Raw genomic sequence first — 57,671 nt, forward strand, 5'->3', positions numbered from 1 at the left:
ATCAATCGTTCGAGGGCTAATATTCGCAAGTTTCGAGAGTTCACCAATTCGATATAATATTGCTTCTTTCAAGAGTTTCACCGTCCTTCGTTGTAGCCTCTCTACTGATTTTAATAGTAAAGGGTGGTTCTCGTCAAACGTCTCTTCATATAATAGTGAATTAAAAATATTCGATTAATTCTAATAACAGAAGAATCTCCTCCGATTATGTTCCCAATAGCAATAAAGTGCAATAGATATTAATAAGTAAACGCTAAATATTAGAAGGTGTAGAAAATGAATTGGTGGAAGGCTCATACGGTTCTTGTAGAATAATATTGCATTATGTTAGGTAATGATGGATTTCTTTAATGATTTTTCTTGTTATGCATAATAGTGCAAATATCAATACACAAAATATATTCTTTTCCCACCCCATCAACGATACAATAACATTAATTCTTACGGAATATGTTAGATAACATTACATCATATTGAGGAGTGGTTGTTATGATTAAAAAAACATTACTGGCTTTAGGGTTGATATCGATGATCTTCCCGCTTGCAGCATACGCATCTGAAGCAGATATTGCAAACCTTACTATGGGATTAGATTCGCTTTGGATCATGCTGGCATTCATCCTAGTATTATTGATGCAAGGTGGGTTCATTCTACTAGAAGCTGGTTCCACTCGAATGAAAAATGCAGGGCATGTAGCAGGTAAAACAATTTTCACAGTAGGTTTAGCAGCAATTGTTTATTGGGCAGTAGGTTATGGTGTAGCATTTGGTTCTAGTGGTATTAATGGGTTTATGGGTTGGGGTGAATTCTTCTTCTCTCCTGCAACAGAAGTTCTTGAGGGAGAAAGTTTTCCAGCATCAGTATTCTTCTTATTCCAATTAGCTTTCGCAGCAATTTCGCTTTCTATTGCATGGGGTGGATTTGCGGAACGAGCTAAATTAGGTTCATATGTCATATTCACATTGTTCTATGTGTCATTTATTTATCCGATTGTAGCGCACTGGATTTGGGGTGGCGGTTGGTTAGCTGAACATGGTGCACAAGATTTTGCGGGCTCAACAGTAGTTCATTTATCAGGTGCAGTAGCGGCTCTTGTAGCAACGATTTTACTTAAACCTCGTATTGGTAAATTCAACAAAGATGGTTCTCCAAATGAAATTCTAGGACATAACCAAGTATTTACAGCGCTATCAGTTCTTCTACTTTGGGTAGGTTGGTTTGGATTCAATGCTGGATCTACTGTAGCAATTGGCGATGGATTCTTCGCTTACGTTGGTTTCACTACAATGATTGCAGCAGGCGCTGGTGGTGTTTCTGCACTATTAATCTCATGGGCAGTAAGTGGTAAAGCTGATATTACATCAATGCTTAACGGTGTACTTGGTGGTTTGGTAGCAATTACAGCCTCTTGTGCGTTCGTAGATCCTTGGGCTGCTGCAGTTATCGGACTAATCGCTGGTGTACTAGTGTTCTATAGTGTTAAAATGTTTGAAAAACTTAAAATTGATGATCCAATCTATGCACTTTCTGTTCACGGTATGGCTGGTGTGTGGGGTACGATTGCTAACGGTATCTTCGCTACTCAAGCACTTGCTGAAAAAGTTGGTATTGGTCAAGGTGGTTTGATCGATACAGGTAGCTTCAAGCAACTATGGGTACAAATTGAGTCTGTTGTATTTGCTGGAGTATTCGTTGCCGTTTCTTCATTCATCGTACTTGGAATTATGAAAAAAGTAATGGGCTTCCGTGTTACTGAAGAGCAAGAGATTGTTGGTCTTGACTTGTCTGAACATGGTGTATATGGATATCCTGAGCAATTAACGAAAAGTGAAAAAGCATAATACTAATATAATGACTACGGTTGTATGAGGAGTCGATAGAGTTGGAACTTGCTAAATTTGCTAAGCTGAAAGATGAGATTTCGAGTGCAAAAAATATAATGCAACTACGTGGCTTGAGAGATCAATTTCAACAATCAACAGGGCATATTGAGCAACTGCATGGCGCATATGACATTGAACAATGGAATTTTCATATCAATGATGTACATGATACTCTAATTAGGAAAACCGTTGCATTAGCAGAATTAAGGATGGTAGGGGAGGGCTTCGGGCCCCCTCCTACCTCATATTCATATCTATTGCTTGGAAGTGGCGGTAGAAGTGAGCAGACGCTAGCAAGTGATCAAGATAGTGCCCTCATCTACGAAGATGTTCTGGACAATGAGGAAGTGAAGCAATATTTTATCGTTTTCTCGGGACGCGTAGTAGAAATGTTGAAACAGCTGGGCTATCCACCGTGTGATGGAAAAGTTCAAAGTAATGAGCTAATGTGGTGTCAATCAGAAACCGAATGGAAAGATAAGTTGGAAAATTGGTTTACTGATGCCTCTTGGGAGTCCATTCGTTATTTGCTTATCTGTGCAGATGCGAGATGTATTTCTGGTAATACTCAACTCTTTGATAGTATACGAGACTATTACAAATTAGGATTATTTCGACATGTTACTATTATGGAAAGAATGATTGATAATACAGTACAGTACAAAATGTTAGTTGGTGTTTTCGGTCAATTTATTACTGATCGATATGGTGATCATGTTGGTAGTATAGATGTCAAATATGGCGCATACATACCGATTGTTAATTCCATTCGTTGGTTAGCATTGAATAATCATGTTACTAGTACATCAACGCTTAGTCGAATTGATAGCTTATTTGATAAAGAGGTTATCTCGGTGAGTGAATATCGACAATATAGAGAGGCCTTTTTACAGATGTTGAGCTTGCGGTTGAGAGCGGGGCATCGTATGGAGGCGGGATATTATGAAGGTTATAGCAAACTTAATCCGAAAAAGTTGGATTCTGATGAAATACGAGATCTCAAGAAGAATTTAAAAATAGGAAAAGAAATACAAAGGCATGTTCTAAGAGAATTTGGTAGGTTAAAGTAGGACGGTGTAAACGATGAAAGAGCCTAATGGCGTTGGCAGAATGTGGAATTTATATCGAACAGGTGGCTTTACACCTGCTATCGCCTCGATGCTCGGGTCACAAAATGCTCAGCATATGGCACAGATTCGGAATATGAATCGCGAGCAACGCAGAACCTCAGCGCTTGATGCGACGTTAGAGAGTTTAGAAATTGTTGTGTTTGATTTGGAAACAACGGGGTTTAGTCCAAACAATGGTGATGAAATCATTTCATTCGGTGCAGTTAGTGTTCGTGGTGGTGAAGTTATTGAAGAAGAAAGTTTCTACTCTTTAGTTAATCCTAAGAGGAATATCCCACCTAATATATCGGAACTAACAGGAATTAGTAATGAAATGGTTAAGGATGCCCCTGATCTCATACAAGTATTAAGCAGTTTTATGTCCTTTATCGGAAAACGAATACTTGTTGCTCATGCTTCAGGACATGATAAGCAATTTCTAAATCAAGCATTATGGCGTACCTCTAAGACAAACTTAAATCATAGAGTTATTGATACGATTATGCTCGCAAAATGGCTTGAGCCTGGACTACCTCAATATGACCTTGATACATTATTGCTTCGTAATGACATTCCAATCACTAATCGCCATCATGCATTAGAAGATTCAATTATGACGGCAAAGTTATGGAATATATATATGGATAAAATATCACTCAAAAAAAATATAGTAACACTAGGTGATGTTTACGCCTATTTAAGTCAACACTAATGGATAGTCTTTCATTCCTTTGGTCGGCATCTGCTGATACAATCGAATATAGGGGCTATCTTTTTGTTTATAACTAACAATGCATAGTAGTGGCTTGCTTTGCTCGTCAAAACCTATAATGTCTGAAGATGAAGGAATAGCATCTTCATTCGGATGTGTATGCATATATCCAATCAATTGTAAGTCAGCATGTTGTAGCTTATAAAGTGTATGGATCCATGATTGAGGTTGGAATGAAAAGTAGTGCAACGGGTTAGGATGATCATTTATGATCGGAATAAATGAATCAATATACTTTCCATCGCTGCTAGCTAATACACCGCAAGACTCATAGGGCAGTTGTGTGTATCCATAAGCTATTATTTCCTTGTAGCATGATGATGTCATTGTGAGTGTATTCAATTTGTTCACCTCAGGTCTTATTATTGTACATTAGTATAACGATCACTTGCACGGTTAACAATAGAGTTATGTTCATCATTCTGCAATATCGTTATCTTGTTGCCAATTGCAACTCATGATAGGATAAGAATAGAGTACTGGCTATAGGAAAGGGACGACATGAAAAGAATATATTCCATTATTGTTGTATCACTGTTGCTTGCTAGTTTGGGAATTTATAATTACATAGATGGGCGTAAGTCGGAAGCTATGCTTTCTAACGGTGGTGTATCGCTACAAGATTTCAAACCAAAAGCAGGACAATTGTCACCGACGCAACAACTTCCTGATATTAATGATCAAATGATAAGTTTTGGATCAGCTCAACCTAAGTTACAATTGATTAATTTTTGGGCATCGTGGTGTGGTCCTTGTGAACTTGAAGCGCCAGATCTACAGAAAATTCATGAGAAGTATAGTGATTCTCTAGTTCTATATGGTGTGAATGCTACTAATGATGATCGTGAACGCCAAGCAAGACAATTTGTAGAAGACCAAGGGTTTACATTTGATATATTATTTGATCGTGAAGGTGATATTACAAATTTATATAAAGTAGGAACATTCCCAACAAGTTTTTTAGTTGATCGAGATGGTGTTATTCGTGAACGCATTAACGGAGTCATTACATTAGAACAATGGGAAAGAATTATTGAGCAATACATGTAAGTTATCCTTATTCCATAACAAGTTCTGATAGCCATATTTGCGTAGTGATCTTCGAAATTGTAGATAAAGAGTTGTTTCATTGTTTTTTTATATGACAATGAAATAACTCTTTTTTGCGTTTATAACAAAGTGTTCCATTTCTTAAGCACGGTGAATAGGCTACTACATAATAGGAATAGTAAGTAGGTGGATCTGATGGAAAGTAAGAGCGATCAAACCATATCTAAAAATCGTAATAATTACGATACGGTCATAATACTAGTTCTATTTTTTCCAGCATTATTCGTATTATCAGCTGTTTATTTCACTGTACCGATTATTGTTGAATTGAAATTGGCATGGAATATTACTGATATTGACGCGGCATGGAGTAGTGCTATATTTTCTATATGTTTTGCTCTAGGCTGCCTAGTGTACGGGCCTATCTCTAATTATTACGGTCGTAAACCTATCATAGTCATTGGTCTAGTTTCTTTATCCATCATTACAATTTGTTGCTATTTTGTGAAAGAATATGATCAATTTCTAGTATTACGTGGCTTACAAGGTGCTGCTGCTGCAAGCTTTTCTCCGGTGGCACTTACCTATGTTGCAGAACGATTTCCATTGCCAAAGAGAGTTCTCGTCGTTGGTTATATAAGTATGGGTTTTCTGCTTGGAGGAATAGTAGGGCAGCTCGTTTCAAGTTTTTTTGCAACTTATTATTACTGGCAACAACTATATAGCTGGATGGGAGTCATTTATGGCTTACTAGCATTGATTGTAATGTTATGGTTACCTAACATAGAGTTTAGATCGAGGGATAAATTGAGTGCTGAAGCTGATTGTTCGGTTCAGTTAGTGAAACGTCCCTCGTGGAACAATAGGCTAGAGCGTATTGTTAGCGCAGCTAAAGACTTTCAAAGCAAAAGATTGATGCTGATATACGTAATTACGTTTACAGTCTTATTTGGCTTTGTAGGCTGTTATACGATCTTAGCAGATGTACTGCAATACCAATTATCAAGCTCTCAAATTCTGTGGTTTCGGGCATATGGTGCGATTGGAATGCTCATCTGTCCATTTGTACGTTATATACCTTTGTCACTAGTAACAATGCTGCGATTTGCGTTATCACTCGCTATTCTGGCTTTACTGCTGTTAACGTTTGAACAACAGTTGATTGTGTATATATTGATAAGTATCGTTTTTACTTTTTCTATTGCGTGGTTGGTTCCAGTTGTCATTGCTTTAGTAGGAATATATGGATCGTTACATCGTGGACTATCGACATCGTTATATACATGTATTCTTTTTCTTGGAGCTGCACTAGCTCCAGTCGTAGCAACTACTATCGTCAATAGCTCGTATCGTTCATTTTCATTTTTACTGTTTGCTCTGAGTTATGGAATAAGTTTAATCTGTGCGATGCAATTACCTAGCTCCAAACAGCAAGAAAAGGAATTGATAATTTAAAATAAAAAGCTTGAATCTCATTTGAGAGATCCAAGCTTAATCTATTATAGGTTCGCAAGGCCAGCATGCTCTAATGTAGCATTAGGCAAGGAGTTAATAGTAGCTTTTTCCAAACTAATCAATGCATAGTGGAAGCTGTCAACGATCGCGGCCCAACTCGCATCAATAACATTACCGGATAAGCCGACGGTATTCCAACTATTCAATTTACCTGTAGATTCAATTAATACACGGACTTTAGCAGCTGTAGCATCTTTTTCATCAATTACGCGAACTTTATAATCTGTCAGATGAACATGTTCAATATCAGGGTAATGTTGAACAAGTGCTTTACGAAGCGCAGTATCCAGGGCGTTCACAGGTCCATTACCTTCGGCAACAGTATATATTTGTTTTCCATCAACTGTAATTTTCACGATAGCTTCTGAAATCATAATATTGTTTTTATTTTCACTATGGATTTTGAAAGAATCTACATGGAAAGCAGGTTTCCAGTCACCGAAAGCTTTTCTAAGTAACAATTCAAGAGAAGCATCAGCAGCTTCGAATTGATACCCTTCATGCTCTAATTCTTTAATATGATCCATAATTTCTTTTGTTTTTTCATTATTAGTATTAACATTAAGTCCAAGTGCAGATGCTTTAGAAATAATGTTACTTTGCCCAGCCAGTTCTGAAACAAGTACACGTTGCTTATTGCCTACTAATTCAGGTTGAATATGCTCGTATGTTTTTGAATCTTTCATTATAGCCGAAACATGAATTCCGCCTTTATGTGCGAATGCAGCATTACCTACATAGGCTTGACCAACAGGCATATGAACGTTTGCAATTTCACTAATATAACGTGCAGTATTTGTTAATGTACTGATTTTATTATCAGGAAGACAATCGTAGTTCATTTTCAATTGAAGATTAGGAATAATCGAACAAAGATTGGCATTACCACAACGCTCACCGTAGCCATTGATAGTACCTTGAACTTGAGTTGCTCCAGCACCAACTGCAGCAAGTGTATTAGCAACGGCAAGCTCGCAGTCATTATGAGTGTGAATACCAATCGGAACATCAAGCTCAGCTGTTACTCTAGAGACAATTTCAGCGATTTCATTCGGTAATGTTCCACCATTCGTATCACACAGAACTAGCCAATCCGCTCCACCAGCTTGGGCACTTTTTAATGCTGCAATTGCATATTCTGGATTATTCTTATATCCATCGAAGAAATGTTCTGCATCATACATCGCTTCCATACTATTGCGCTTCAGAAAAGCGAAAGAGTCTTGGATCATCGCTAAGTTTTCTTCGAGTGTTGTTTGTAGTGCAATATGTACATGGAAATCCCATGCTTTTCCCACTAGCGTTGCTGCAGGAACACCAGACTCAATAATTCTAAGGAGACTCGCATCATGTTCGGCAATACTATTCTTACGACGAGTACTACCAAAAGCAGTAAGTTTGGCATTCAATTTCAACGATTTTACCCGTTGGAAAAATTCAATGTCTTTTCCATTACTGCCTGGATTTCCACCTTCAATATAGTGAACTCCTAAAGAGTCGAGTTTTTGAGCGATTTTAAGTTTATCATCTGCGGACAGGCTAATACCTTCACCTTGTGTGCCGTCGCGCAGCGTCGTATCGAAAATGAATATTTTAGATGACATAATTAAGATTGACGCCTCCTTAAATGATAACAAACATTGATTGTATTTACGTATTATAGCACTATCTCCACTATAAGAGGTAGTTCAAAAAGCAGACTTTGATAACGATGCTAGTACTGCCGAGGTTTAGTCGACATCGAAGAGGAAGCGAACTCGGGAAGTCCGGTACGCATGTACCAACTACGTACACTTGCGTTTCCTCCTCCCACAAGTAGCGCTCCATCTTCTCGATTCTTAAAGCCCGCTTATTGAACCTTCAATATAAGAGGTAGTTCAAAAAGCAGACTTTGATAACGATGCTAATGCTACCGAGGTTTATTCGACATCGAAGCTTTAGTTATCAGCTGTATAAAATGATATGTGGAAAAGTTGTCTTTTATCCATATTGACTCAATCGAATTGGTTGTCTATGCTAATTCTATAATATAATGATCGGTTTGCATACCTGTTATCAAAATGGTGGTGGATTAAATGAATGATGTTAATGGACATTATCCCTCAAATGGCAGAGTAATACTACATTTAGATATGAATGCTTTTTATTGCTCTGTACATGAGGCAGAAGAGCCTGAGATTTTTGCAGGCAAAGCTACAGCCGTTTCTGGGAGTGTTGAGAAGAGAAAAGGTATTATTGTTACCTGTTCATACGCAGCTAGAAAACTCGGCATTCGTACAGGGATGAATGTGCGGGAAGCACTACGTATTGATGCTAACCTTATCCTCATTACACCGAATTTCGATCTGTATCGTCGTTATTCCAAAGGGTTTATGTCTATAGCGAATCAATATACACCGCTTATTGAACAAGTCTCGATTGATGAATGTTATCTTGATATTACTGGATCCAAACTATTCGGCACCCCACTTCATATAGCTGAAACAATTCAAAAGCGAATTAAGCAAGAATGGAATCTTCCTTGTTCAATTGGTGTAGCTCCGAATAAGTTATTAGCTAAGATGGCATCAGATATGAAGAAGCCCAATGGTATTACTGTGTTACGTCGAAGAGATGTGCCAAATATATTATGGGAGAAGCCTTGTGTTGAATTATTCGGAATTGGTCAGAAAACAGCAGAGAAGTTGAAAAAACTTCATATTCATACCATAGGTGAGCTTGCTCGCACAGAGGAATCATTATTACTTAAGTCTTTTGGTGTGATGGGTGCATGGATGAAGGACGCTGCTAATGGTATAGATAATAATGAAGTGAAATCGGAACGGGAAGTTAATAAGTCGATCGGGCATACGACAACATTACCAGCAGATTTGACGAATAGCGAAGACATTAATCGCGTATTACTAAACTTAGCAGATCAGACATCAAGAAGGTTACGGCATCAAGGTCTTGTAGCAGGAACAGTACAAATAACGATAAGAAAGCCTGATATGACGACGATTACTCGTTCGTATACAATGGACACTCCAACTCATAATATGGAAGAAATTCATAAGCAAGCGCAACGATTGTTCGCACAGCATTGGCGATATGGTGATCCTGTGAGATTGTTAGGGATTACGTTGCAAAATTTACAACCATTACAATCTTCTGCTATACAACTAGATTTGTTTAGTTATAATGAAGAGCCGAAGAAGGAAGCACTCACGAAAGTAATGGACAAATTGCGTGATAAATTCGGAGAAAGTGCGGTGTTGACTGCGGGGATGTTAAGTGATGATCCTTCTAGTCTAATTCGAGACAAAAAAATCCGTGGAACATCATTGCAAAAGCTTGAAAAAGATTATGAAGATCGAGATAAAAGTAAGTAAGCATATAAAATATTTTTGTGGTATAATATTTTTTGGTATATATACAGCATGATTTTATTTTTGCTTTCTGTGATAGAACTAGGAGGGAATGGCATTGGCTAAGTTTACTTGGGTTGATAAAGACACTTGTATCGCATGTGGTGCTTGTGGTGCAACTGCTCCCGACATCTATGACTACGATGACGAGGGTCTAGCAGAAGTTATTTTTGAAGGCGACGCTAACAGAGGGGTTATTGAAATCCCTGAAGATATGTTTGAAGATATGCAGGATGCTTGTGACGGATGTCCAACAGATTCCATTCGCATTGCTGACGAGCCTTTCAACGCTTAATTGTATAGCGTAAAACAACAGCCCTACTTCATTCTCGAAGTAGGGCTGTTCGTATGTATACATATTATTAATTATGAGAACACAATAAGCAAAGTAGCAATGACGACAACGATGGCAACTGCAACGCCAATTACCCAATATAGAGCTTTTTTGTTTACCTCTTCTTTTGGTTTAACTTTCATAGTTGCTGGTTTTCGTTTAGGTGCGCTCATACTCATTCAACCCTTCTATATCTTTTTTTGTCCACAATAGAATTTAATAATGTCTGAGCGTAGCGCTAGACAAATTCTATTTGGCGATAAAAGCAACCATATAAATGTGGTCACTCATCCTTGAATTACCTCGGGTAGAGGTTTCTCAATGCTTGTATGTCCATTGTAATGCTTTTATGTTGGACTGGCAACATGATAGCGTCATCATTGTGTCAATCCAGTTAAGAATACTTTCTTTTTTGTACTAAAAAGGATACAATTATTGTTATAGCAGTGATACTGAAACGGAGTGGACTAGATGTTATATAGTAAAGTATTAAAACCTTTTTTCTTTAAGATGGATCCTGAAAAGGCTCACCATCTTGTAATAGATGGACTTGCAATGGGTAGTAAAGTGCCAGGAACACTTGCCATTATGAACGGAATGTACGGTGTAAAACCTTCACCTGAATTGAAATCGAATGTTTTAGGTTTAACGTTTGAACATCCAGTCGGGCTAGCCGCTGGTTTAGATAAAAATGGTGTATCAACTGATGGTTTATCTAATATTGGATTCTCATTTGCTGAAGTAGGGACGGTTACTCCAAAAGCTCAATCTGGAAATGATCAACCCCGTTTGTTCCGTTTGCCTCCAGATGAGGCGCTTATTAATCGTATGGGTTTCAATAATGAAGGTTCTGAAGCGATGTCAAAATCACTTCAACGTCGTAAACAACATAAGATGCCGATAGCTGTGAATATTGGTAAAAATAAAGTTACAGCCAATGAATTAGCACATGAAGACTATTGTTCTTGTATTAGAACTTTATATGATGATGGAGATTTCTTTGTCGTAAATATTAGTTCACCTAACACACAAGGGCTTAGAGAATTACAACATGGTAATGAATTACATAACTTATTAGTTCATGTATGTGAAGAAATGGATATTCAGGCTCGTAAACGTAAAGCACCTGCCAAACCGATTTTCGTGAAGATTGCACCAGATATGTCAGATGAGCAATTAGAACATACCGTTGCTACGATCCAGAATAGTCAAATTTCTGGTATTATTGCTACGAATACAACATTATCTCGCGAAGGACTTACTCATCAGAATCAAGGGGAAACTGGTGGTTTAAGTGGAGTGCCTGTGCGTGATCGGTCAACTGAAGTTATCCGTAAAGTGTATCAGTTAACTAATGGAAATGTCCCAATTATTGGATCAGGAGGAATCTTTACTGCTCAAGATGCATACGATAAGATTCGTGCTGGTGCTTCATTAGTAGAAATATATACGGCTTTGATATATAAAGGGCCAGAAGTATTACGAGAGCTAACAGATGGTTTGAAAGAATGCTTACGTAGAGACGGCTTTAGCAACATCGTCGAAGCAATTGGTGCAGATCATAGATAAAACAGGAGGCGGCCAAATGGACGGCAGAGATTGGAGCCTATTTCTGCAGCCGTACGAGCAAGCGGTTGAAGAGTTGAAAGTTAAACTAAAAACGATGCGATCCGAACTGAAAGCTAGAGAGGACTACACGCCAATTGAATTTGTTACGGGGCGTGTGAAAAGAATTTCTAGCATTCTTGATAAAGCAAAACGTCTGAATGTAAGTGAAGATCGGCTTCATCTTGGGATAGAAGATATAGCGGGAATACGTATTATGTGTCAGTTTGTAGATGATATTTATCGAGTAGCATCACTGATTCGTACTCGCAAAGATTTGAAACTGGTGTATGAGAAAGATTATATCGCTAATTATAAGGAAAGTGGTTATCGCAGTTATCATATGATTATTGAATACCCAGTGCAAACTGCAATGGGACATACTCTTATATTAGCAGAAATTCAAATACGTACATTAGCTATGAATTTTTGGGCGACAATTGAGCATTCCTTGAATTATAAATATAAAAAAGCATTGCCAGAGGATGTTCAACAACGTCTTCAAAAAGCTGCAGAGGCTGCTTCTCAGTTAGATAATGAGATGACAAGTATTCGTAAAGAAATTTTGGATGCTCAGACCAGTTTTGAAGATAACTCGAACGTTGTGGCGTCAATACTGTGGGGTATTCAGAAATTATATACTTTCCATCAAGTTCGCTTAGCTGCTCAATATCAAAATAAGTTCAATGAATATTTTGATATTGAAGATTACTGGGCATTGGAACAACTTTCACTAGATCTTGCTGCAGAAGTCGCGAAAGCGAAAAAGAACCATAATTCATAATCTTTCCTGTTCGCTAACAATGCGAGCAGGATTTGCTATGTTGGATGTGAAAAAGCACCGCATTCGCCGTTATTGGCAGATGCGGTGCTTTTTTCACTCTGGTTGCTTATATGCTTTTTCAATCGCTTGCTTAACTTCTTCTAATGAACTGCCCTTGTTCGACATTTCTATAACCATTTCCATCTCATGCTTACATACGCCACATGTTGTACTATGATCAGTCCATGTCACCGCTCCGTCATCTGCGGGATGTTCAGCCCAATAGCACCTCAGTAATGAATCATGCGCTTCATCTGTCTCCGTGCCCTCCATACAGCCACAATAGCAAGGGAGATCGCCCATCATATGCGCATGTTCTCCAACATGACTATATAACTCCGAAGTATGTTCAGTATGATTACTTAGAAAAGTAGGCAGTTCATCTGCTGAGGTAGTTGCTTCCCATGTTTCGGAACCAACTGTATGAATATGTTCCTCTTTGTCCATACTGCAAGCAGCTAATAATGTAATTAGTGCGAAACCGATAAGAAATAGATACATGAATGAAGAGGAATTGCTCTCTTTAGATGGTGTTTGATCTGAATTTGTCGTTTGTTCATTAGTTTCCATTATAAATCCTCTTTACTTATTATATTTTTCAAAGAAAGTCCGGAAATCGCTAAGTGTAGCTCCTTCTGGAGATCCCTCCGCCACGACACCGCCTACAAGACGCTCAACTTCAACGCCATCTTCGAAAGCGATTAGTGTTGGAGTATATTCTACGCCATATTTCGCTTGATATTTAGGGAACTCTAATAAGTTGAATTGTGGTAAGTCCATGCCTAATTCATTAACGATAGGCATAATCTCAGGTGTAGTTTGTTTGCAGTAGCTACAGCTAGCTGAGAACATATAGACAACAAAATCTTCTTTGTCCACTATCTTTTGATCTAGTTCTTCGGGTAAAATAATATTCTGGTAATTCGGATCGTTAAGTAATTCACGCGTTGCAGTATTTAATTCATTGGCAGGTTTATTGTATAATGGATTGTCCTTTTCTAGCTTACCCATTGCAAAAATTCCTACTAGTAATACAACAATAATTCCGATGTAGACCAATACCATGTTTGATTTCTTTTTCTTTTTAGTATTCACGTAATAATTCCCTCCAACTTTTTTTCAAGTACATGTAAGTATTATTGTTACTTACTTACTTTTTTATATTATACACGATTTTATACGTAGATGAAATATTTCTAAACTATTGGAGGCAACTGCATGAGTGTCACTCTTCCCGCGTCTTTCCTAGAAAAGATGAAGTTTTTACTAGACGATGAATATGACAATTTTATGTCATCGTACGATGAACAACGTTATTATGGCCTTCGAGTTAATGAACTGAAAGTAAGTCATGAACAATGGCTTGGTCTCACTCCTTTTCAAGAACATCTTGAGCCGATCCTATGGACAGATAACGCTTTTTATTATGAAGAGCAAGATCGTCCGGGAAAACATCCTCATTACCACGCGGGTATGTATTATATTCAAGAACCGAGCGCAATGGTGCCTGTAGAACTTCTTGATGTACAACCTGGTCAACGTGTCCTAGATCTCTGCGCAGCACCTGGTGGAAAATCTACGCAAATAGCAAGTAAGCTTCAAGGACAAGGAATTATAGTAAGTAATGATATTGCCACAGAACGAACGAAAGTATTGGCTAAAAATATTGAATTAGCAGGAGTTCGAAATGCGGTTGTAATGAATGAGCACCCTAGTCAGATCGCGACGAAATTTCCACAATGGTTTGATCGTGTATTGATCGATGCCCCTTGCTCTGGTGAAGGAATGTTCCGCAAAAACGAAAGTATGATTGAAGAGTGGGGAAATTTCTCAGTTGATCGATGTAGTAGTATGCAACGAGAAATATTAGACGATGTAGCCAAGATGGTTGCTCCCGGAGGTCAAATCGTCTACTCAACCTGTACATTTTCTCCAGAAGAGAATGAGGAGCAAATTGCGAGATTTCTCACAAGACAGCCCGATTTTACAGTAGTACAAGTTGAAGACAATTGGGGTTGGGCTCATGGGAAACATCAATGGGTAAGTAGTGAAGTATCGGAGCAACTAAGTCAAGAGCAATTACATTCTATCGATGGGACAATACGTCTATGGCCACATCGCATGAAGGGCGAAGGTCATTATGTTGCTGTTCTTAAACGTGATGGTATAGCTAGAGATATTACAGAAACTTCATTAAATAGTGAAATTAATCGTCATATTATGTGGCGAGATATAGATAATACAGTAACAAAACGTGATAAGCATGAATCAAAATCTATAAAAAATGGTTACCGGGATCGTCCATCCAATAAAGAAAAAGATAAGAAGAAACAAAATCTTAATTATGGAAAATCATTAAAAGCAGAGGCTACACCTGATGAGATATGGAACATATTTGCTCAGGAACAGGTAGCAATTGTTCCTGAATTGAATTATGAAGCCGTATGTTACGGAAATCGTGTATACTTACAACCAGAGGGTATGCCTTCATTAGCGGGCTTAAAAGTCGTGCGCGCAGGTTGGTATATCGGAGAATTGAAAAACGGAAAGTTCATACCTTCTCATCCCTTAGCGATGGGTATCAGGCAGGATGAAGCGATTAGAAGTATTAATTTTACAAGTACTGATGATTTGCTACAACGTTATCTAAAAGGCGAAACTATCTTTATACAATCAGATCAACTGATAATAAAGGATGGGGCTAAACAGAATGGTTACGTATTAATTTGTGTAGACCACTGTCCTGTAGGTTTTGGTAAAAATGTAGATGGTATGATCAAAAATGAACTTCCAGCGGGATGGAGACTGATATAGTGTTAGAAAAACTAAGAATAGACAAGCTACTTTCTCATGCGGGCTACGGTACGCGTAGTGAAATTAAAAAAGCAGTAAAAGCAGGTCGTGTATTCATTGATGGTGTAAAAGTTAAAGATAGTGGAATTATAGTACAACCAAATATCCAAATTATCACATTTGATGAGGAGCAAGTACATTATAAGTCTACCATTTACCTTATGTTGAACAAGCCTCAAGGTGTTATCTCTGCTACAGAGGATGGTCGCGAGCGTACAGTGATCGATCTACTTTCAGATGAAGATAATTTGTTAAGTCCCTTTCCGGTAGGACGCTTGGATAAAGATACTACGGGATTATTATTACTTACTAATGATGGTCAGCTTGCCCATGAACTTCTGTCTCCGAAAAAACATGTAGATAAAACTTATGAAGCATTAGTGCTTGGAGAAGTTAATGAATCGGATAAGATCGCTTTCGAGCAAGGTGTAACACTAGATGATGGTTACGTTACAAAGCCAGCACATCTGGTGATCTTCGAGGGTTCACAGTCTGATGAGGGGCCATGTACTCGAATACAGCTTACGATTACAGAAGGGAAGTTTCATCAAGTGAAGCGTATGTTCCTTGCTGTAGGAAAGCAAGTTGTGACGTTAACACGGTTGAGTATGGGACCATTGCATCTAGATACAAACTTACCTTTGGGTAAATATCGTGAATTAACGGATCATGAAGTTAAATTGCTTAAGCAACACCGAGGAACAGGAAAATAATATGGTTACAATTCCATAACTGACCTAATAGTCGAACATCAATCCTCTTATGTAGATAAATCCATTCTTAATATGGAAATGTCTATTTAAGGGGTTTTTCTATATCCAAATAATGAAGCGATTTTTTTCTGTTTGTCCATTTCAATATTCCTCAGATCAACCTCGATTTACTAATTGCTTCGTTTACAGTAATCACATTTAAGTTCATCTATGTCATTATTTATGACTAACTTTTGAATACATACATAAATGTTTTTAACTACATTAGCTCCTTCTATTTGACATAAATAACAAATTGGTCGATAATTATACGTGGTAATACTTAACAATTTAACCAAGATGTTTTACTAGTGTTCGAGTAATAGAAAGAAGGGCAATACATATGAATGCAAGTTTATTGAAAAAAAATAGTGCAATTCCTGAGCTTTCGATCGTGAGAGCTATAGCGATCATTGGAGTATTATCCGTACATTCGACATCGGTTGCGGTAAGTACTGGGATGATAGATTCTAATCTATTCTTTCTATACAATTTCGCTAATATCTTTTTGAAGTTTGGTACTACAACCTTTATTTTCTTAAGTAGTTTTGTATTGTTTTACAATTATTTCTCAAGGCCGATTACGAAGGAATTATTGGTGAGTTTTTATAAGAAAAGATTACTCTATATCATTATTCCTTACCTTGTGTTCTCATTGTTCTATTTCTTCTTGAAATATTTCCTTGGCTCAACAGAACTTTCAATAGGTGAGTTGTTAAATAAGCTATGGGGTCAACTGATAACAGGAAAAGCACATGATCATTTGTATTTTGTCTATATTAGTATTCAATTTTATTTAATGTTTCCAATTTTTCTCTTCATATTTCAGAAGTTTCCCAAACTTACACATTGGCTAATCCCAATCGGGATAATTATACAATGGAGCTTCATTATTATTAATAAGTTTGGACATGATTATGGTCTTCCAGTTCCAGTACACAATAGAGGTAGCTGGTCATTAAGTTATTTCTCGTATTATTTTATGGGGGCTTATATCGGAATTTACTTTAATGAGCTGAAACGATGGATTATCGTAGCGAAGGATAATGTTACGAAGAAGCGATTAACATTATGGATATCTACACTTTGTTTATGGTTAATTGCTGGATTGTATCACGTGCATATTTACTATCAAATCCGTCAAAATTCAGCTAAATATAATACAACATGGATGGATTTCGTATGGAACTTACATGCATTATTAACGGCAATTGTATTGCTTCAACTTTCATTTATATTGTATCGCAAGTTACCAACCTTTATACGAGGCTTAGCTACTAGATTAGGTGAGTTATCATTCGGGATATACCTTTTCCATCCGTTCATTTTGATGTTCTATCGTAAATTCCCAGCTACATCAGGTAATATCTATCTTCATCATCTATGGTATCTAAATGGTTTCTTAGTAGCATTAGTAGGATCATGGGTGTTCGTGACTTTATACGCAAGATTTGTTCCACAACCTTGGATTGTATTCGGTAACTTACCGAAGCGGAAGGCTAAGAAGACCCTAGTAGAGAAAGAACAAGGGGTTCAATTATAGAAGTAGAGGAAGTTCTGAAAGCCCGGTTTGATAGGTACCAAAATTTTCAATAAGGAATATGGAGTGAATGACATTGAGTAAAAAGAAAACATCGATCATTATTCTTATTTTGGCAGTTTTAATTATTTGTATTCCAGAGGTTTATGCTAGTCAGATGAAAAAAGCAAAAATATATTATAAGAACAAAGTTATCGTTCTTATGTATCATCATATTGATGAAACAGAAAGTGGAGCAACGATTTCTCCCGCTAGATTTGGCACTCATATGAAATTATTAGATGAAAAGGGTTATAACGTTATTAGTGTGGAGCAATTTGCTGAATTTATGAAGAAGAAAGAAAAAGTACCGAATAACGCAGTTGTCATAACATTTGATGATGGCTATGATAGTTTCCGCCAGTACGCAATACCAATCTTAGAAAAATACGGAATGGTTGCGACGCACTTCATTATTGGTACAAGCTCAGATCTACATAATGTAAAGACTGCTCACTTATCATGGGATGATATGCGTAAATTAAAAGAAAAAGGAAACAGTTTCTACAGTCACACATATGATCTTCATAATTATGGACCACTTAATAAAGATGGTAGCAAAACTGGTCCAATGTTGTCTAATCCTTTATACCTTGCAGATAAAGGAAGAGTAGAGACGAATAAAGAATATCTTGCACGTATAACTGAAGATTTATCTCAAATTGAGAAACGGTTAGACGAAGAGTTAAACAATGAATATCAAATGATAGCATTCCCATATGGTTCATTTAATGAAAAAGCTAAGAAAGTGCTGTCTGATCTAGGAGTAACGCTGTTCTTTACGACTCGCCCAGGAATTAATAAGCCTGGAAGCGATGAAGTTTATCGTATCAATGCAGGCACTCCGAAATTAACTGCGAATAAGTTCTTAGAAAGACTTGAAGAATATCACGACTAATTAAATGACCACTTACGTATGAAAACAGTCTAATGTTGAGGATTCCCTCAAACATTAGACTGTTTTTTGGTTTAAATAAGTAAGTACTCCACTTACAAAAAATCTAGTGAAGTAGGAATATATTAGACTATGAACGCATTAAATATAAGAGATTCACTACTAAATGAGTGTGAATACTAATTGAATGTTTGGAGGGAAATATAATGGCGAAAAATAATCGAGGAAAATTATTATATAGACAACCTTCACGAAGTCGTGGTACTTGTCCAATCTGTCTGGCTACAAGAATAAAGTTGCTTGATACGCAGAGAAAATCAGATGGTACAGTTCTCAAAGTATGTAAACGTTGTGTTGGAGCATCTAAGCAAAGAATAGAGGCTGCGGTTGATGTGACTACCCCTCTTGCATTTCGCAGAAGACACAAGAAAGCTTTTCATCAATTGAAGGTGCAGTAAAGAATTAATTGTGTTGCCAAGGTAGAACTAATTTGAAGCAACATACTGACCAAAGCTCTTATCAAATCAATAAGAACAGGGAGCGGGCTAATGTGTCGTCACTAATCATGACGATATATTAGCCCTCTTTGTGTTGATCTACTTAATAATATCCCAGTTTTGCTCAACATGAGCATGAATAACAGGATGCTCACGTAAGTAAGTAGCAATCACTTCCGTCATATCAATTTGCAAATCCGAGATGACAGGACAACTTGCAAAATAAGGAAAGTTTCCGGCTCCAGTGGCACGATAATTATTCATTACTACATGGAAGGTTTTCATAGGTTTTATCGGTAGTTCATTAATAGTTGCTTGAACAATTCTAGAACCAATTGGCTTCGATATATCCATCGTGTAATAAATCCCTTCCCACATATCATAATTGTATGGTTGTGCTTTTGGGTAAAGGAATGAAGGATTTACTGCGATTTGATCATTTTCCAATGTGAAATAGGACGCACATTGTTCTAAAGCTAACATCAACTGCTCACCTGTCACAGCAAGTACTTTAAGCGTGTTAGGGTATATATAATTGGTTACAATGTCGCGCATAGTAACGATTGGTTTAAAGCCTCCTGGTTGATCGTGAAATAGAGAAGTGCAAGAGATAGTAGTACCAGTAACATCCATCTGAAGCTCTTGTAGAAATTGTACGTATGGATGCTTATGAATGCGTACATCCATCGCATTCTCATAGAGCATATTTCCATGAACAGTGGCAATTGGTTCATCGAGCCATTGTTCTGTCTCCTCGTGTAAGGTGGAGACTGAAGCAACAACTTTAGGATGAAGTTGATCATGCTCATCAAGCGATATTAAAGTCGGTTCATGATGAATAAAAATAACTTCATCATTTTCAAGTGTTATATCTATCATAATCTGACCAACTTTTACAGCTCTTGATCCAGGTTGCACAATTGATTTTCCATATGCTTTTGAGCTGATCTCACGATGCTGGTGCCCAGTAATCAATATATCAAAATCTAATTGTTGCAACATCTGATAGCCTTGATTCTCTCCAGAGTCAGACTCCTCTAATTCTCCTGTCTCTAATGAATGAGAAAATCCGCCGTGGTAGCTAATAACCGATACATGCACTTTTTCTTGTTCCTTCATTACCTCGAGCCAATAACTTACCGATGCTAGTGCATCATCAATTTGTAATCCAGTTAGATGAGCTGGATCTTCCCAGATCGTAATAAAATGTGTAGTTACTCCAATGACTCCGATACGTACACCATCTACTATAAATATCTCATATGGTTTCACCCAAGCGTTACCATCATCATTTCTAATATTACAACTGAGCCAAGGGTAGTCAGATTGCTCAATAATTCTTTCCAAATTTTCTCTTCCATAGTTAAATTCATGATTACCGAATATAGCCGCATCGTATTTAAGTTCGTTGGTAGCTTTAATAATCGGATTTGATTCTAACGGGCGATAAGCTTGCTTGAAATAGGTAAGTGGACTCCCCTGAATAAGATCTCCATTATCAATTAATATGGTTGGATAGTTTGAACGTAACACTTCAATTTTGGTTGCTAATTGAGCAAGTCCAAGCGGCTCATTCATACCACGATATGCTGTAGGCATTATATACCCATGAATATCACTTGTAACAAGCAATTGTAACTTATGTGTCGACATCTGGTCACCTCTTTGTTCTTTATTAAATATGAAATGTACTTACAAGTATAGTATCTAAATTTGGTGAGAACCTAATTTTACAATAAATTATTGTTTTAATTTGAATGTCCCAATATTAATGAATAATTAAAATGAGGATGACATTCCCTTAACAAATGATTGTTATATTCACTTAGTATTAGAAAATTAGGAGGGAAACATCAATGAGAAAATTAGGAATCGGGTTAAGCTTGTTAATGATAATTGTATTGTTAGCAGCATGCGGTGGCAATAACAATGGGAATGCTACTAACGGAGGAGAAGACAAAAAAATAGACAAGCTATCTATAAGTTTCGTTCCTTCTCGTGACCCACAAGAAATCATTACTGCTACAGAGCCTTTGAAGGAATTATTGAAAACAGAACTTACTGCACAAGGTTATGAAATAGGAGCAGTAGATATTACTGTAGGAACGAACTATGAGGCTGTAGGAGAAGCGTTATCAGCCGGAACTACTGATGTAGGATTAATCCCAGGTGGTACTTACGTGCTTTATGATGACGGTGCAGAAGTTATTCTTACCGCGACACGTGCTGGACTTAATAATGATTCAGATAATCCGGCAGATTGGAATAAAAATAAACCAACAGAAGGTACAGATGTACAAGCAACATCCTATCGAGCATTATTAATTGCCGGTCCTTCTGAAAAAGGGAAGGCGTTGGCTGCAAAAGTTAATAATGGAACAGCACTAACGTTTGAAGATTTGAATAATGTTTCATGGAATGTTATGTCTTCTTCATCTCCTGCTGGTTACATTTATCCTGCATTATGGTTGAAAGAAAACTTTGGCAAAACAATCACTGATCTATCACAAGTTGTACAAGCAGATTCGTACGCAAGCGCATTTGCTCGATTAGCAGTGGGTCAAACGGATGTAATGGTTACGTATGCGGATGCTAGACGAGATTATGCTGACAAATGGAATTCTGAGTATGGTCGTGCAGCTTCGATTTGGGAAGAAACTGATCTAATAGGTGTAATGCCAGCGATCTATAATGATACGATCAGTGTAAGTAAAAACTCATCCATTATGAATGATGATCTTAAAGCTGCTCTACAGAAGGCTTTTATTAACATTGGTAATTCAGAAGCTGGTAAAGAAGTTATTGCAATCTACAGCCACGGCGGATATCAAATCGCAAAAGATAGTGACTATGACAATGAGCGTAAAGCACAAGAACTTGTTCAACAATTAAAGTAGTTGAATGATATAAGTAAAAGTTCAAAGTCTGTTTTTTGAACTACCCCTTACAATGAAGGTTCGAAAAGCCGGCTTTCTGAGCAGTTTAACAACTCAATACTAGGGAAAAAATGAGGACGATACTATATGTTCTCATTTTTTCAATGATTGGAGAATAAAAAATGATTCAATTTGATCATGTTAACAAGCGCTACCCGAATGGCTACCAAGCGTTAAAAGACGTAAATCTATCGATCGAACAAGGAGAATTCGTAGCGATTATTGGATTATCTGGTGCAGGTAAATCTACTTTGCTACGTTGCATAAATCGTATGCATCATATTACGGATGGCTCGTTGAAAGTAAATGGAACGGAAATAAAACAGCTAAAGGGAAAAGAAATTCGGAAATTAAGACGTAATATAGGTATGATTTTTCAATCATTTAATCTTGTAACAAGAATTTCTGTCATGAAAAATGTATTAGTTGCATTTGTTCCCGAAATTTCATGGTGGAGAAAGCTTCTTGGGATTTTTAGAGAGGAAGAGAAGAGGAAAGCTTTGATGGCATTGGATCGAGTAGCCATTCTTGATAAAGCTTTCGTTCGTGTAGATCAATTATCAGGTGGTCAACAGCAACGTGTAGCACTAGCTAGAACGTTAGCGCAAAACCCTAGTATTATACTTGCAGACGAGCCGGTTGCATCGTTAGATCCGATAACAGCTCATCAAGTAATGGATGATTTTAAAAGAATTAATGAAGAGACGAATATGACAATTCTTATCAACATTCACCATGTTGACTTAGCACTCGCCTATGCTTCCCGTGTCATTGGTATTCGCGGAGGTGAAGTAGTATTTGATGGAACTGCTTCAGAGGTGAATGATGAGGTGTTGCAATACATTTATAATGGAAATGTTGAGGGGGGAGGGATAGAACATAATGCAAAGCAGTAAGTTGTTAACTAGAACGATTACTTTACCGAACGGTAAAGTGGTGCATGAAAGACGTTCTTTGTTCCCACTATACATGATCATTGCACTTGTTCTGATCTACTATTCGGTTCAATTGACCGGATTCAATATGGAGTTGCTATTTAGGAGAATTCATAAGTTTTTCGTTATTCTTCAAGATATGATTCCACCTAATTGGGATTACATCTCACAGTTATGGAGCCCGCTTATTGCAACGATTAAGATGTCTCTTTTTGGATCATTGCTTGGTTCTCTTTGTGCTTTACCACTTGCAATATTAGCAGCAGGCAATATTAGTGGTCTGAAATGGCTTACAATAACGATGAAATTCGTACTTAGTTTGCTACGGACGCTACCTACATTAGTCGTTGCATTAATTGCTACATTCATATTTGGACTAGGAACGATGGCAGGTACAGTCGCTATTTTTCTATTCTCTATCGCTTATGTTGGGAAATTATTATATGAACAAATAGAAAATGCGAATATGGGTGCATATGAAGCGATGCATGCAATGGGTTTAACGACAATTCAATCGTTCCGGTATGCAATATTTCCACAAGTTCTCCCAAACTATTTGTCTACATCACTATTCTGTTTTGAAGGTAATGTTCGATATGCGGCGATACTTGGTTATGTAGGTGCTGGCGGTATAGGTTTAATGTTGAATGAAAGTATAGGTTGGAGAAACTATAGCAATGTAGGAATGATCCTTATTATGCTTGTTATAACGGTTTATATTATTGAGTCCATTAGTGAATATTGCCGCAAAAAACTGACTTAGGAGTAATGCCATGAATGCGATAGATAAACAATACTTAAATCGACCTAGGATACGTTGGACGCAAATCGTCTCAACGCTCGGTGTAATTTTATTATTTCTTTGGTCGACATCAGCAATTCAATTGAACAATTTAACGGCCAATGGGCTTGAAATAGCAGGAAACATAATGAGAGGTCTAGTTAATCCTAATCTGGATCTACTTTTCAATTTTACACAAAAAGGTGTCCCATATTTGTTACTGGAGACGATGGCAATCGCTTTATTAGGTACAATTGTTGGGGGCGTACTTGCAATACCCCTTGCGTTTCTATCGGCGTCTAACATCGTTCCTAAGCCAATATCCATTGTAGTTCGATTTTTACTTATTATTATTAGAACAATTCCTGCTATTGTCTATGGGCTTATGTTCATTCGTGTCACGGGTCCTGGTCCATTTACTGGTGTACTAACAATGTCACTTACAAGTATCGGTATGCTCTCCAAATTATACGTAGACGTTATTGAGGACCTAGATACTTCTGTATTAGAATCGATGGAATCAATAGGTTGTACGACCATTGAAAAAATTCGGTTTGGCATTATTCCACAGCTAACAGCAATGTTTCTGTCGATCGTTATATATCGCTACGATATGAATTTAAGGGATGCAGCTATTCTTGGGTTGGTAGGAGCAGGTGGGATAGGAGCTCCTTTGATCTTCGCTATGAATTCTTATCGTTGGTCAGAAGCTGGATCTATACTCATTGGCCTGATCATACTCATTCTGGTAATTGAACTATTATCAAATAAAATAAGAACAAAACTAGTACAAGGTTAGTTCGCTTAGTGCGCCCTTACTATTTCATGTATCAATACTACATGAAATAGTAAGGGCGTATTTGCATTGTTGAACGAAGGTTGTTTGTACACCAACACTAACGGCAACGATATATTGCATGTGCTTTTTCCTTAAATATGGTAAACTGTTCTCATTGAATTCAACATGAGAAGGCGGTCTGAATTTGTCTACAGGTATAAGAAAAATTAGAGCCTTATTTCTAGTTTTGTTCGTGACAATGATTGTATCTGTCCTTATATTTTCTAATATTTCACATGCAGATAGTTCAGATGAAGATAAAATTGTTGCGCTTATTAATCTAAGTGATGTTACAAGTAATGAAGAACCATTTTATTCATCTTTAGACGGAGAGTGGTTCATCTTTCCTGAAATGTTACTTTCACCAACTGAAGTACATTCATATATACTGCGAGATTATGCAGGAACTATACAACTACCAAGTTCGTTTGAAAGGCAAACGGGAAAAACGAATACTTATGCTACGTATGCAACGAGATTGAAAATACCAAAACAGTATGTAGGTCGGACTTTAGCTGTTCATGTTCCATTTCAATACAGCGCTTACAAATTGTATGTAGATCGAATTGAAGTCGCTAGTAATGGACAAGTTGGGAGTAATAAAAATTCGCATCAAACAGAAATGGCTCCACGGTTAGGTTACATGGTACCAACTACAGATGAAATATTACTTACTTTGCAAGTATCTAGTTTTGAACATATTCGTGGCGGAATTGAAAATACAATGTTTATCGGTGAAGCAAATGTCGTAGCTCAAAAATTTAATACGAATATAATATGGACATTATTTGTTAACGGAAGTATTTGTATTATGGGTCTCTTTATGATTCTGTTTGCGTGGTTCCGTCGACAAGAACGTGTGTTTTTTATATTTGGTTTATTTTGTCTATGCTTCTCCGTACGTTCTTTTTACGGATATCCTTTTTATTACACGTTAACAATGCTTGAACTACCTTGGATATGGGGAACAAGATTTGAATATATCTTTACAGAAGCAAGTATATTGACATTTATATGGCTTATCTCGGAATGGTATAAGGAGCAATTTTCAAGAAAAGTACTTGTCTTCATAACTTATTTTATTTCAGCTTTAATGGTCATTACATTATTGACAAAGCCACTATTTTTCCAAGCGCTTTACTTTAATATATTTTACCTTGTAATTCCACTAGTGGGTTATATGATAGTCGTAATTATGAAAGGATTTCTCACAGGTAGTAAGAAAGACATTGTGAATATGGTAGGGCTAATCCTTGTAGTTGCTGGATCGTTGAACGATTATGCAATGGGTCAAGGTTGGATTGAATCTATTATTTTATCCTTACCTGCGGTTGGCATATATGTTGTCATTCATGTTATTTTGATGAGTCGTAGCTATGCTGAAAAAGTACTTGAAACGGAAACGTTGAATGATTCTTTAATCCAGCTCAATGCGACATTAGATGAAAAAGTAAACCTCCGTACAGAACAATTGATGAAAGCCAATGAATTATTGGAAAAGCAAGCTTTAATCGATGGACTAACAGGTATATACAATCGTCATCGTTTTAATGAATATATTAGAGAAGCATTTCAAAAGTCTCATGAAGAGGGCTCTTCATTGTCAATCATTTTGTTCGATTTGGATGAATTTAAGAAATATAATGATCATTATGGTCATATTCAAGGTGATTACTTATTAAAACAAGTGGTTGAAATTGTTGCGCAGTACCTTCCTGCTAATAGTTTGTTTGCACGTTTTGGTGGTGAAGAGTTTGTTGTTGTATTACCTAATATGCTTCTTTCTGAAGCCTATACGATTGCAGAGGAAACACGACAAGGCGTTGAGGATGCGAAGCTTGTTCATTTTAAACGAGTTGATGGTTATGCAACAATAAGTGTCGGAGTAGCGTCAATGACAGGACAAACAACATTTAACTCTGAGGTAGAACTAATTGATGCAGCTGATCAACAGTTATATCGTTCTAAGAACGCTGGTCGTAATATTACCTCCTCTGTTGAAAAAATACATTACTTTGATATACAGCATTAATTGCTCGAAGGCAATGTTTGAAGTGGATTATGCGAAAGTACGACTATGGACAGCGAAGCAAAAATGATGAAGAGAAGCAAGCAGTGCACACCATATTTCGTTATTTCGCTATGGTTAATAATATTGATCAAGGTGTAGTCATTAGTGATGACAATGTCATTGATTCACCAACAACAAAAGTTACTATTATTTATATTAAATAAAAGGGATGCCTTCTCAATCTTCGTAATGAAGACTAAAAAGGCATCCCTTTTTGTATTATCTATTTGCGGCGAGTGCCACTACTTCTTGAACTGCTTCTACCGCCAGAACGGCCACCGCTTGAACGATTGCTACTAGAGCTCTCACCACGAGTACTATTGCTAGGACGAGAAGAACCAAATGATTTACCACCATCTCTTGGTTTAATACCTTGAGCTAGATCTAGATCAGCTCTTGAAATTCCCCAAGGATTAGCTTTGTCTTTTGCTTTTGGTTTAGATGATTCAGAAGAGTTTGATGTGGAAACCGGACGAGGGAATACTTTACCACTACGTTCCGAAGGTCCTTTTCCAACACGGTCAGATGAACCTTTACCACTACGTTCTGAAGATCCTTTACCGCCTTTGTTGAAGCGACTAGAATCGTTTCCTTTACGACCTTTTGATTCATAACCGCTACCAGGTTTGCTCTTTCTATCTCTTGAGCCTTGACGATCTTCACCATATTGGCGAGGTGAAACTTCAAGTCCATCGACTTTACGAAGAGGTAATCTAGCTGAAATACCACGTTCGATTGCATCTAGCTTCAATCTGTCATGTTGTGTTACGAAAGTAATCGCTGTACCAGTATGACCAGCACGGCCAGTACGACCGATACGATGAATATAACTTTCAGCATCTAGTGGGATATCGTAGTTATATACATGAGATACACCCTCAACATCTAGTCCACGAGCTGCAACATCAGTAGCTACTAGTATTTGCAATTTCATATCGCGGAACTTTTTCATAACTTGTTCACGCTTCGCTTGTGTTAGATCACCATGCAACTCATCTGCGTTATATCCTGCGTCCTGCAAAGCTGCTGTAAGCTTTTTGGCACGAAGTTTCGTACGGCAGAATATAACTGCAAGAAATGGACTTGCCGTTTGTAACAAATGTAGAAGTGCAGATTCCTTCTCACGATCTGTAGTTTCGATTGCACGCTGTTTAATATTATCAAGCGTTACACGCTCTGACTTAATATGAACGTTGATAGGATTTTTAGAATATTGAACTGCTAATTTGCGAATTGCTTCTGGCATAGTTGCAGAGAACAACATCGTTTGACGTGCTTTTGGAGTCTGCATAATAATTGATTCAACTTCTGGAAGGAAGCCCATGTGAAGCATTTGATCGGCTTCATCTAATACAAGATGAGAAATTTTACCGATGTTGATACTTCCTCTACGCATATGATCCATCAAACGTCCAGGAGTTGCTACGATGATATGTGGTGCGTTTTTCAATCTTTTCACTTGTGCTGCAACATCTTGTCCACCATAACAAGCAAGTACAGTAGCACCAACGCTGCTAGCAAGTTTTTTAACTTCAGCAGTAATTTGGATAGCTAACTCACGAGTAGGTGTAAGAATTAATGCTTGAACATGATCCTTATCAGGACGGATCAATTGTAGGATCGGAAGTGTGAAAGCTAATGTTTTTCCTGTTCCTGTTTGTGCTTGGGCAATCATATCTATACCATTGAGAAGATCAGGTATAGCAGTCTTTTGGATAGGAGTTGGCTGGATAATTCCTTGTAGCTTCAACTGCTCCGCAAGCTGCTCTGCTACTCCCAATTGGTTAAATGCATTTGTCATTAATCGTTATCCTCATTTCTACTTATCTTTAGATAGTATAACAGTTGTAAACAAGAAGTGCATCATATCCTTTCATATGGTATGCTAAAGTATAGTAAACTTTATTCAAATGATGAAAAATGACATGTTTTAGGCATAACATTTCCTGTATAATGAGGGAAGATTAAAGGAATGAAAAGTTAATGGAGTACTTACGAAGTAATTTTTCATTAACGAGCAGTAAATTAAGTAGCATATGAAAAGTTTAGAAAATGCTTACGAAATAACTTTTCATTAACGAGTAATAAACTAAGAAGCATATGAAAAGTTTTAGGAGGCGTTATGTATCGCTTTTGGGATTACAAGAGCAGAATTAAATGATTGGAAAACTACTGTTGAACAAGGTGAGATTGCTTATTTGACACATTATTGGCTAGATGAGAGGTTTCCGGAAGCACGAACTGTTACTAAAGTCGGCTGTAAAGACATCTCAAAATTAGTCGCTTGGTGTGAACATTTCCAATTGAACCCTATATATATTCATAAAAGAGCCCGCTATCCGCATTTTGATTTACTTGGACCGTATCAATATGAGGTGTTGAAAGCAGTTGGATTGCATGATCATATTTCCCGTTTTCATCTACATAAGAGTCATCAATAAGATGTGGAAAATAAAATTGGAAAGAGTGGTGTAGCATATGTTCTACCGAATCTCTCAAATGGCCTTAGTAGCAGTGCTTACCTGTTTGGCGGGAATTAATTATACTTGGTATTCATGGTTTGATTATAAGATTCTAGGTATAGGTAAAGGGTTTTTATTGAATAGCTTAACGACATGGGGATATATCTCTATTGTGCTTGGGTTACTTATGATTGGCACTTTAGCTTTCCGTAAGGTAATTAATGTGATAATGATAGATAAGCCTTTAGAAATATTTATGGCTATTATATTTGTCATTCAATTACCGATTGTAAGCTTATGGTTTATGGCCGTTATGATGCAAGGTGTAGAAGCTCTTACCGGAGTAATTATGCATTCTACATTGTTAATATTGATTGGATATCGTTTTATGACAAGTCATCGCACTCCTCGAAAACTGAAAGAAGAGCAACAAGAAGAGACGAGCGACTTGACACTGTAGTATTCGATTTATATAATCAGATTATCTATTAATATGTAATGCGTTGATGAGGAGTAGTACAATCGATATCAAGATTTCAGAGAGCCGGCATTTGGTGCAAGTCGGTACTTGATCGAGCGGAACTCGCCTTTGAGCAGTGTATGAATTTGTTTTATAAATACACCGTATACCTGCGATAAAGGTGAAAAGTGAGTAGTAGATCAAGTAGATCACTACTAACTAGGGTGGTACCACGTGAGCATATCCTCTCGTCCCTAGCGTTAATCCGCTAGGGATGAGAGGTTTTTTTGTGTTTATTACTGGGTAAATGCTTCCGAAGTAACTTTTTGTTACAAGAAGTTACATCAGGTAGAAACAAAAAGTTTTTAGGAGGAAAAATTATGAGTACAGAGCAATCACGTCATGGTTACAGTCCATTAACGATTGAACCGAAGTGGCAACAATATTGGGATGCTAATAAGACGTTTAAAACAGGTGAAGACAAAGATAAACCTAAATTTTATGCTTTAGACATGTTCCCTTATCCATCAGGATCTGGTCTGCATGTTGGACATCCTGAGGGGTATACGGCGACAGATATTTTGTCTCGTTATAAGAGAATGCAAGGTTACAACGTTCTTCATCCAATGGGTTGGGATGCTTTCGGTTTGCCTGCTGAGCAACATGCTATAGATACAGGACAACATCCACGCGATTTTACAATCTTAAATATCGATAATTTCCGTCGCCAGATCAAATCTCTTGGTTTCTCGTATGACTGGGATCGTGAGATTAGTACTACGGATCCGGAATATTACAAATGGACACAATGGATTTTCATTCAACTTTACAATCGTGGTCTTGCATATGTTGCAGAAGTTCCAGTTAACTGGTGCGAAGCGCTTGGTACGGTTCTAGCGAACGAAGAAGTTATCGATGGTCTGAGCGAACGTGGTAATCATCCAGTTGTTCGTAAACCAATGCGTCAATGGATTTTGAGAATTACAGAATATGCTGAACGTTTACTTGAAGATCTTGAAGAACTTGATTGGACGGAAAGCATTAAAGATATGCAACGTAACTGGATTGGTAAGTCTACAGGTGCGGAAGTCACTTTCCCAATTGAAGGCCATGATGAATCGCTTGTTGTATTTACAACTCGTCCAGATACATTGTTTGGTGCAACGTATTGTGTATTAGCACCAGAACACGAGCTTGTTGAGCAAATTACTTCTGCTGAGCAACAAGATGCAGTTAAAGCTTATCAATTGTTAGCTTCTCGTAAGAGCGATCTTGAGCGTACTGATCTTGCGAAAGAAAAAAGCGGTGTATTTACTGGAGCCTATGCAGTAAACCCTGTGAATGGAGCTAAAGCACCGATCTGGATTGCTGATTATGTACTTGCTGGATATGGTACCGGTGCAATTATGGCTGTTCCTGGACATGATACACGTGACTATGAATTTGCCAAACAATTTGACCTACCTATTATCGAAGTCGTATCTGGTGGTAATGTAGCTGAGGAAGCTTATGCTGGCGATGGTCCACATGTTAACTCTGAGTTCTTGAATGGTCTTAACAATGAGGATGCAATGGCGGCAATGATCAAGTTCCTTGAAGAGAACGGTAAAGGAGCAGCGAAAGTAACGTACCGTCTTCGTGACTGGTTGTTCTCTCGTCAACGTTATTGGGGAGAGCCAATTCCAATTATTCACCTTGAAGATGGAACAATGAAAACTGTACCTGAAGATCAATTGCCATTGTTGCTTCCGGATGTTGATGCTATCAAGCCATCTGGTACTGGTGAATCACCACTTGCTAACGTAACGGAATGGATTAACACTGTTGACCCTGAAACAGGTATGAAGGCTCGTCGTGAGACGAATACTATGCCACAATGGGCTGGTAGCTGTTGGTATTACCTTCGTTTCATTGATCCTAAGAACAATGAGCAACTTTGTTCGCCTGAGAAACAAGCAGAGTGGCTTCCAGTTGATCTATACATCGGTGGAGCTGAGCATGCAGTACTTCACTTACTATACGCTCGTTTCTGGCATAAAGTACTTTATGATATCGGTGTAGTTAATACGAAAGAGCCGTTCCAAAAATTAGTTAACCAAGGTATGATTCTTGGTACAAATAATGAGAAAATGTCCAAATCTCGTGGTAATGTTATTAATCCCGATGAAATTGTCAATGAGTTTGGGGCAGATACACTTCGTATGTATGAAATGTTTATGGGACCGCTAGAAGCTACAAAACCTTGGAGTGCCAATGGTGTTGAAGGTTCGTATCGTTTCTTAAGTCGTGTATGGCGTCTATTCGTAACTGAAGGTGGTCAGCTTAATCCACGTGTCTCTGATAGTGAGCCAGCTAGTGATGCATTTATGCGTACATGGCATCGCTCGATTAAGAAAATTACTGATGATATGGAAAATTTACGTTTCAACACGGCAATTAGCCAAATGATGATTTTTGTAAATGAAGCATATAAAGCAGAGGTTCTACCACGTAAAGCTATGGAAGACTTTGTGAAAATTATTTCCCCACTTGCTCCGCATCTAGCTGAAGAGCTATGGGAAGTGCTTGGACATACAGGTACAATCACATATCAAGCGTGGCCAACATATGACGAAGCTTGGACTGTTGACCAAGAAGTTGAAATTGTTGTTCAAGTTAACGGAAAAATTATCGAGCGCCTTTCTATTGCAGCTGATCTAGATGTGGAAGCAATGGAAGCTCAAGCTAAAGCTTTACCGAAAGTTGCAGAACTTATCGAAGGTAAAACTGTTCGAAAAGTTATTGCAGTTAAAGGTAAACTTGTAAATATCGTAGCAAATTAGTGAAAAAAGAGATGGCGGAAATAGCTAAACATAGCTATTGTCCGCCAACTTCTTCTCTATCGAATGTTTGATTAACCACTTCTAAATCCTCATAATATTTGGCATGTGTTGTCCGTATTAACTCATTAAAAATACCCGAAGTTTCTCTACTGAGCAACTGGAGTGCTTTCGCCGTAATCCCACCTGGCACAGCAACTCGCTGTTGAACCTCTTCTGTTGTCATACCACCTTCAGTAAGTAACAACCCCGTACCTAATAGCATATTGCTCGCTATTTTCATTGCTCCTTCTCTAGAAATTCCAGTTTCTTCTACCGCTGAATCAATAAATTGTTGCAGTAAAAATGCAAAGAAAGCAGGACCACAACTTGAAATATCTGACACAATTCTTGTATAGCTTTCCTCAATTTTAATTGGCTCACTAATATAAGAAAGTAGTTTTTGTAATTTTGTCTGATAGGTCTCCTCGATTTGATTCCCGTAAATACAAAGCGTAGCACCACTCCACATTTTATTAGTAATACTCGGAATTATTTTTGCCACTCTACAATTCAATTCTGCTTCAAGATGGGATAACAGTACCGGGCTTGTAATTGAAACGATAATTTGCTCTTCATGTACATACGGTTTAATCTCCGAAATAACGGTAGCAAACTCATGAGGTTTTATACATAGAAACACAATTTCAGTTTCATAGACAACATGTACATTATTACTTTCAACTTCAATGCCTGGATATTTATATGCTAGTGCTTGAGCTTTACCTATACTTCGATTGCTTACTTTAATTTGTGTTGGCTCAACTGCTTCAGATAAGATGAAAGATTCAATCAATAGGCTCCCCATACTTCCTGCTCCGATAAATCCGATTTTCATCGCGATAACCTCCTAAAACTTTTCGAACGGATTATATTTACTTCTATGCAGCGAAAAGTTACCTCGTAAGTATAAGCTATTATGAAAGTGACGAAAGCTCTATTCTTTTATCTATCGTATTCCCTACGGCTTGTATGTTATGTCAATAAATAATGACCGAACGAGGTGATTGTATTGAAACAAAAGGAATCAAATATTTCAGCAATAACATTTATGTGGATTGGAATGCTAGGTACTGGGTTTTTATTAGTTATTGTGGCGATCGTTATTCACTATTCTGATAGTAAGGAAGTAGAAGATGTATCGTTAACTTTACTGATGGAAGAGAAATTCAAGGCACAAGACGAAGCGGGAAAGGTGCTAACATCGAGTAAAGAAGAAAATAATCAAGGAAAGGTACAACAAGATGACTTTACAATAGATACATCGGGAGGATCAACACAATCAAGCAATAGCACAGATGTAGATGAGAATTCTCCTAAGTTGCCAACGGAAGCGGGTAATAATATAGAAGAAACTACAATTTCTCAACAATTAACGAAAATCGATATAAACACTGCAACTTCTGAGCAATTGCAACAGTTAAAAGGGATAGGACCTTCAAAAGCAAAAGCAATAATTGAAGATCGCGAGCAAAAAGGAAAGTATAAAAATATAGCTGATATTAAGCGGGTAAAAGGGATTGGAGAAAAACTTTATGCTGGAATACAAGAAAGTATTGTAGCCGAGCCATAGATAAGTCATAATGGAACTGAAAGTGGTTTCATTCCATTTATTTAATTTTTTGTCATTCATGGTTTAGCTTATGCTTACGAGAAGACTTTTTGTTAACACAGAAGTCATTCACGAAGCAACAAAAAGTTTAGGAGGAATTATTAATGTCTGAACAAAGAAAACTTTCCCTTGAAACGCTATCCGTCCACGGAGGTCAAACTATTGATCCAACAACGATGTCACGAGCTGTACCAATCTATCAAACGACATCTTACGGATTCAAAGATACAGATCATGCAGCTAATCTATTTGGTCTTGCTGAATTTGGTAATATTTACACTCGAATTATGAACCCGACATCGGATGTATTCGAGAATCGTGTAGCTCAACTTGAAGGTGGTGCAGGAGCGCTTGCGGTTGCTTCTGGACAAGCTGCAATCACTTATTCCATTTTCAATATTGCTGGTGCAGGAGATGAGATTGTATCGTCTACTAGTCTATATGGTGGTACATACAACTTGTTTGCTCATACATTTAAAAAACTAGGTATTACTGTCAGATTCGCAGACCCATCTGATCCTAACAATTTCAGAGCTCATATTAATGAGCAGACAAAAGCAATTTTTGTTGAAACTATCGGTAATCCTAAAGGCGATGTTATTGATCTAGAAGCAGTAGCTGCTATTGCTCATGAACATGGTATTCCACTTATTGTCGATAATACGTTCCCAAGTCCATACTTATGCCGTCCGATTGAACATGGAGCTGATATTGTCGTTCATTCTGCTACGAAATTCATTGGCGGTCACGGTACATCGATTGGTGGTATTATCGTTGACAGCGGTAAATTCGACTGGTCAGCAAACGATAAGTTCCCAGGATTGACTGAGCCAGATCCGACTTACAATGGTATTGTGTATACACAAGCTCTTGGACCGATTGCTTATATTATTAAAGCTCGTGTGCAACTACTTCGCGATATGGGTGCAGCATTATCTCCATTCAATTCATTCTTGTTATTACAAGGACTTGAAACACTTCATTTACGTATGGATCGTCATTGCTCCAATGCGCAAGCAGTTGCTGAGTATTTAGAAGCACATGAGGCTGTTGAGTGGGTGAACTATCCTGGTTTGCCAAGTCATCCTTCTTATGAATTAGGTCAGAAATATTTGCCTAACGGTCAAGGTGCGATTATGACCTTTGGTATTAAAGGTGGAATAGAAGCTGGTAAGAAGTTAATTAATGCTGTTCAGCTATTCTCTCATCTAGCTAATGTTGGTGATTCTAAGTCACTAATTATTCATCCTGCTAGTACTACACATCAACAATTAAGTGATGATGCAAGAGAAGCTGCAGGCGTTGCTGCAGGTATGGTTCGTCTTTCCGTTGGTACTGAAGGCATTCAAGATATTATTGCTGATCTGGAACAAGCGATTGCATCAAGTCAACAAGCTTAGTCATAACTTCAGTTACTTTCTTTGCAAAATTGTTCACTGAGCGCTTATAATAGATGCAATATAACATAGTGGACATGCAGCAATGAAAGGAAGAATATGATGTTAGAAAATATTAAAGAATCGGTTCGTAAAGACTGGGATACATACTTTATGGACATTGCGTATATGGTTTCAACTCGTTCAAGATGTCATCGTCGTCATGTAGGCTCGGTACTAGTTCAAGGTAAGAAGCTATTAGGTACCGCTTATAATGGTGCTCCTATGGGAGTAGAAGACTGTGAAGAGGCCGGGTGTATGATAACCGAGGAGTATGAGGTTGTCATTGATGATCAAGGTATCGAGCAAATGATCAAAAAACAACGTTGTATTCGTACCATTCATGCAGAACAAAACCTGTTACTATTTACTGATCGGATAGACCGAGAAGGTTCCGTCGTTTATGTTACGGATCAACCATGTTGGACTTGTGCTAATATGCTTGCCAATAGTGGGGTGAAAGAAATCGTATATCATCGACCTTATAAGAAAGATGATATTAAAGTCCGTCACTTAATGGAGCAAGTTGGAATTCTGTTCCGTTCACTTGATCGATATGAACCGCCAGCACATGCTGCGATGGATATTCAGCAATAATACATTTATAGTTTGTCCTAGGAAGAACCTAATCACTACTCTTTAGAGTAGAAGATTAGGTTCTTTTTTTGTTGGGAGGAAGGATCATATGATTAATAAACGACCAATTATAGCGATAACAATTTGTTGGTTGCTTGGAAATATAATTATCAGTAGTAGCAATTCTAACATCTCAATCTTATGGATAATTAGTCTACTAGTAATCGCAATAATTATAGTATTATTACGTCGTTGCACAGTTATCCTCGCATTAATTTTAGTAGGTTGCCTTCTAGCAGGGGCTGGACAAAGATATATGGTTGATCTACACAATAAGACGGCATTAGTAGAAGAATGGGATAATAGTATGATCGAAACATTTGAAACGAAAGTGATAGGAATAATAACCTCAACTGTTGAAATTGATGGGGATCGTGTATCTTTTGATCTGGAAACTTCTCAAATATTTCGAAGCAATGGAATAATAGCAAACAATATTAAAGAAAAATTTAAAGTATACGTAACATTACAAACAGAGGACGAACTAGAAGTCGCCAAACATTGGAAACGAGGATTAAATATTCAATTATCAGGTGAACTCTCGCGGCCAGCTGTGAAAAATAACGATGGCGGTTTTGATTATAGACAATATCTTAAATATAGTCGTATACATTGGTTGCTCAAAAGTAAAGGGTCCCAATCATTACAACAGCTGCCAGATGCTGAATCCTTCTCCATTAATCGATTTAAGTCAATGATAGATGAACTACGCGTGAAAATAAGTGCACCACTGGATCAGTTATTTTCAAAGGACCAAAGCGGATATATAAAGGGATTAATACTGGGCATTCGTGAAGAGCTTGACCCGGAACAATTTCGTCAATTTTCCACGCTAGGATTAACACATATATTGGCGATATCAGGATTACATGTTGCTGTATTTATGTATATCGTTACAGCGATCCTCAGAATTTTTCGATGTAGTAAAGAGAGAATAATATATGTTCTACTTATATTAATTCCTCTATATGTTGCAATAACCGGCGGATCACCTTCTGTTTTACGAGCAGGATTAATGGCGATGCTTGGACTTATTGCGGCGAGAATGAATATATTGAAAGATGGCCTCCATTTAATTGCTATCGTAGCCTTAGCACTCGTAATAATTAATCCATATATGATACATAATATTAGTTTTCAATTATCATTTATCGTTACTATTGGTCTTATTTTAGGTGTTCCAGCACTTAGTAAAGTATTGCCTCGAACGAAACAGATCAAGTGGTTGATGGATACATTATCTGTAACTCTTGTCGCGCAATTTGTTTCATTTCCGCTCACGATTTATTACTTTAATCAATTTCATCTACTTTCCTTCGTTGCTAATCTTATACTAGTGCCATTTATTAGTTTTATTGTCATGCCATTAGCGAGCTTTGTTATGTTAATTAGCCATGTTCAACTTTCTATTGCCAAACCATTCGTACAACTTGTCCAATGGTGTAATGATGCATCTTTTAAAATTGTTGCATTGCTTAGTAAAGTGCATCCGTTGCACTTTATTTGGGCGACTCCTCCGATATGGTGGATTGTTGGATGGTATGCACTATTACTAGCATTTTTTGCGTTATTGCAGACGCAGTATGCTAAACATAGTGAAATGATAGATGATACGAGTGAGAATAATAAAGAAACAGTCCCTTTGCATGGAATCGAAGAACTCAATATTTTGTTCCCAAGCAGAAAGGTATCCTATTTCCGTAAGCATGGTAAACTATTAATTCTTACATTATTAGCAGTAGGTTGTTTAATCTACGCATATGAACCTTTAATGTTTGCTCGCTTTGCCTATGTTAGCTTTTTGGATGTTGGACAGGGCTTATATGTATACTTATGATATAAATTAAATAATTAGCATTTTTGCTATTTAAGAGCTTGATAGGTATGGTATAAATAAATCTCATACTATATTTATTGAGGAAAATAGGAGGAGGAAAATGAGCTATCGTTTTCAAGTTAAGAGAACAGTTAATAACAAAGAAGATGTAAATATTAGAGAAGGTGTTTGTATTTGCGTGATAGATACCGAAACTGGTTTTTTTAAGGTTCATCCCATTAGTAGGTTCATTTTAGATGAGTTCCCGAATTCGTTTAATTCACAAAAAAGTGCCGCAGAAGAGATTAAGAAGTTTTTGAATTGGACTTATATTGATAATTATGAAGGGATAAAGATTAGTTCATTGTCTGAACTTAGAATTGAACATGGAGTTATATATTTAAATGAATTGAAACGTAAGAAAGTAAAAGGAAATGAAACTATTTCACGTTCAAGTTTGAAAATTGCAAATCGTTATCTTACTAGATTCTATTATTATTTAAGTAAGATGAAGTTATTAGATGAAATTATTAAACCTAATTACCACCATAATGCAAATGGTAGACTTTATTTTGTGTCTCCTTTTATAGGTAATGGGTTTTCGTTACCGCATAAGAATAACCTTATATCCTCGAATAAGTTGAAGGCATTTCCTACAGATTCACTTATAACTTATTTTATTGAGGTATCTAGAAAAGTAGCTCCTGATATTACATTAGGAATATATTTTCAATTTTTTGGCGGACTTAGGAAAGGGGAAATAGTTAATTTAACAAGATCTTCCTTGATATTAAAAGGACTATATGGAAAAGATGGTCTAGAAGTTATTATTAAAGATAATACATCACTATTTTCACAATACAAGGATGCAGCTAAAAACCAAGTAAAGAAACCAAGAAGTCAAATAATACAACGGTTGCCCTATTTAAGAGAAATAATTGAGTACCATTACAAATACATACTTAATAATGCCAAGAATAACGAAATTGCATTGTTTATTAATTCCAAGGGTAAACCGATGACAGGTGCAGTTTACGAAAAAAGATTTAATAAAGTTAAAAAAAATTTTTTGAAATTACTAGAAGGGTCTCAATATTATACTTTACTGGCTAGAACATCGTGGTCAACGCATATAGGTAGAGGTATTTATACCAATCTGATGGCCAAGTTGGTCTCCTCTCCTCAAGAACTAGCAATCCTTAGAGATGACGCTGGTCTTGATACAGCAATAGGATATATGTCACAACATAGAATTCAGATTGAAATTGAAGCAGGCTTAGAAAACATGTGGGAAAACGGAGATTTTAAGTATGAATGAAAACAGCTTGAACAGGTATGAATTATATAAAAAAACGGGATGGAAGTATACAAAAATTGATCTTTTTATTAAACATGGCTACTTAAACCTTAGTGAAGACCATAGGATATCACTTGAATCTATTAATTCACTTGTTACTTATTTAGAGAAAATAAGTTCTGAATATGTCTCTTTCCGTAAATTTTTAGTAGAGGTGTTAGGAATAAATGAAAAAACTGACATCAAACCAATTAAAAAAAAACTTAATCATATCATTGATTTTATAGAGCTTCCATTTTGTATTAATCACTATAGATCCTTTGTATCAATTGCATCAATAAAGAGTTATTCAGACCTCATCCAAAATAGTGGCGATTATATCTTATTTGATGAAGCAAGTCAGATACATGAATTTATTAATAATAATTACCGCAATATGTCCCTGTATCAAGAAATTAACTCGTATCCCTATAAAGGTGTTTATTATCTTAGTAAAAAGGAAGTTGAGGCATTATACAACCGTATTAACATTAAGAACGAAGAAATACATAAATGGGAAAAGTTTCGAATCACACAAGACAAAGTAATTGCTAACTTGAAGAACGAACAAATAACAATAGAAACAATAGATAGCGAAAGAAATAACCAGAAAAGAGAAGGGACGAATAGTATAATTGAACAAGAATTTAAATGCGATATTACTTACATTGATATTGCAGGAATTCAAGAGTTATTTAGTGCGAGTGCAGATCAGGTGAGGGTAGCTAGTAAAGAAGGGGTTTTTGGAGAACCAATATTTTCAGGTAGCCGAAAACTTTATTTGTTTTCAATTGTAAGACAAGCTTACGAATCTGCCAAGATTATTGAGAGAGATTACTGTTCAACTAACGAAGCGAAAAAACTACTTGGTTGCAAACACCTACAGCAGACGCTAACTTCAAAAATTAGAAGAATTCAAGTTCCATGTGAGTCTTGGCTGTATGGAAAAACAAAATTTTTAACAAGCGTAATATATTTAAGGAGTGATCTTGATGACTATGTATTTAAAAGATCTGCACCTTCAGATCCACATGACTACTTTTTTTATTTTTATAAAAAAATAAAAATTGAGAGCCATACAAAAGAGCTATTTCAGAAGTTTTGTGAGATTACGATATCTCAATCTAATGCTAGTAAAAATTCCATAATTCATGCTATAAACTGTCTACTAAGTGTAGCGAAAAATATGGAAAGAATAAAAAAAGAAGTTTACTCTTACGGTAACGATGAGATTAGATCTTTCATGGAGTCAATTACTGTAAGAACTCATAAATATAAATTCTATCTATTTCTGAAGTTCTTATCTCAGCAAAGAATGTGTAAATTTGAGATGAGTAAGATAAAAAATCCTCAACCGAAAAAGAAAAGTCATGATCTTGCTAACGAAGATGATATTTTCACCTTTGAAGAACTTAAAAGTATCTACGAATATACTAATGATATAAACCATCATGTTAATTCGTCTGTAGATAGTTATTTGTACTCTTCCACGTGGCTTTTTGTATTGCTCCACTTATCTAATGCTTGGAGGAGTGGGGATATTGTAAATACTCCAAAGGTATTCCCAGAAGACATAGGCATTAAAGATATTAGATATTTTCAAATTGGTAAAGCAATTACATTAGCACAAGGTCAACTAATTATTAACCAATTAAGAAATTATGAACTTCGAATATCAAAAACCAATATTAAAAGGAGCTTTTATTGTAACATAGACCTTGTTATTCCCATTGCTACAGCAATGTGTATTAATGAGTTTCATCGTAGAGAAAGCGAATTCTACACTGAGCGATTAATGAATTTTTTAACTGAAAATAACCAACCATCACCTTGGAATATTAAACTGTTCTTTAGCTCATCTGATAAGTTTGAAAATTTAAAATTTGGAAATAGGAAGATGAATAAAAGTATATTAACTCATTTATATTACTCCATTCAACGAAATTATGGAGATGGAAATTCCGCCTTCATGATAGTAGCTAAATTAAGGGGTCATGTTTCTGATATTACAAAAGAATATATTAACAAAACATCAGAGTTTGGTGAAATAACTAAAGCGCTCTTTAATCGTGGGGAGTTTGGCTTTCTATACAATGAGTTAATGAATGTGATTTCTGAAGAGAAAAAGTCCTTCTTTGATCAGACTTTAGAGATACAAAAAGTAAGAAGTGTATTATCACCTAAATTAATTGAAATAATAATTGGATACATACAAACAGTAGAGAACGACAAGTTTTCGATTGTCTCTCCGATGGAACGAGAAATAAACTTTCAAGAATTAAATGATCTTGAAAATGAACGCTTAGAAGTTATTGAAAAGGTAAAACAACTCACTCCATCTGAAGCATTCGAATTAGTTCGGAAAATATATTTAAGGGAATTGCCCTCTAAAGAAAAACATATACAATGTCTTACGTATCCAGGATGCTTTAGAGAATCAAATCAATTTGATTGTAAGTCATGTAAATATTCAATTCCAAACTATATGGCAATAAGTGCCCTATTTGATGAATTTATAATAAAAGTTAACTCATTCAAAGCAGCGAAAACAACTGGTACAAGAAAAAGAGAAGAAAAATTTCTTAAAAACCTTATGACCTCAATTGGCTATGCCATTGATACTTTTGGAGAGGACTTTGTATGGTCATTTTATGAGGGCGGAGAAAGAGGCTTTGAAGAGAAATTAAAAAGTATTTAAGAGGTGATTATTTGTATGGGTACCCCTGAAACTGAATATTTAATAGAACTAGATTTCGCAGAGGAGTATAGTTTTAACTACAATGATACAATAGAAGAATCCAAAATAATAATGCAGCAATTGACTAATGAGAAGCTACTTCATAGAGGAGAGTTTGAAGATGATGAATGGGTCTTTTCTAAGACTAATGACTATATTTTAATAATGAGATTTCAAGGATTTCCGACACTATTTAAAGATATGGTGAAGTGTTGGTGTGCAATGTCACTTAATCGGATTTTCCCAGAAACTATAGATAGTTATTTACATGCACTAAGAATTGTTTTTCCGATTACAGAGCAATTCCATATTTCAAAAGTAGAGAATTTACGTGAGTATATCATTGGGTTATCTTCAGATAGTACGAAAAGACATTATATCTACTCAGTAAAAAGCTTTTTACTTTTTACTGAAATTGAAAATAGTGAAGATTATCTTGTTTGTCTGAACTCAATTCCTGCTGATAACAAGGACAATATCAGAAGTTTACCTAACTTTTATGATGTCATAACATTTCAAGATATCATAAATCACTTTATGAATCACTGGACTGAGAATGAAAAGCGTATTTTTTCACCAATAGTTATTTGGTGGAAGTTAACTTCAATAATTCCAATGAGGATTAGGGAGTTCTGTAATATAAGGAGGGATTGTATAAAGCAGCACGAGACAGGAGGAAGCATTATTATAACTAGGAGTAAACATTCATATCAGCATAGGCATGAAGATATGGATGATACGTTAGAAATTCCTTTCGGTCTCACAAAACAAATTATAGATTACATTCAATACTCCAATACATATGGTAGTTCAGAGACCTTAATATCATATAAGATGTATAGAGAAGAATTAATTTCAAGGAAGCATAAGGGAAACCCAAGTGGTCAAAGAAATACTAATAGATTTAATGTAATGAATTTCAAAAGATTATTAGAAATTTTTTATAAGTTGATTGTGGAAGAGAAATATGGATTTGTTGACATTGAGAGAATTAAGCCTAATGATACGAGGCACTTTTCTTTTTGTTCTCTAATGTTACAAGGAATTGATCCGTTAACCATTGCTAGACTAGGCGGACATAAAAAATTGGAAAGTCAATTACATTATCAGAGGCATCTTGATTATTTTGTACAATCTAAAATATATCAAATGACTCGTATGAATATGCTGAGTATGAAGAGTAACCTTCTTTATAATTCTCCTCTACTCTTAGAAAATTATGAAGTTAAATCATTACGTTCAATTAATTACTATAAAGATGTTATAGAGACGGATGAAGGTGGGTATTGTACTGATGCTACGCAAATGAGATGTGAGTCTACTCGCTCATGTTTGTTGTGTTCTAAGTATTGGATATCTAGAGAAGTATTAAGTTTAAGGTTAGATGAATTAATGATAATGGATAAAGAGATACTCGAAAATATCCACAACAGAATAAAGATTATTGAACGTTACTGGAATGAAGCTTACTCTCTAATTGATGATAAAGATTTCAATATACATGCAAAGGAAAGTTTAAAACAAGAAACAAAAAAAATAAAGGGAGAAATAAAGGATTCATCAATAATAAAAACATTGATTATAACTGCAAAAGGAGATCAATCATTTGAATAGCAAAGTAGGAAGAAAAAGACTATACGATAATGAAAAAACAATGAGAATCCTTGAAGAGTTACTAATAAATTACAGAAAAGAAAATCCAACTGGCCAAGTTACATTTATAAAAATGGCTGAGTATTCAAATGAAATGCATAATAAATATAATGAACGATATCCTATTGCGTATAATCGTTTCGTTTGGGCAAAACAAGGGCGCCACTTAATTGAAAAAGTGAATACACCAATAAGAAACTATTCTAAATTTGATTCTACTAATTTTGAAATACCTCCAATTGCACGCTATATAGAAGAGTATTCATCTAATCCTAAGAAACTGCTATCATTACTTCTACCTGTAGAAAAAATGATATATAATCTCCTTGAATCAGATGAAAATAACAGTCAACAAATACAAAATCTCAATACGCAAGTTGATAAATTGAAAAATGAGATGAACAAATTAATATTGCTAAATGATAATCTTAGCCAGTACCTGCTTAGCATTGTTGCTCAAAGCAACGTAAAAAGGTTACGTCAAAATTATGGCTTACCAGAAATTCTAGAATTTAATGAAAGTGCGGTGAAAGGGTTAAATGATCTAAAAAAATTTCTGTACCCAGATAATGATAAAACCCTCTCTACATCCAAACAAGTTAGTCAGAACGAACCTACGCTACTTGCTCATTGGGGCCAAGTCAAGGGGACGAAAAATAAAAGTTGAAATAGTAGAGTCTCCTATTTACTATTAATACGAATTTGATTTACTAATAACTGAAAATGTTTTTCTTAAAGGTTATGGAAATCGTTTCTTCTAGGGCTGCATGTTAATTTATTTATATTCCAATACAATATAGTCGATGCTAACGAGTTATTTCCAGATAAGTATGCATAACATTGGAATCAAAGAATGTAAAATTGTTGTTAGAATATTTGTAATCAACGCAACCGCTGTGGAATTTAAGATGGCGAATGTAATTAAAAAGAGTACTTCATTTTATTTAGTTCATCTTGTTTCTCTTTGAACATGATATACTGTTTTATTTCTTCATTTATATGCAATGGTATTTTTGTGAAAATCAAGTCATACTTTGTAGTCAATCCAAGAGGAATCAGGTTGTTATAATTAATACCTTTTTCTTTATTTATTATATTTTTTAGTTTGTGTAAAAAACGGACAGGACAACAAAGATATTCTTTCTTCAAACTCTCATCTGGGATTATCGCAGTGTAACTACTTTCGCTTAAAATTTTTTCTGTTTTATATAAAGGCCGAACTGTAGTTGAAAAACTATTATCTATAAAACCACCACAAACGACAGCTTTTTCTTTTATTTTCATTTCCTTTGGGAAAGTACTTAAATCATAGTCTGATAAATATTTGATATAATGATTTTCTATAAATTCATTTTGTGTTATAACAAAAAGTCCGTTATCTTCCAAAAGTTCATATAAGTCATATATATCAGTAAATTGTTCAATAAGATGATCAGATTTGTCGAAGTAACTATATTGTTTTCCGTATGGTTTTTTTATTTTTAAATATGGCTCCAATTTTTTGATTCTAGCTAAAGTAACGTATTGTGTATTTGTATCATATTTGTCATGTAATATAGGTTTTCCAAAAGCCAACTCTAAATCATTTAACTTTATACATTCACTTAAACCCTCTCTAGTAGAATATATTGCAATAGTTTTAAGCCTATCTAACACATCTTTAGAAATTAGTTCAATTGCTATTGATTTTTGGACGTATTTATAATCTGGATTTTTCAAAAAAATAATTTCTTTATTTCGGCAGTATGATTCAATAGAGTAAACAGGTAACACGTCATCACTATAATATACTTTTGTGTCACCAACATAATCAATTTCTAAGTCAATTCCAGGTGGAATATGAAATTCTTTGTCCTTAGTAAACATCCATTCTGACAATTTAATCAAGGGAACTTCTATTTTTCGCTGTTTTTTATTATGAGAAATAACATTCTCTTCGGTTTCAATAGAAAGTTTGAAAACTGCTTCCTTCCCGGAATGACTTAAATCATATTCCATACCATCTGATACCAGACCTATTCTCATTTCTTTTATTATTAATTTAGTGGTGGAATTATTTACCCATCTTGCTAAAAACGTAGACACTAGAGTTAAAAACTCCTCTGTTGTCATTTCATTTGGAAAATTCAATTGCATTTTAATTTCATACATCCTCTCTTTTGAGATACTAAGTAAGGATACAAGATAAAATGCAAGCAGCAAACAGGTTAATACTGGATGGGTCGATAACCTATCTAAAACTATTTTAAATCGTATTACTTAATTTGTACCTTGTTCTATTATCCTAAACTTATCCTCAATATATGTTGCCATTATCCTCAACTTGCTCTGAGGCAAAAAGTCATAGAATTTCCTTATGTTTTTTCTCTTAACTTTCTCTCTACCTTAAAGAGAATTGACCATTAGATTATTCATTGATATCTGAAAACTGATTATTTACAAAAGTATTGTAAAATACTAGTATTTTATTTAATATTAATCTCAATTGCTTCACTTTAGTAAATTAGATTTGATAGAATGAAGATTAAAAGCGAGTATATTAGAAGGAGGTTATAAAATGCCAGTTTTAGATTTCAAGGAGATTACTCAAGCCAATCTAGCAAATGGTTTACAGGATACTTTTGAAATGTTTGCTCGAGATTTTTTTATTATGTTAGGATTCCAAATTAAAGAAGGACCTGACCGAGGCCAAGATGGTGGAAGAGATTTAATAATAACAGAGAAGAGGGAAGGAATAATTGGAAACACTGAAATCGATTGGCTAGTGAGTTGCAAGCATAATGCTCATTCTGGAAGGGCGGTTTTGAATAACGATGAAATAGATATTAAAGGAAGAGTTGAGGCTCTTGGTGCTAAGGGTTTTATCGGCTTGTATTCAACGATAATTAGTTCGCCACTTGGAAGGACATTAGATGGTTTAAAACGTTATTTTGATGTGAAGGTGTTTGATCGTGAATTAATAGAGAAAATACTTCTTGAAAACCCAAAAGGAAAGATACTTGCAAAGAGATATTTTCCGGTATCATTCTCGAAGTGGGAAGAAGATCATCCAAGACCAGCTAATATTTTTTTTGAGTATGAACCTTTATTGTGCAAGAATTGCGGGAAGGATTTATTACCTCAAGGTGATGGGATTGTCGTTTTTAAAGAAGATCCTGAAACTGAAACTTACGTAGCATTCTTATGGTGTTGCAAGGGAGAATGCGATCGCATCTTAAAGAATAAATATCGTTCTATGGGGTATGTTGATGCAGGTTGGGAGGACATATCAGATATTTTGATACCTGGAAAGTATTTGGCTTGGAATATGGCTATTTTGAACAGATTACATGAAGACATTGATAAATATAACGAAGAAGCGTTCTCAAGCATAAAGCGGTTTATTTTAAGAGCTTCTCAGATGGTTCTTAGGAACCAAAATGAGGAGCAAATCCGAAGATTAATGAGCTTGGCATCGCTTCCTGATTATATTTGAACTAAAGCATAAATTTAATGGGATAAGATTGATCGATAAATTACTTTTAAGCACTTCTGAGCAACAACATGCTAAAATGTATGTGTACCAGTTAACCCCGGAGTCTAACGTGGAGCATATAAGACTTTTATAGATTTTTTGTGGTAATTGATACACACTTAGAGGATTTAGCGTATATAGAGCAGTGACCTCTCAAGGAAACAGCTGCCCTAATAGGTCAGGAGCCAGTAGGTAGCACCTTCTTGACTTCTTTAACAGAAATGAGGCGCTCCTTGTTTTTGGCATGGCACAAACTAATAAATTATCCAACCTGTCGATATGACAGGTTTTTACATATAAACATAGAGCTTAACAGAATAAATAAAGAAAATCTTTCTATCCGATATTAAGGTTCGATCTCTGTGTTTATTTTGGGTAATGTATTGACTCTGAAATCTTACATGTTACATTGGGCCAATTTTGGAGTTCTTAAGAAAACATGGTTAGTCAGGGACTAATGAATATAAATAGGGTGTCATACTACACCTGTTTACTTCAAATAAATAAAACGCAATAGTTGCTCATGATAATGTACAATTAAAGATTTACACGAAGTTAATAGAATCATTGTTTTAAAAATCTATTTATTCATCTTAGCATATTGAAGGAGAAAATAGATAGGATTTAGAATGTTCCTTGTGGAAACTTATGTAAGTAACGTAAGAGAGTGTTTTATTAGCGAAATATAAAAATCGTAATTCCATATTATTTTTTATTTATCTTGAAAGGAAGATATTAATAATGATCTTTTATAAAAGCGAAACGTACCATGCTCCCTTTGATGCAGAATATCCTTGTGTGGTATTAACAGTTGATACTTGGGATGACTGGTATCGTTATGAAACATTATTTTCTTTGAATTATCATGAATCCAAAAACAAGCACGAACATATAGGAAGAGTAAAAATTTATAAAATAGACACGTTAATAACTCGCAATGTAATGGATGAAACCTTTAATCAACTAGATGAAGATTATTGTTCCTTAGGACAAGACCTTGAATATTATGAGAAACTTGCTAAATTAGGTTTGATTTCAAAAGAGATTTTGTTTGCATTAAGGGATTCAGCGATTCATCAAGATATAAGAAAAAAGTTTGAAAATTTAGATGCATTTCAGAACTCGTTACTGAGATTTAGTGAAGCAGAAAAGGCGCTAAACCAAGCAGAAGAGGATTTCTTCGGTAAAAATCCAGAAAAAAGAATATTTGAATTCAATTTTTCGTGTAAATTAGAATCTGCAACTATGGACCACTCAATAGATTTCAATTTTAAAGAAGATAAGAGGCTCCCGTTTAGAATAAATGTTTTAATAGGTAAAAATGGAACTGGGAAAACTCAAGTATTGTCTAAGCTAGGTAATGTTCTAAGTGGATATAAGCATAATCATGGGATCTTTACACCCTCAAGGCCTCTATTCAGTAAAGTAATTGCTATATCCTATAGTGCCTTTGATAACTTCGAAAAGCCCCACCAAAATGAATATTCAGAAAAAGGAAGTAAAAGTGTATTTAGTTATATTTATTGCGGTATTCAGGGGGGAAATGGTGTCTACACGCTAGAGGAGATAAAAGAAAACTTTCTTACTTCTTATAACAAAGTTGTAAAACAAGGAAGAAAAGAACAATGGAGAAAGATCTTAGAACATATCATTGAGAAAGAACATATTCATATTCTTGACCAAATAGAACAAGGTAATTTTGATATACATATAAGTTCAGGACAAAATATCATCCTATCAACTATAACTGATGTTATTGCCAACATTGAAAACGAATCAATTCTATTATTTGACGAACCTGAGTTACATCTTCATCCGAATGCTATGTCAAATTTAATTAGAATGTTCAATGTACTTTTAGATGAATTTAAGTCATATGCAATTATTTCTACACATTCTCCAATTATCATTCAAGAAACACCATCGAAATATGTACATGTCTTCAAGAGAATCCAAAATACACCAACAGTAAAAAAACTTGATCTTGAGTCATTTGGGGAGAATCTTAGCAATATCACAAATGAAATATTTGGTGTTAAGAACATTGAAAGTAATTACAAAGTTTGGCTTGAAAAAATGGTGAATGATGAAAATCTTACTTTTGATGGAATTCAAGCTATATTTGAAGACAATCTTAGTTTGAATGCTTTAACATATCTAAAAATCTTATTCAAACAAAAAGGAACACATAAAAATGATTAACTTAAATCCTCCACAACACATTGGTATCTCTTTGTATGATGATATTACTAGTAAAAAAAACAACGATAGAAAGAATAGATTAGGTAATTTAAGAAGCCTTGTAAATCAAAGATATACCGAATACTTAACAAAAATATACAATTTACATGAAATAATTCCTCTTTCTCATCTCTCAGATGAGGAAAAAATAGATCTTCAAAGTTGCTATAGTAATAATGTTGAACTTAACAAAAAAGAAATCATTATTAAGAAAATGCAGACAATCTCTATGCAAGCAGTATGTCCTTATTGTGGAATCAGCGAACCTGATACTCTAGATCACTATCTTCCTAAAGGTACTTTTCCCGAGTTTTCGGTCCTGTCCATTAATCTGATACCTTCATGTGGAACATGTAATAGAAATAAGGGAGAAAAGTGGCTGGAAGGTGAAACTAGAAGGATCATTAATTTTTATTATGATCAACTACCCAATGAAAAAGTACTCAATATTCATATTGAATATGTTCAAGAATCTGATATTCCAGTTATTTCTTTTTCGCTCAGCAATGAAGTCGGAATCACAGAGAGCTTCTTTAATACAATTGAATTCCATTATAGAGATCTACATCTATTTGAGAGATTTAGTAAACAAGTCAGTGATAAATTCACAGGAATATACCTTGAACTTTTAGAAGGTGTTTCTGTTTTATCAATTGAAGAGCAAAAAGATAATATTCAAAGAAGAATTAATTCATTAACGAAGAGATATGGTCTAAATCATTGGGAGGTATGTTTGTACGAAGCAGTACTTAATTCAGATTTTTTTTTCAATAGAATATATCAACGCAATTAACAGCGAAACAAAATTTACATCGGTTGTATATTGCATAATAAAAGTCCAGAGTAATATGGCATTAAAAAATGACACATGTAGCATCCAAAATCCCTCAAATCGTTAAGATTGCTTTGAGTTAACGAGAGGAGACAGAAAAGGTTGCTGAAAAAGCCTCAACAGCACTATATCAAATTTTCCGGAAAATCTGAAAGGCTTTCAATTGATGAAATTGATAATCAAGTAAAGGTGAATTGGAGAAACGTAAAGAAATATGAGGATGAATTCAATTGGAATTATCCTTTAGTAAAGAGAATATGAAAACTTCCTGTTATGGATCCCTATATGGAAATAGTAGAAACCTGGCTAGAAGAGGATCGCTTGTTACCCCGCAAGCAAAGACATTTAGGAGTACGCATTTTTCAACGACTAAGTGAGGAACATCAGTTTCCTGGTGGACAACGTACTGTACTGGCCTATGTCAGTCGACGTCGTGAAAAAATGGAGCTTTCTAAAGCAAAAAACTTATGAATGACTAGAGCATCCAACGGGTGAAGAACAGGTAGGTTTGGAACATATAGCAGATTTGATCCATAAACATTCATTTATAGCAATTCGTACACTTTGTGATTATGTTACTCCTGTTCATGAACTATCTTTATTAATGTCCTTTGCGATTTTTCGTATGTCGCCTAGCTTAGTTTTACTATTGATCTGAGGTAGAATGTTTTCTGCTTTTGAAGAACGTTTTATTTCTGTACGTTTATTTGCATTCATTTTATACAACTCCTTTATTAAAGAACAGTTTCATAATATGAGCTTGAGGTGATCTATCAAGAACTTAATTTCGTTATAAGTCTTATTGCAGTGGTGTGCCTCCCTCCAAAGTATTAATATTGTAACATATATCGTATTAAAGCTTTCTCCACCTATAATATAAGAGCAACCATCTTTAATATAATAATAACACTTACTTCCTTTTAATCGGATACGAAATGAACATTCCTTTTTAAAGGAAATTCTCCGTTAGGTTAAGAACCTTTGGCGTATTAGCCCAGTAATTGAGTTTATTAAAAATTTATTCCAACCAGTATTGCAAAATAAGCCCCGATCCACAGAAAAGCGATTATAAAAAGGGATATGCCAAGCCATTTCTGCAGATTCGACTGTTTCGAACGGAATCCCTCCTTGATAACAATATTACCGCATAACGGGTGTTACCCTCATCGCACTTTTAACTAATCTGCCCAAATAGTTTATTACCTGTCGCCAGTCTAAAACTTTATTTTTCAGTCTAATACTATTTTTTCGCTGGACAATAGACTCATTACTTGAGTCACATCCACAGTTCTTTTTTTCTATTTCTGATTGAAGAGGATATAGGAATTTCTATTTTATTTAGGTAATGATTTCCGCTTAAACAGGACAGTGGTACAATATGGTTATCACCTATGATGGAGGAACTAAGATATTGAACAGATTGATAGGTAAATTAACTGGAAGAGATAAATTACTAGGTCAGTTAAACCAACTTTCAAAAAAAATGAACGAGTTGGATATCGAACGAAATAGAATTCGTTCTGAACTTAACAAGGCTGCTGAAGAACGTGCCGTAGCGAATAACGTAATCATTAATTTGAAGAAGTCACGAAGTGAATTTGAAGAGAAATATAAAAAGCTAAATCAGGCTTTCCATAATAAAACGCAGGAAATGGAGAAATTGAGTAAAAAGTACGTTGTTCTATCTTCTACTAATTCTGAATTGACAAATGAGGTTACCGCGCTTAGGGAGGAAACAAAAGCGGCTAACTTTAGGCTACATGATTTGGAACAGGAAATGTCGTTTTATGAATCAAGATTCGGTAGAATGTTGGAATCCCCAGAGTCCGTCAACTCGGTACATGCTACTGATTGGGATTGTAACTTTTTTGAAGTGATAGAGAAAATCAAGGGAAATCCTTTCAACGAAAACCAAGTTGAAGCGATTCGATATGATATGGAGAAACATCTGCAGATTATTGCCGGAGCTGGAAGTGGAAAGACAGAAACTATCTGCGCAAAGGTCGCATACCTTATCCAAATGAAAAAAGTTAATCCCAATCGGATTTGCATGATGACATTTACTCGCAAGGCTAAAGAGGAAATGGAAGGACGAGTTAATCTTTTCCTCGGAGTAGACAATTCAAGAGTTAATGTGAGTACCTTTCATGGCACTTTTATGAGTTTGTTTAATCAGTTGAAGAGGCAGAATCCTGCTTATGCATCAATAGGAATTCAAGGGGGAAATGCTGATGAGGGTGAATTTGAGTATAAAAAAGAGCTTCGTAAACTCATTAACAAACACAGTCTATTTAAGTTTGACAAGTACAATGAGAAGACGATTTTCGAACGCGTGAGCTTCTGGACTAACATGGGGTTCTCGAGAGGCCAAATGACCGAATACATCGAAAAGCATTTCGACAGCGTTATTGATGATAAGGAGGACATTCCTGTTAGTGTCCGGTTCAATTTAATGCTTGATGAATTGAATCAGACAAGAAAAGATAAGAAAATCGTTGTTTATGATGACTTTTTAATTAACTTGTACAATGCATTGCTTCAATATCCAGAAGCAAGAGACTTCGTTCAAGACAGGTATGATTATATCTTCATTGATGAATTCCAAGATATCAATCCTCTACAAATGGAGACAGTTAAGCTTATTTGTCCCCCAGCAAGTACATCGAAATTAATCATAGTAGGAGATGATGATCAGTCAATTTATATGTTTAGAGGTTCAGAGCCTAGTTACATAAAGGATTTTCCAAAGACCTATAACACTCATGAAATAAGGTTGATGAGAAACTACAGATCAAAGCCTAATATCGTTAAAGCAGGGAATTGGGTAATCTCTTACAATGAGCATGACCGGATTAAAAAATCGATGGAGTCTTTTCATAAGGATGATGGCGATGCGGTGATAGTAGCATGTTCGGATACCAAAGAAGAAGCTCATTGGATTCTGACGAGATCGCAGGAGATCGGTAAGCTAGAGCCATTTGAACTGGAAGGTATCGTCGAGCCCATTAACTACACAAAATCGACTGTGTTATATAGATCGAGAAGGCAGCTTCAGAGTATGTTCCAAGCCTTAGATGTTAGAGGAGTTCCGTATGTAATTGAAAAAATGGATGATGTAATGGGAATCTTTTCTATTCAAGACTTCCACAATATATTTAAAATGTGGCAGGAGTTAGTGGCATCGCAGGGTAATAAGCTTCAGTTGTGGAGGTCGATTTTAACTAATGCGCTGGGACATTACTTCGTCAATAAGAATGCAATTGTGCATTGGTATGAGAATCTGGATGTTACAACTTTCTCTGATGTGATTCAAGAAGCTTTATCTTTGGTGGTTGCCAAGACAAGAAATAAGGAGAAAGATACTGTACCGTTAAAGCAGTATCTGTCGCTTTTAGTTGACCTAAAGCAGGATAAACCAGTTAACATGAAGGCAGTAGCAGAGTACTTTTTAGATTTTCCAAGAGTTAAGGAAAACGTAACGGATGAGGAAAAAGACTGGATTTTTAACGAACTAGAAAAATATAATGCTTGGACTGAATTGTTTGGGTTCTATGAAAGAATGCTGAAGCGAAAAGAAGAAATGAAGGGGAATCTGGAGAAGTATCATGACGAAAAGTATAACGCTTTGTATTTCTTAACGATTCACGGGAGTAAGGGGTTAGCCTTTGAGAATGTGTTTGTTATTGGCTGTAATGATGGAGGGTTACCGTCAAGCCATGCCGTAGAGCTCAAGTTTGTGGATGTCCAGTCTTGTAGAGAGAAGGCTGAGCCACCTACTACAGAGGAAGAAGAGCGGCGATTAATGTATGTTGCGGTAACTAGAGCCCAAAAGAAATTGTATGTCACTTTTCCCAAGACAATTCAAGATAAGCCTTGTGGAAGGTCAAAATTTTTAGGAGAGCTTAATCTACAAATCCTTGATTGTAACAATGTAAATCCAATTTGCCCTACAAAATGATAGAAGTATGCTAGGAATAGTTGGCACAATGCCCGGCATTATTAACATGGAATCATGATTCTCCAGAAATAATTCAAGATATAATTACAAACTAGGGTTAAGCAACTTTGAAATTGTGATTTAACATCACTGTGGGAGCGCAGGTGTTATGCTGTAGCAGCTTGGTGAGTTATAAACATACTTGCTACAATTATCTCTACACAATTTGGAAGAAAATTTCGGAATACGACAAAAGGATTCAATAAGTTCTTCTTAGCAGTACATAACTTTGAATATACAGATAGGTGTAGGTTGAGTTTTCTTATTGTACGAAATATATAAGCAAATACTATAAGAATATTGAGGTGTATGGATGTGAGGATTAAACAATTAATAATTAATAATTTTAGAAATTTTGATGAGAATGTAAAAATTGAACCTAAAATTGTAAATGGGATGGATATTATAGTTTTAGTTGGCGAGAATAATGCGGGAAAAACGAGCATCCTGACAATTCTTCACCAAATTTTTAACCCTGAAAAGTCTATCAGAACATTGGATTTTCAAGAAACTGATTTTCATGATATTGATAAACCAATTGAGATAAAGGTCACCTTTTCAAAACTGAATGAAGATTTGCTTTCCCAATTTGTTGGAATGGTTGACATGGAAGAAATAGATGGTAAAGATGAATGGGTATTACCATTCATCTTTACAAGTACTTTTAATAAAAACACTAATGAAGCTGAGCCATCATTGGTATATGAAAGGCATTCAGATCGAAATGTGTCATTTGCCGAAAAACGATTAATATCTTTCTATTATCAAGATGCATTGAGGGATTATCGTGCAATAAAATCAAATAAGGGAAGTTTATTTGGTCGAATCTTGCAACAAATTGATCTTTCATCGGAAGAAAAAGTTATTATGGAAAAGCTCGATGAAGCAGGAGTCTCTTTAAGAGAGAATGCAGAAATTAGTGAATTTATTGAAGGTGTTACAAAAGTAACAAAGCAGATTATTGACTTACCAAGTAATAGTGAAGCATTGCGCCTTTCGGTAGCTGCAACTTCTTCATTAGATATCAAAAAAAATATTCAATTACAACTTAAGCATAGGAATGACAATAATTATCTAAATGTTGAACAACTAGGATTAGGGCTTCAAAGTGTTTTGACAGTAAGCGTGTTTAGAGCATTCGCTGGTACAGGTAAATTGCGTGAAGGAATCTTCGCGATTGATGAGCCTGAATCCCATTTGTATCCTCACTCACAGAGATCTATGTATCGAGAGATTATGGAGTTATCAAAAATGAGACAGGTGTGGGTAGCAACACATTCTCCATCCCTTCTTGAATGGATCAATCCTAGACAAATCTGTTTGGTTAGAAGTAAATCTAATGGTAGTTCTTCATGTATACAATTACCAGCAAGCTTTCCGGAAGAACATATAGCCTCGTATGAGAAACATTTAGATGTTGGTAAAGCTGATGCTTTCTTTGCTAAAGTTGTTCTTCTTGTTGAAGGTCCAACAGAACAGGGCTTGTTTCCAGCTTTGGGATTGGTATACGCAAGTCAAAGCCCTGAATATGACTTGGATCGAAGTGGAGTATCGGTTATCAATGCAGGAGGGAAAAATAACATTAAGGCATTAATAAATCTTTTAAAGAACTTTGAAATTCCCAGTATAGCAGTAATTGATTATGATTCTAAGGATAAGAAACATGATGAGGAATTGGAAGAGCTGAAGTCTGTTTCTGATAATGTTTACGAGTTGCCAAGATCGGTGGACATGGGAGATATCGAAGGCTATGTTTGCTTGAATACTCCTATTAATAAATTAATTAATTTCTTACAAGCAATTCTTCCAAAAGAAAGAATCAGTGATCTGTTTTCTGATTTAAAAGGAGCAATCAATAAAATTGATAGTGAAAAAGGAGAAATATTGAAGGAATTACGTAAGACTGATGCGGAGTTGAGTATGTGCATACCGATTATTGAAAGTGTTCCTGAAGCTGAACAAAAAGTGAGAAAAGCTTTGGCTGACGCTTTCCGAAAAGTGAAAGGTAGAACGACTGGGAGATTGATCGGTGAGTATTTTCAAGAGTGTTTTTCTCAAGAATTTAAGGAAAAAACACTTGAAAAAGCAATTAAACTTGCTGGATATCAGTTAAATCCTTCAGGGATGGAGGAATAGGTAATGAAATGTTTAGAAGACTTAAATCTTAAGCAACGTACTGCGGTTGAGTTTTTCGAACGAAACTCAATGGTTTTTGCAGGTCCAGGAACAGGTAAGACACGTGTAATTACTAGAAGAATTGCTTATTTGTTTGAATCAGGTAGAATTCCTGAATCTAAAAATGTATTAGCTATAACATTTACTAATAAAGCAGCAAATGAAATGAAATCTAGAGTTCAAGATTTTAAGGTAATTCATAGGCAAGTTAGGATAGGTACCTTCCATAATTTCTGCATGTGGGTACTTAAAGCTTACGGTGATAAAATTAATCTTAATCGTAATTTCACTTTTATATCTCTATCTCAACAGTCGTATTTAATACGTCAAGTAGTTAATGATTCGGGAATAAGGATGCTTCCAAATGATTTTAAGAATAGAATTAGTGCTATGAAGAACGCTTCTGTTGATTTTAGTGATTATTTTGATAAGACACGAAATGGTGTAATTGGATTTCATGAGGCTGCTACTGAATATCAAAAGCGACTTTATGAAAACAATCTAATAGACTACGATGATGCGATACTTCAAACGGTGACGCTGTTCAAGAATAAACCGAAAGTACTTGAACTTTATCAAAATGCTTTTCCTTATGTATTAGTTGATGAAATGCAGGATACAAATCAAATGCAGCTTGAGTTAATTCGTTTGATTGGAGCTAATGCGAGTCATGTAATGGCTGTTGCAGATGACGATCAATCAATATACGGTTGGAGAGGAGCGATGTCAACCGTAATTGGAGATTATATTCGAATACTTGAAGCGGATACGATTATTTTAGAAGAAAATTATCGCTCACCAGAAATAGTGTTGAAATTAGCTAATCGTTTGATTCGCAACAATAATGAAAGAACTGAGAAAGAATTAGTTGGACGATCAAATGAACCAGGTGACCACATTGAAGCTAAGCAATTTGATACTTGGATCGAAGAAGCTGAATGGGTCACAGAAAAAATTAAAGAGCTTAATACAGAGGGACTTGATTATCGTCAAATGATCATTCTGTATAGGAAACGACATCCTTCTCTTAAGGTTTTTGATGAATTGTTGATTCAAAACGAGATTCCTTTTCAACATTTTGGAAAGAATTTTAGTAATAAGAAAACGTTATTAAAAGATTACATTGTAACTGCCATGAAGCTTTTATCAGATCACAATAATGAAGTTATTATGTCTTCATTTTTATCTGATGTATCCGAGCGTTTTGATTTAGGTACAGATTTCGAGCTATATGAGGCATACAAGAACTCCTTAGAAAGCGTTACTTTAG

At 35.8% G+C, this 57,671-nt stretch carries 48 protein-coding genes, 1 pseudogene and 1 other annotated feature (2 of these 50 only partly in view); of the genes and pseudogenes, 38 read left to right on the forward strand and 11 right to left on the reverse strand.

Annotated features, from left to right (window positions below):
* A protein-coding gene (locus NV377_RS17520; protein ID WP_258202088.1) for a MerR family transcriptional regulator crosses the window boundary here: on the reverse strand, window positions 1-72 show its 5' portion. Its footprint begins 369 nt before the window's first position; 72 of the gene's 441 nt are visible here — the first part of the coding sequence; it begins with the start codon at window positions 70-72; the stop codon falls past the left edge of the window.
* 417 nt (window positions 73-489) lie between these two features.
* Between NV377_RS17520 and NV377_RS17525 the strand changes: the two genes are divergently transcribed.
* The 3 genes from NV377_RS17525 to NV377_RS17535 are packed head-to-tail and all read left to right on the forward strand — an operon-like array spanning window position 490 to window position 3,705.
* A complete protein-coding gene (locus NV377_RS17525; protein WP_258202089.1) occupies window positions 490-1,842 on the forward strand; it encodes an ammonium transporter in 1,353 nt (450 codons plus the stop codon).
* Window positions 1,843-1,883: 41 nt separating this feature from the next.
* Window positions 1,884-2,954 carry a DUF294 nucleotidyltransferase-like domain-containing protein gene (locus NV377_RS17530; protein ID WP_258202090.1) on the forward strand — a complete coding sequence of 357 codons (1,071 nt, stop codon included), beginning with the start codon at window positions 1,884-1,886 and terminating at the stop codon, window positions 2,952-2,954.
* A gap of 13 nt (window positions 2,955-2,967) precedes the next feature.
* Complete coding sequence (locus NV377_RS17535; protein ID WP_258202091.1) at window positions 2,968-3,705, forward strand: exonuclease domain-containing protein; 738 nt, start codon at window positions 2,968-2,970, stop codon at window positions 3,703-3,705.
* Here the strand turns inward: NV377_RS17535 and NV377_RS17540 are convergent.
* Window positions 3,691-4,107 (reverse strand): M67 family metallopeptidase, encoded by a 417-nt coding sequence (locus tag NV377_RS17540; RefSeq protein ID WP_258202092.1) that lies wholly within the window; start codon window positions 4,105-4,107, stop codon window positions 3,691-3,693. The genes NV377_RS17535 and NV377_RS17540 overlap by 15 nt on opposite strands.
* Before the next feature lie 159 nt (window positions 4,108-4,266).
* Between NV377_RS17540 and NV377_RS17545 the strand changes: the two genes are divergently transcribed.
* A complete protein-coding gene (locus tag NV377_RS17545; protein WP_258202093.1) occupies window positions 4,267-4,815 on the forward strand; it encodes a TlpA family protein disulfide reductase in 549 nt (182 codons plus the stop codon).
* Window positions 4,816-5,010: 195 nt separating this feature from the next.
* A complete protein-coding gene (locus tag NV377_RS17550; protein WP_258202094.1) occupies window positions 5,011-6,270 on the forward strand; it encodes an MFS transporter in 1,260 nt (419 codons plus the stop codon).
* 44 nt (window positions 6,271-6,314) lie between these two features.
* Here the strand turns inward: NV377_RS17550 and cimA are convergent, their stop codons facing one another.
* Window positions 6,315-7,934, reverse strand: coding sequence for a citramalate synthase (cimA, locus tag NV377_RS17555; RefSeq protein ID WP_258202095.1), 1,620 nt, complete (start codon window positions 7,932-7,934; stop codon window positions 6,315-6,317).
* 471 nt (window positions 7,935-8,405) lie between these two features.
* Here cimA and NV377_RS17560 point away from each other — a divergent pair, with 471 nt between their 5' ends.
* Together NV377_RS17560 and NV377_RS17565 are read left to right on the forward strand one after the other, a co-directional pair.
* Entirely contained in the window at window positions 8,406-9,701 is a 1,296-nt protein-coding gene (locus NV377_RS17560; protein ID WP_258202096.1) for a DNA polymerase IV, read from the forward strand.
* 94 nt (window positions 9,702-9,795) lie between these two features.
* The gene (locus NV377_RS17565) at window positions 9,796-10,032 is read left to right on the forward strand and encodes a ferredoxin (RefSeq protein ID WP_258202097.1); all 237 of its coding nucleotides are present in this window, start codon (window positions 9,796-9,798) and stop codon (window positions 10,030-10,032) included.
* A gap of 71 nt (window positions 10,033-10,103) precedes the next feature.
* On the opposite strand, the gene NV377_RS17570 is transcribed toward NV377_RS17565, so the two are convergent.
* The gene (locus NV377_RS17570) at window positions 10,104-10,244 is read right to left on the reverse strand and encodes a hypothetical protein (protein WP_258202098.1); all 141 of its coding nucleotides are present in this window, start codon (window positions 10,242-10,244) and stop codon (window positions 10,104-10,106) included.
* 298 nt (window positions 10,245-10,542) lie between these two features.
* On the opposite strand from NV377_RS17570, the gene NV377_RS17575 reads away from it, so the two are divergent.
* Window positions 10,543-11,640: a quinone-dependent dihydroorotate dehydrogenase gene (locus NV377_RS17575; protein ID WP_258202099.1), complete on the forward strand. Its 1,098-nt coding sequence runs from the start codon at window positions 10,543-10,545 to the stop codon at window positions 11,638-11,640.
* A gap of 16 nt (window positions 11,641-11,656) precedes the next feature.
* Window positions 11,657-12,460, forward strand: a complete 804-nt coding sequence (yjbM, locus tag NV377_RS17580) for a GTP diphosphokinase (protein ID WP_258202100.1) — start codon at window positions 11,657-11,659, stop codon at window positions 12,458-12,460.
* A gap of 93 nt (window positions 12,461-12,553) precedes the next feature.
* On the opposite strand, the gene NV377_RS17585 is transcribed toward yjbM, so the two are convergent.
* Together NV377_RS17585 and NV377_RS17590 are read right to left on the reverse strand one after the other, a co-directional pair.
* Window positions 12,554-13,069 (reverse strand): PCYCGC motif-containing (lipo)protein, encoded by a 516-nt coding sequence (locus NV377_RS17585; protein ID WP_258202101.1) that lies wholly within the window; start codon window positions 13,067-13,069, stop codon window positions 12,554-12,556.
* Between the two features lie 12 nt (window positions 13,070-13,081).
* A complete protein-coding gene (locus NV377_RS17590; RefSeq protein WP_258202102.1) occupies window positions 13,082-13,594 on the reverse strand; it encodes a thioredoxin family protein in 513 nt (170 codons plus the stop codon).
* A 123-nt stretch (window positions 13,595-13,717) separates the two neighbouring features.
* Between NV377_RS17590 and NV377_RS17595 the strand changes: the two genes are divergently transcribed.
* From NV377_RS17595 to NV377_RS17615, 5 genes are all read left to right on the forward strand, one after another.
* Complete coding sequence (locus tag NV377_RS17595; protein WP_258202103.1) at window positions 13,718-15,313, forward strand: RsmB/NOP family class I SAM-dependent RNA methyltransferase; 1,596 nt, start codon at window positions 13,718-13,720, stop codon at window positions 15,311-15,313.
* Window positions 15,313-16,065, forward strand: coding sequence for a pseudouridine synthase (locus NV377_RS17600; protein ID WP_258202104.1), 753 nt, complete (start codon window positions 15,313-15,315; stop codon window positions 16,063-16,065). Before NV377_RS17595 ends, NV377_RS17600 begins: the two co-directional genes overlap by 1 nt.
* Window positions 16,066-16,447: 382 nt before the next feature.
* On the forward strand, window positions 16,448-17,647 hold the full coding sequence (locus NV377_RS17605) for an acyltransferase (RefSeq protein ID WP_258202105.1): 1,200 nt from the start codon (window positions 16,448-16,450) through the stop codon (window positions 17,645-17,647).
* A gap of 73 nt (window positions 17,648-17,720) precedes the next feature.
* Window positions 17,721-18,581 carry a polysaccharide deacetylase family protein gene (locus NV377_RS17610; protein WP_258202106.1) on the forward strand — a complete coding sequence of 287 codons (861 nt, stop codon included), beginning with the start codon at window positions 17,721-17,723 and terminating at the stop codon, window positions 18,579-18,581.
* A gap of 203 nt (window positions 18,582-18,784) precedes the next feature.
* Window positions 18,785-19,036 (forward strand): hypothetical protein, encoded by a 252-nt coding sequence (locus tag NV377_RS17615; RefSeq protein ID WP_258202107.1) that lies wholly within the window; start codon window positions 18,785-18,787, stop codon window positions 19,034-19,036.
* Window positions 19,037-19,174: 138 nt separating this feature from the next.
* Here NV377_RS17615 and NV377_RS17620 read toward each other — a convergent pair whose 3' ends face one another.
* Window positions 19,175-20,728 (reverse strand): bifunctional metallophosphatase/5'-nucleotidase, encoded by a 1,554-nt coding sequence (locus NV377_RS17620; RefSeq protein ID WP_258202108.1) that lies wholly within the window; start codon window positions 20,726-20,728, stop codon window positions 19,175-19,177.
* Between the two features lie 203 nt (window positions 20,729-20,931).
* Between NV377_RS17620 and NV377_RS17625 the strand changes: the two genes are divergently transcribed.
* The 6 genes from NV377_RS17625 (at window position 20,932) to NV377_RS17650 (ending at window position 26,800) form a co-directional block, all read left to right on the forward strand.
* Entirely contained in the window at window positions 20,932-21,972 is a 1,041-nt protein-coding gene (locus NV377_RS17625) for a phosphate/phosphite/phosphonate ABC transporter substrate-binding protein (protein ID WP_258202109.1), read from the forward strand.
* A gap of 161 nt (window positions 21,973-22,133) precedes the next feature.
* On the forward strand, window positions 22,134-22,907 hold the full coding sequence (gene phnC, locus NV377_RS17630; RefSeq protein ID WP_258202110.1) for a phosphonate ABC transporter ATP-binding protein: 774 nt from the start codon (window positions 22,134-22,136) through the stop codon (window positions 22,905-22,907).
* Window positions 22,894-23,709 (forward strand): phosphonate ABC transporter, permease protein PhnE, encoded by an 816-nt coding sequence (phnE, locus tag NV377_RS17635; protein ID WP_258202111.1) that lies wholly within the window; start codon window positions 22,894-22,896, stop codon window positions 23,707-23,709. Before phnC ends, phnE (NV377_RS17635) begins: the two co-directional genes overlap by 14 nt.
* Before the next feature lie 10 nt (window positions 23,710-23,719).
* A complete protein-coding gene (gene phnE, locus NV377_RS17640) occupies window positions 23,720-24,526 on the forward strand; it encodes a phosphonate ABC transporter, permease protein PhnE (protein WP_258202112.1) in 807 nt (268 codons plus the stop codon).
* A gap of 184 nt (window positions 24,527-24,710) precedes the next feature.
* The gene (locus tag NV377_RS17645) at window positions 24,711-26,597 is read left to right on the forward strand and encodes a sensor domain-containing diguanylate cyclase (protein WP_258202113.1); all 1,887 of its coding nucleotides are present in this window, start codon (window positions 24,711-24,713) and stop codon (window positions 26,595-26,597) included.
* A gap of 17 nt (window positions 26,598-26,614) precedes the next feature.
* The gene (locus NV377_RS17650; RefSeq protein ID WP_258202114.1) at window positions 26,615-26,800 is read left to right on the forward strand and encodes a hypothetical protein; all 186 of its coding nucleotides are present in this window, start codon (window positions 26,615-26,617) and stop codon (window positions 26,798-26,800) included.
* Between the two features lie 59 nt (window positions 26,801-26,859).
* On the opposite strand, the gene NV377_RS17655 is transcribed toward NV377_RS17650, so the two are convergent.
* Window positions 26,860-28,437, reverse strand: coding sequence for a DEAD/DEAH box helicase (locus NV377_RS17655; RefSeq protein ID WP_258202115.1), 1,578 nt, complete (start codon window positions 28,435-28,437; stop codon window positions 26,860-26,862).
* Window positions 28,438-28,762: 325 nt separating this feature from the next.
* Here NV377_RS17655 and NV377_RS17660 point away from each other — a divergent pair, with 325 nt between their 5' ends.
* The 3 genes from NV377_RS17660 (at window position 28,763) to leuS (ending at window position 32,380) form a co-directional block, all read left to right on the forward strand.
* The gene (locus NV377_RS17660) at window positions 28,763-29,077 is read left to right on the forward strand and encodes a hypothetical protein (RefSeq protein WP_258202291.1); all 315 of its coding nucleotides are present in this window, start codon (window positions 28,763-28,765) and stop codon (window positions 29,075-29,077) included.
* Window positions 29,078-29,114: 37 nt separating this feature from the next.
* Window positions 29,115-29,558 carry a hypothetical protein gene (locus tag NV377_RS17665; RefSeq protein WP_258202116.1) on the forward strand — a complete coding sequence of 148 codons (444 nt, stop codon included), beginning with the start codon at window positions 29,115-29,117 and terminating at the stop codon, window positions 29,556-29,558.
* A gap of 34 nt (window positions 29,559-29,592) precedes the next feature.
* Window positions 29,593-29,817, forward strand: a binding site (T-box leader).
* Between the two features lie 121 nt (window positions 29,818-29,938).
* Window positions 29,939-32,380 carry a leucine--tRNA ligase gene (gene leuS / locus NV377_RS17670; RefSeq protein ID WP_258202117.1) on the forward strand — a complete coding sequence of 814 codons (2,442 nt, stop codon included), beginning with the start codon at window positions 29,939-29,941 and terminating at the stop codon, window positions 32,378-32,380.
* A 34-nt stretch (window positions 32,381-32,414) separates the two neighbouring features.
* Here the strand turns inward: leuS and comER are convergent, their stop codons facing one another.
* Window positions 32,415-33,254, reverse strand: a complete 840-nt coding sequence (gene comER / locus NV377_RS17675) for a late competence protein ComER (protein ID WP_258202118.1) — start codon at window positions 33,252-33,254, stop codon at window positions 32,415-32,417.
* Window positions 33,255-33,428: 174 nt separating this feature from the next.
* On the opposite strand from comER, the gene NV377_RS17680 reads away from it, so the two are divergent.
* From NV377_RS17680 to NV377_RS17715, 8 genes are all read left to right on the forward strand, one after another.
* Window positions 33,429-33,989 (forward strand): ComEA family DNA-binding protein, encoded by a 561-nt coding sequence (locus NV377_RS17680; RefSeq protein WP_258202119.1) that lies wholly within the window; start codon window positions 33,429-33,431, stop codon window positions 33,987-33,989.
* A gap of 143 nt (window positions 33,990-34,132) precedes the next feature.
* Window positions 34,133-35,428 carry a homocysteine synthase gene (locus NV377_RS17685; RefSeq protein ID WP_258202120.1) on the forward strand — a complete coding sequence of 432 codons (1,296 nt, stop codon included), beginning with the start codon at window positions 34,133-34,135 and terminating at the stop codon, window positions 35,426-35,428.
* 111 nt (window positions 35,429-35,539) lie between these two features.
* Window positions 35,540-36,061, forward strand: a complete 522-nt coding sequence (locus NV377_RS17690) for a deoxycytidylate deaminase (protein ID WP_258202292.1) — start codon at window positions 35,540-35,542, stop codon at window positions 36,059-36,061.
* Between the two features lie 88 nt (window positions 36,062-36,149).
* On the forward strand, window positions 36,150-37,937 hold the full coding sequence (locus tag NV377_RS17695) for a ComEC/Rec2 family competence protein (protein ID WP_258202121.1): 1,788 nt from the start codon (window positions 36,150-36,152) through the stop codon (window positions 37,935-37,937).
* Between the two features lie 100 nt (window positions 37,938-38,037).
* Entirely contained in the window at window positions 38,038-39,234 is a 1,197-nt protein-coding gene (locus NV377_RS17700) for a site-specific integrase (protein ID WP_258202122.1), read from the forward strand.
* Complete coding sequence (locus NV377_RS17705; protein WP_258202123.1) at window positions 39,227-41,950, forward strand: hypothetical protein; 2,724 nt, start codon at window positions 39,227-39,229, stop codon at window positions 41,948-41,950. The genes NV377_RS17700 and NV377_RS17705 overlap by 8 nt, the downstream gene beginning before the upstream one ends.
* 15 nt (window positions 41,951-41,965) lie before the next feature.
* Window positions 41,966-43,603, forward strand: a complete 1,638-nt coding sequence (locus NV377_RS17710; protein ID WP_258202124.1) for a site-specific integrase — start codon at window positions 41,966-41,968, stop codon at window positions 43,601-43,603.
* Window positions 43,596-44,309 carry a hypothetical protein gene (locus NV377_RS17715; RefSeq protein WP_258202125.1) on the forward strand — a complete coding sequence of 238 codons (714 nt, stop codon included), beginning with the start codon at window positions 43,596-43,598 and terminating at the stop codon, window positions 44,307-44,309. The genes NV377_RS17710 and NV377_RS17715 overlap by 8 nt, the downstream gene beginning before the upstream one ends.
* A gap of 254 nt (window positions 44,310-44,563) precedes the next feature.
* Here NV377_RS17715 and NV377_RS17720 read toward each other — a convergent pair whose 3' ends face one another.
* On the reverse strand, window positions 44,564-45,793 hold the full coding sequence (locus tag NV377_RS17720; protein WP_258202126.1) for a hypothetical protein: 1,230 nt from the start codon (window positions 45,791-45,793) through the stop codon (window positions 44,564-44,566).
* Between the two features lie 406 nt (window positions 45,794-46,199).
* Between NV377_RS17720 and NV377_RS17725 the strand changes: the two genes are divergently transcribed.
* The 4 genes from NV377_RS17725 (at window position 46,200) to NV377_RS17740 (ending at window position 50,700) form a co-directional block, all read left to right on the forward strand.
* A complete protein-coding gene (locus tag NV377_RS17725; RefSeq protein WP_258202127.1) occupies window positions 46,200-47,117 on the forward strand; it encodes a PDDEXK family nuclease in 918 nt (305 codons plus the stop codon).
* 780 nt (window positions 47,118-47,897) lie between these two features.
* Window positions 47,898-49,358: an AAA family ATPase gene (locus NV377_RS17730; RefSeq protein WP_258202128.1), complete on the forward strand. Its 1,461-nt coding sequence runs from the start codon at window positions 47,898-47,900 to the stop codon at window positions 49,356-49,358.
* On the forward strand, window positions 49,351-50,190 hold the full coding sequence (locus NV377_RS17735; protein ID WP_258202129.1) for an HNH endonuclease: 840 nt from the start codon (window positions 49,351-49,353) through the stop codon (window positions 50,188-50,190). Before NV377_RS17730 ends, NV377_RS17735 begins: the two co-directional genes overlap by 8 nt.
* Before the next feature lie 324 nt (window positions 50,191-50,514).
* A complete protein-coding gene (locus NV377_RS17740; protein WP_258202130.1) occupies window positions 50,515-50,700 on the forward strand; it encodes a hypothetical protein in 186 nt (61 codons plus the stop codon).
* 123 nt (window positions 50,701-50,823) lie between these two features.
* Here NV377_RS17740 and NV377_RS17745 read toward each other — a convergent pair.
* Window positions 50,824-50,946, reverse strand: a pseudogene (locus tag NV377_RS17745) (DNA alkylation repair protein); the annotation flags it as partial.
* Window positions 50,947-51,640: 694 nt separating this feature from the next.
* Between NV377_RS17745 and NV377_RS17750 the strand changes: the two are divergent.
* The 3 genes from NV377_RS17750 to NV377_RS17760 all read left to right on the forward strand — a co-directional run.
* Complete coding sequence (locus tag NV377_RS17750) at window positions 51,641-54,187, forward strand: UvrD-helicase domain-containing protein (RefSeq protein ID WP_258202131.1); 2,547 nt, start codon at window positions 51,641-51,643, stop codon at window positions 54,185-54,187.
* Window positions 54,188-54,541: 354 nt separating this feature from the next.
* On the forward strand, window positions 54,542-56,362 hold the full coding sequence (locus NV377_RS17755) for an ATP-dependent nuclease (protein ID WP_258202132.1): 1,821 nt from the start codon (window positions 54,542-54,544) through the stop codon (window positions 56,360-56,362).
* Between the two features lie 3 nt (window positions 56,363-56,365).
* A protein-coding gene (locus NV377_RS17760; protein WP_258202133.1) for an ATP-dependent helicase crosses the window boundary here: on the forward strand, window positions 56,366-57,671 show its 5' portion. The gene runs 563 nt beyond the window's last position; only the first 1,306 of its 1,869 coding nucleotides appear in the window; the start codon lies at window positions 56,366-56,368; its stop codon lies off the right edge, out of view.

This window comes from Paenibacillus endoradicis (assembly GCF_024721975.1).

Bases quoted from the DNA above. Each gene is read 5' to 3' on its own strand.
- NV377_RS17525 (WP_258202089.1), top strand. From the start codon at position 490: ATGATTAAAAAAACATTACTGGCTTTAGGGTTGATATCGATGATCTTC.
- NV377_RS17535 (WP_258202091.1), top strand. From the start codon at position 2,968: ATGAAAGAGCCTAATGGCGTTGGCAGAATGTGGAATTTATATCGAACA.
- NV377_RS17545 (WP_258202093.1), top strand. From the start codon at position 4,267: ATGAAAAGAATATATTCCATTATTGTTGTATCACTGTTGCTTGCTAGT.
- NV377_RS17550 (WP_258202094.1), top strand. From the start codon at position 5,011: ATGGAAAGTAAGAGCGATCAAACCATATCTAAAAATCGTAATAATTAC.
- cimA (WP_258202095.1), bottom strand. From the start codon at position 7,934: ATGTCATCTAAAATATTCATTTTCGATACGACGCTGCGCGACGGCACA.
- NV377_RS17560 (WP_258202096.1), top strand. From the start codon at position 8,406: ATGAATGATGTTAATGGACATTATCCCTCAAATGGCAGAGTAATACTA.
- NV377_RS17570 (WP_258202098.1), bottom strand. From the start codon at position 10,244: ATGAGCGCACCTAAACGAAAACCAGCAACTATGAAAGTTAAACCAAAA.
- NV377_RS17575 (WP_258202099.1), top strand. From the start codon at position 10,543: ATGTTATATAGTAAAGTATTAAAACCTTTTTTCTTTAAGATGGATCCT.
- yjbM (WP_258202100.1), top strand. From the start codon at position 11,657: ATGGACGGCAGAGATTGGAGCCTATTTCTGCAGCCGTACGAGCAAGCG.
- NV377_RS17585 (WP_258202101.1), bottom strand. From the start codon at position 13,069: ATGGAAACTAATGAACAAACGACAAATTCAGATCAAACACCATCTAAA.
- NV377_RS17595 (WP_258202103.1), top strand. From the start codon at position 13,718: ATGAGTGTCACTCTTCCCGCGTCTTTCCTAGAAAAGATGAAGTTTTTA.
- NV377_RS17605 (WP_258202105.1), top strand. From the start codon at position 16,448: ATGAATGCAAGTTTATTGAAAAAAAATAGTGCAATTCCTGAGCTTTCG.
- NV377_RS17615 (WP_258202107.1), top strand. From the start codon at position 18,785: ATGGCGAAAAATAATCGAGGAAAATTATTATATAGACAACCTTCACGA.
- NV377_RS17620 (WP_258202108.1), bottom strand. From the start codon at position 20,728: ATGTCGACACATAAGTTACAATTGCTTGTTACAAGTGATATTCATGGG.
- NV377_RS17625 (WP_258202109.1), top strand. From the start codon at position 20,932: ATGAGAAAATTAGGAATCGGGTTAAGCTTGTTAATGATAATTGTATTG.
- phnC (WP_258202110.1), top strand. From the start codon at position 22,134: ATGATTCAATTTGATCATGTTAACAAGCGCTACCCGAATGGCTACCAA.
- phnE (WP_258202111.1), top strand. From the start codon at position 22,894: ATGCAAAGCAGTAAGTTGTTAACTAGAACGATTACTTTACCGAACGGT.
- phnE (WP_258202112.1), top strand. From the start codon at position 23,720: ATGAATGCGATAGATAAACAATACTTAAATCGACCTAGGATACGTTGG.
- NV377_RS17655 (WP_258202115.1), bottom strand. From the start codon at position 28,437: ATGACAAATGCATTTAACCAATTGGGAGTAGCAGAGCAGCTTGCGGAG.
- NV377_RS17665 (WP_258202116.1), top strand. From the start codon at position 29,115: ATGTTCTACCGAATCTCTCAAATGGCCTTAGTAGCAGTGCTTACCTGT.
- leuS (WP_258202117.1), top strand. From the start codon at position 29,939: ATGAGTACAGAGCAATCACGTCATGGTTACAGTCCATTAACGATTGAA.
- comER (WP_258202118.1), bottom strand. From the start codon at position 33,254: ATGAAAATCGGATTTATCGGAGCAGGAAGTATGGGGAGCCTATTGATT.
- NV377_RS17685 (WP_258202120.1), top strand. From the start codon at position 34,133: ATGTCTGAACAAAGAAAACTTTCCCTTGAAACGCTATCCGTCCACGGA.
- NV377_RS17695 (WP_258202121.1), top strand. From the start codon at position 36,150: ATGATTAATAAACGACCAATTATAGCGATAACAATTTGTTGGTTGCTT.
- NV377_RS17700 (WP_258202122.1), top strand. From the start codon at position 38,038: ATGAGCTATCGTTTTCAAGTTAAGAGAACAGTTAATAACAAAGAAGAT.
- NV377_RS17705 (WP_258202123.1), top strand. From the start codon at position 39,227: ATGAATGAAAACAGCTTGAACAGGTATGAATTATATAAAAAAACGGGA.
- NV377_RS17710 (WP_258202124.1), top strand. From the start codon at position 41,966: ATGGGTACCCCTGAAACTGAATATTTAATAGAACTAGATTTCGCAGAG.
- NV377_RS17720 (WP_258202126.1), bottom strand. From the start codon at position 45,793: ATGTATGAAATTAAAATGCAATTGAATTTTCCAAATGAAATGACAACA.
- NV377_RS17725 (WP_258202127.1), top strand. From the start codon at position 46,200: ATGCCAGTTTTAGATTTCAAGGAGATTACTCAAGCCAATCTAGCAAAT.
- NV377_RS17730 (WP_258202128.1), top strand. From the start codon at position 47,898: ATGATCTTTTATAAAAGCGAAACGTACCATGCTCCCTTTGATGCAGAA.
- NV377_RS17735 (WP_258202129.1), top strand. From the start codon at position 49,351: ATGATTAACTTAAATCCTCCACAACACATTGGTATCTCTTTGTATGAT.
- NV377_RS17740 (WP_258202130.1), top strand. From the start codon at position 50,515: ATGGAAATAGTAGAAACCTGGCTAGAAGAGGATCGCTTGTTACCCCGC.